The organism is Clostridium akagii DSM 12554 (genome assembly GCF_000686725.1).
Taxonomy (GTDB): domain Bacteria; phylum Bacillota; class Clostridia; order Clostridiales; family Clostridiaceae; genus Clostridium_I; species Clostridium_I akagii.
This window is the reverse complement of the sequence record NZ_JMLK01000027.1, coordinates 1-50136: the sequence shown is the minus strand read 5'-3', so window position 1 is coordinate 50136 and position 50136 is coordinate 1. Positions and strand designations below refer to the sequence as shown.

The 50136-nt window shown below is 30.6% G+C and carries 45 protein-coding genes, 5 pseudogenes, 1 riboswitch and 1 other annotated feature; of the genes and pseudogenes, 41 read left to right on the top strand and 9 right to left on the bottom strand.

Annotated elements, in window-relative coordinates; all coding sequences use genetic code 11:
• The first annotated feature begins 264 nt into the window (after positions 1 to 264).
• The 9 genes from BR66_RS0113265 to BR66_RS0113225 all read left to right on the top strand — a co-directional run bounded on the left by BR66_RS0113265 (position 265) and on the right by BR66_RS0113225 (position 8527).
• A complete protein-coding gene (locus BR66_RS0113265; protein ID WP_026883367.1) occupies positions 265 to 1440 on the top strand; it encodes a hypothetical protein in 1176 nt (391 codons plus the stop codon).
• 576 nt (positions 1441 to 2016) lie between these two features.
• Positions 2017 to 2532, top strand: a complete 516-nt coding sequence (locus tag BR66_RS26445) for a GNAT family N-acetyltransferase (protein ID WP_084156518.1) — start codon at positions 2017 to 2019, stop codon at positions 2530 to 2532.
• A gap of 274 nt (positions 2533 to 2806) precedes the next feature.
• Complete coding sequence (locus tag BR66_RS0113255; RefSeq protein ID WP_026883366.1) at positions 2807 to 3640, top strand: alpha/beta hydrolase; 834 nt, start codon at positions 2807 to 2809, stop codon at positions 3638 to 3640.
• Positions 3641 to 3859: 219 nt separating this feature from the next.
• Positions 3860 to 4729, top strand: coding sequence for a GNAT family N-acetyltransferase (locus tag BR66_RS0113250; RefSeq protein WP_026883365.1), 870 nt, complete (start codon positions 3860 to 3862; stop codon positions 4727 to 4729).
• A 132-nt stretch (positions 4730 to 4861) separates the two neighbouring features.
• Positions 4862 to 5278 (top strand): VOC family protein, encoded by a 417-nt coding sequence (locus tag BR66_RS0113245; RefSeq protein WP_026883364.1) that lies wholly within the window; start codon positions 4862 to 4864, stop codon positions 5276 to 5278.
• 286 nt (positions 5279 to 5564) lie between these two features.
• Complete coding sequence (locus BR66_RS23845; RefSeq protein ID WP_242841159.1) at positions 5565 to 6080, top strand: hypothetical protein; 516 nt, start codon at positions 5565 to 5567, stop codon at positions 6078 to 6080.
• Positions 6081 to 6306: 226 nt separating this feature from the next.
• Positions 6307 to 6660: a 5-fold beta-flower protein gene (locus tag BR66_RS0113235; protein ID WP_026883363.1), complete on the top strand. Its 354-nt coding sequence runs from the start codon at positions 6307 to 6309 to the stop codon at positions 6658 to 6660.
• 310 nt (positions 6661 to 6970) lie between these two features.
• Positions 6971 to 7138, top strand: coding sequence for an aspartyl-phosphate phosphatase Spo0E family protein (locus tag BR66_RS0113230; RefSeq protein WP_026883362.1), 168 nt, complete (start codon positions 6971 to 6973; stop codon positions 7136 to 7138).
• A 426-nt stretch (positions 7139 to 7564) separates the two neighbouring features.
• Positions 7565 to 8527: a N(5)-(carboxyethyl)ornithine synthase gene (locus BR66_RS0113225; RefSeq protein WP_035796222.1), complete on the top strand. Its 963-nt coding sequence runs from the start codon at positions 7565 to 7567 to the stop codon at positions 8525 to 8527.
• Between the two features lie 75 nt (positions 8528 to 8602).
• Here the strand turns inward: BR66_RS0113225 and BR66_RS0113220 are convergent, their stop codons facing one another.
• Positions 8603 to 9538, bottom strand: a complete 936-nt coding sequence (locus BR66_RS0113220; RefSeq protein ID WP_026883360.1) for an NADP-dependent oxidoreductase — start codon at positions 9536 to 9538, stop codon at positions 8603 to 8605.
• 109 nt (positions 9539 to 9647) lie between these two features.
• On the bottom strand, positions 9648 to 11249 hold the full coding sequence (locus tag BR66_RS24860; RefSeq protein ID WP_051624237.1) for a sensor histidine kinase: 1602 nt from the start codon (positions 11247 to 11249) through the stop codon (positions 9648 to 9650).
• A 188-nt stretch (positions 11250 to 11437) separates the two neighbouring features.
• Between BR66_RS24860 and BR66_RS0113210 the strand changes: the two genes are divergently transcribed.
• The 3 genes from BR66_RS0113210 (at position 11438) to BR66_RS0113195 (ending at position 14400) form a co-directional block, all read left to right on the top strand.
• Positions 11438 to 11782, top strand: coding sequence for a phenylpyruvate tautomerase MIF-related protein (locus BR66_RS0113210; RefSeq protein WP_026883359.1), 345 nt, complete (start codon positions 11438 to 11440; stop codon positions 11780 to 11782).
• Positions 11783 to 12160: 378 nt separating this feature from the next.
• The gene (locus BR66_RS24855) at positions 12161 to 13240 is read left to right on the top strand and encodes an SNIPE associated domain-containing protein (RefSeq protein ID WP_051624236.1); all 1080 of its coding nucleotides are present in this window, start codon (positions 12161 to 12163) and stop codon (positions 13238 to 13240) included.
• Positions 13241 to 13389: 149 nt separating this feature from the next.
• Complete coding sequence (locus tag BR66_RS0113195; RefSeq protein WP_026883358.1) at positions 13390 to 14400, top strand: rod shape-determining protein; 1011 nt, start codon at positions 13390 to 13392, stop codon at positions 14398 to 14400.
• Positions 14401 to 14503: 103 nt separating this feature from the next.
• Here the strand turns inward: BR66_RS0113195 and BR66_RS0113190 are convergent, their stop codons facing one another.
• Complete coding sequence (locus BR66_RS0113190; RefSeq protein ID WP_026883357.1) at positions 14504 to 15547, bottom strand: HD-GYP domain-containing protein; 1044 nt, start codon at positions 15545 to 15547, stop codon at positions 14504 to 14506.
• A gap of 149 nt (positions 15548 to 15696) precedes the next feature.
• Positions 15697 to 15795, top strand: a riboswitch (purine riboswitch).
• A gap of 85 nt (positions 15796 to 15880) precedes the next feature.
• Between BR66_RS0113190 and BR66_RS0113185 the strand changes: the two genes are divergently transcribed.
• A complete protein-coding gene (locus BR66_RS0113185; protein ID WP_051624235.1) occupies positions 15881 to 17245 on the top strand; it encodes an NCS2 family permease in 1365 nt (454 codons plus the stop codon).
• Positions 17246 to 17362: 117 nt separating this feature from the next.
• Here the strand turns inward: BR66_RS0113185 and ilvB are convergent, their stop codons facing one another.
• On the bottom strand, positions 17363 to 19015 hold the full coding sequence (gene ilvB / locus BR66_RS0113180; protein ID WP_026883355.1) for a biosynthetic-type acetolactate synthase large subunit: 1653 nt from the start codon (positions 19013 to 19015) through the stop codon (positions 17363 to 17365).
• Positions 19016 to 19148: 133 nt separating this feature from the next.
• Positions 19149 to 19351: a binding site (T-box leader), on the bottom strand.
• Between the two features lie 385 nt (positions 19352 to 19736).
• Between ilvB and ilvC the strand changes: the two genes are divergently transcribed.
• The 7 genes from ilvC (at position 19737) to ilvD (ending at position 28551) form a co-directional block, all read left to right on the top strand.
• Positions 19737 to 20729, top strand: a complete 993-nt coding sequence (ilvC, locus tag BR66_RS0113175) for a ketol-acid reductoisomerase (RefSeq protein WP_026883354.1) — start codon at positions 19737 to 19739, stop codon at positions 20727 to 20729.
• A gap of 138 nt (positions 20730 to 20867) precedes the next feature.
• Positions 20868 to 22379: a 2-isopropylmalate synthase gene (locus BR66_RS0113170; RefSeq protein WP_026883353.1), complete on the top strand. Its 1512-nt coding sequence runs from the start codon at positions 20868 to 20870 to the stop codon at positions 22377 to 22379.
• The gene (cimA, locus tag BR66_RS0113165) at positions 22376 to 24004 is read left to right on the top strand and encodes a citramalate synthase (protein WP_026883352.1); all 1629 of its coding nucleotides are present in this window, start codon (positions 22376 to 22378) and stop codon (positions 24002 to 24004) included. Before BR66_RS0113170 ends, cimA begins: the two co-directional genes overlap by 4 nt.
• On the top strand, positions 23946 to 25214 hold the full coding sequence (leuC, locus tag BR66_RS0113160) for a 3-isopropylmalate dehydratase large subunit (protein WP_423219383.1): 1269 nt from the start codon (positions 23946 to 23948) through the stop codon (positions 25212 to 25214). The genes cimA and leuC overlap by 59 nt, the downstream gene beginning before the upstream one ends.
• A gap of 2 nt (positions 25215 to 25216) precedes the next feature.
• On the top strand, positions 25217 to 25708 hold the full coding sequence (leuD, locus tag BR66_RS0113155) for a 3-isopropylmalate dehydratase small subunit (protein ID WP_026883350.1): 492 nt from the start codon (positions 25217 to 25219) through the stop codon (positions 25706 to 25708).
• 30 nt (positions 25709 to 25738) lie between these two features.
• Positions 25739 to 26812 carry a 3-isopropylmalate dehydrogenase gene (gene leuB / locus BR66_RS0113150; RefSeq protein ID WP_026883349.1) on the top strand — a complete coding sequence of 358 codons (1074 nt, stop codon included), beginning with the start codon at positions 25739 to 25741 and terminating at the stop codon, positions 26810 to 26812.
• A gap of 89 nt (positions 26813 to 26901) precedes the next feature.
• Complete coding sequence (gene ilvD, locus BR66_RS0113145; protein WP_026883348.1) at positions 26902 to 28551, top strand: dihydroxy-acid dehydratase; 1650 nt, start codon at positions 26902 to 26904, stop codon at positions 28549 to 28551.
• 266 nt (positions 28552 to 28817) lie between these two features.
• On the opposite strand, the gene BR66_RS0113140 is transcribed toward ilvD, so the two are convergent.
• On the bottom strand, positions 28818 to 30749 hold the full coding sequence (locus BR66_RS0113140) for an LTA synthase family protein (protein ID WP_051624234.1): 1932 nt from the start codon (positions 30747 to 30749) through the stop codon (positions 28818 to 28820).
• A gap of 323 nt (positions 30750 to 31072) precedes the next feature.
• Between BR66_RS0113140 and BR66_RS23830 the strand changes: the two genes are divergently transcribed.
• Together BR66_RS23830 and rlmD are read left to right on the top strand one after the other, a co-directional pair.
• Positions 31073 to 31375, top strand: a complete 303-nt coding sequence (locus BR66_RS23830) for an RDD family protein (RefSeq protein ID WP_051624233.1) — start codon at positions 31073 to 31075, stop codon at positions 31373 to 31375.
• Between the two features lie 141 nt (positions 31376 to 31516).
• Positions 31517 to 32869, top strand: a complete 1353-nt coding sequence (gene rlmD / locus BR66_RS0113130; protein WP_026883346.1) for a 23S rRNA (uracil(1939)-C(5))-methyltransferase RlmD — start codon at positions 31517 to 31519, stop codon at positions 32867 to 32869.
• Between the two features lie 65 nt (positions 32870 to 32934).
• On the opposite strand, the pseudogene BR66_RS23825 reads toward rlmD, so the two are convergent.
• From BR66_RS23825 to BR66_RS23820, 4 genes and pseudogenes are all read right to left on the bottom strand, one after another.
• Positions 32935 to 34077, bottom strand: a pseudogene (locus tag BR66_RS23825) (tyrosine-type recombinase/integrase).
• Positions 34078 to 34094: 17 nt separating this feature from the next.
• A complete protein-coding gene (locus BR66_RS25250) occupies positions 34095 to 34304 on the bottom strand; it encodes a helix-turn-helix domain-containing protein (protein ID WP_156946288.1) in 210 nt (69 codons plus the stop codon).
• A gap of 71 nt (positions 34305 to 34375) precedes the next feature.
• The gene (locus BR66_RS0113120; RefSeq protein ID WP_026883345.1) at positions 34376 to 34837 is read right to left on the bottom strand and encodes an ImmA/IrrE family metallo-endopeptidase; all 462 of its coding nucleotides are present in this window, start codon (positions 34835 to 34837) and stop codon (positions 34376 to 34378) included.
• A gap of 8 nt (positions 34838 to 34845) precedes the next feature.
• Positions 34846 to 35109 (bottom strand): hypothetical protein, encoded by a 264-nt coding sequence (locus tag BR66_RS23820; RefSeq protein WP_207641261.1) that lies wholly within the window; start codon positions 35107 to 35109, stop codon positions 34846 to 34848.
• A 21-nt stretch (positions 35110 to 35130) separates the two neighbouring features.
• Here BR66_RS23820 and BR66_RS26830 point away from each other — a divergent pair.
• The 19 genes and pseudogenes from BR66_RS26830 to BR66_RS26820 all read left to right on the top strand — a co-directional run.
• Positions 35131 to 35253 (top strand): annotated as a pseudogene (locus BR66_RS26830) (IS3-like element ISDpr3 family transposase); the annotation flags it as partial.
• Positions 35254 to 35268: 15 nt separating this feature from the next.
• Positions 35269 to 35424 carry an IS3 family transposase gene (locus BR66_RS26825; RefSeq protein WP_084156515.1) on the top strand — a complete coding sequence of 52 codons (156 nt, stop codon included), beginning with the start codon at positions 35269 to 35271 and terminating at the stop codon, positions 35422 to 35424.
• Between the two features lie 547 nt (positions 35425 to 35971).
• Positions 35972 to 36079: pseudogene (locus BR66_RS25240) on the top strand (hypothetical protein); the annotation flags it as partial.
• 141 nt (positions 36080 to 36220) lie between these two features.
• A complete protein-coding gene (locus tag BR66_RS0113105; RefSeq protein WP_026883344.1) occupies positions 36221 to 36856 on the top strand; it encodes a DUF190 domain-containing protein in 636 nt (211 codons plus the stop codon).
• Between the two features lie 291 nt (positions 36857 to 37147).
• Positions 37148 to 38026 (top strand): radical SAM protein, encoded by an 879-nt coding sequence (locus BR66_RS0113100; protein ID WP_026883343.1) that lies wholly within the window; start codon positions 37148 to 37150, stop codon positions 38024 to 38026.
• Between the two features lie 56 nt (positions 38027 to 38082).
• Positions 38083 to 38943, top strand: coding sequence for a hypothetical protein (locus tag BR66_RS0113095; RefSeq protein ID WP_207641260.1), 861 nt, complete (start codon positions 38083 to 38085; stop codon positions 38941 to 38943).
• 170 nt (positions 38944 to 39113) lie between these two features.
• Complete coding sequence (locus BR66_RS0113090) at positions 39114 to 39380, top strand: SemiSWEET family sugar transporter (protein WP_026883341.1); 267 nt, start codon at positions 39114 to 39116, stop codon at positions 39378 to 39380.
• 110 nt (positions 39381 to 39490) lie between these two features.
• Positions 39491 to 40147, top strand: coding sequence for a dTMP kinase (gene tmk / locus BR66_RS0113085; protein ID WP_026883340.1), 657 nt, complete (start codon positions 39491 to 39493; stop codon positions 40145 to 40147).
• A 359-nt stretch (positions 40148 to 40506) separates the two neighbouring features.
• Entirely contained in the window at positions 40507 to 41508 is a 1002-nt protein-coding gene (locus BR66_RS0113080) for a hypothetical protein (protein ID WP_026883339.1), read from the top strand.
• Between the two features lie 995 nt (positions 41509 to 42503).
• Positions 42504 to 43166 (top strand): CYTH domain-containing protein, encoded by a 663-nt coding sequence (locus BR66_RS0113070; protein WP_026883338.1) that lies wholly within the window; start codon positions 42504 to 42506, stop codon positions 43164 to 43166.
• A 111-nt stretch (positions 43167 to 43277) separates the two neighbouring features.
• Complete coding sequence (gene surE, locus BR66_RS0113065; protein ID WP_026883337.1) at positions 43278 to 44030, top strand: 5'/3'-nucleotidase SurE; 753 nt, start codon at positions 43278 to 43280, stop codon at positions 44028 to 44030.
• Between the two features lie 192 nt (positions 44031 to 44222).
• A complete protein-coding gene (nrdD, locus tag BR66_RS0113060; RefSeq protein WP_026883336.1) occupies positions 44223 to 46331 on the top strand; it encodes an anaerobic ribonucleoside-triphosphate reductase in 2109 nt (702 codons plus the stop codon).
• 113 nt (positions 46332 to 46444) lie between these two features.
• A pseudogene (locus BR66_RS24850) lies at positions 46445 to 46746 on the top strand (4Fe-4S cluster-binding domain-containing protein).
• 369 nt (positions 46747 to 47115) lie between these two features.
• Positions 47116 to 47538, top strand: coding sequence for a VOC family protein (locus BR66_RS0113050; protein ID WP_026883334.1), 423 nt, complete (start codon positions 47116 to 47118; stop codon positions 47536 to 47538).
• Between the two features lie 939 nt (positions 47539 to 48477).
• Positions 48478 to 48693: a hypothetical protein gene (locus BR66_RS0113035; protein ID WP_026883333.1), complete on the top strand. Its 216-nt coding sequence runs from the start codon at positions 48478 to 48480 to the stop codon at positions 48691 to 48693.
• 134 nt (positions 48694 to 48827) lie between these two features.
• Positions 48828 to 49001, top strand: coding sequence for a hypothetical protein (locus BR66_RS0113030; protein WP_156946287.1), 174 nt, complete (start codon positions 48828 to 48830; stop codon positions 48999 to 49001).
• Positions 48998 to 49456: pseudogene (locus BR66_RS23810) on the top strand (Rrf2 family transcriptional regulator). The gene BR66_RS0113030 and the pseudogene BR66_RS23810 overlap by 4 nt, the downstream one beginning before the upstream one ends.
• Before the next feature lie 243 nt (positions 49457 to 49699).
• On the top strand, positions 49700 to 49894 hold the full coding sequence (dmpI, locus tag BR66_RS0113020) for a 4-oxalocrotonate tautomerase DmpI (RefSeq protein ID WP_026883331.1): 195 nt from the start codon (positions 49700 to 49702) through the stop codon (positions 49892 to 49894).
• A gap of 130 nt (positions 49895 to 50024) precedes the next feature.
• Positions 50025 to 50136, top strand: a 112-nt coding sequence (locus tag BR66_RS26820; RefSeq protein ID WP_035795678.1) for an NAD(P)-binding domain-containing protein, incomplete at its 3' end; no start/stop codon positions are given.

Below are 50136 nucleotides of genomic sequence, written 5' to 3'. Positions count from 1 at the left end.
ATAGTTGTATGGCTTAAAGCCTTATATACAGCCATTTATAAAACATTATAACAATTTATAAAATCGCTATTTTCGAATCTGATGGTCGAGGGTTCTACTCCCCCTGGGTGCACCATAAAGCATTGATACAAGCCAGTTTACAGAATGAAAATAAAGATTATTTTAAAGAGTGGCTTGTGCCACTCTTTGTTTTTACTCTTTTGTAAAATTAAGCAGGAATATTTAAAATTATGTAGAATATTTAATAAAAATGAGGTGTACTTTATGTTAGAAAAATACTATAGTTCATTAATTGATATTGCTATGAATGCAAAATGTTATATGATTATTTGTAAACATTATATAGAAATGAATCAAAAATATAATAATGTAAAAGCGAGATATGGAAATGCAAATGGAATTTCATTTCTAATAGCTAAGTTAATTCCTGATATTTCTGTATTTGTATATGAATCTATCAATTTCATTAATTCTATAGAAGATAATACTATTAAAAAAGCAATTAAAGAAGCAATTCCCAATAGATATCAAGAAGATTATTTCAATGATTTAAAATTAATTCGGAACAATATACATTTATATAACACTTATGGAAGTTATAAAGATAAAGCTGATAATATAATAGATAGTAAATTGGATGAATTTAAGCTGAAAAATCATGATTTATTTTATTTATTGAGAAATGATATTTCATTAATATATAAAATTATTAATAATAGTGGTTTATTTTTAGGCACTGATTATTTTTATAATCACTACTTATATGAAGTTGATGGCTCAAGTTGGACACCAGAACAAATAATAAAATATTCAAGTACTACATCATCAATATTATTTTTAATATCAACAAAAGTTGCAGATATTAAAGTACCTATGATTAAGTTTAAAAATGTGGAGCTGCATATAGAGTTTTTTGACTATAAAAGTGAGAAGCTATTTAAAAATATTGACATAGATTATACTACGGCATTTAGACTTATTTTAATTTTAACTGAATTAAGTTATATATCTATATTAGTTGATGATATATTAGAAAGTGGAAATTTGCATGATGCTAACATAATGTGGGTATTATTTTTAGGGAAATATGTCGCAACTAAATATGATGAATCATTAGATAGCATTGAAAATATGTTGAAATATTCAAAAGACAAAGCATATTTGCAAAAGCTATTTAATAGCAATAATTTTAAGATTTCTAGCTTATATTCAAGAAAATTTGGACGCGATTTGAGGAATATGTTACATTTTGGATTAAAGGATATCAATAAACAGGAATACTACGATATTTCTAAATTCGATTTAACTAAATTATACTTATTTAGAACTAACACTGATAATATTGAACAATTTATTTCTAAATATTTGTTAATGAGAGATGATATGAAAATTATTGAAAGTAGAATTAGAGATGTGTTTAAAATAAAAAAACTTTTCTAATTTGAGGGTTTAAAAATAAAGAGTATGGCAAGAAAAATTTTGCCATACTCTTGCCATACTAATAAGAAAATACTTGTTTATATTCATATATTTATAATTATATTTATATAGCTGAAATAAAGAAGAATCAATACTTCAAAAGGATATAATTACATATATTCATTTATAATTATATAGGCAATTTCAAATACAGAACTCGGCTTACAGGGCTACTCGTCCATTGAAAACACTAAGTTAATAGCTTGGTGTTTTTTATTTTGCCATTCTTAGAACTTATTAATTCTCAAATACTATCAGTAGCTCTTTTCTGCATTTCTTTATTAACATGGGATGAATACTATGAACCAGAAACAGCAGATAAAAATAATATCTATTTTATACAAAAATAAGAGTTTATTACATGCTAATATGATACAATTATCGTTAATTAAGTCATATTGGTAAATTATTGTGGACTAAATAACTAGTGCTATGAATGTATAAGGTGGTAATTAATATTAATATTAAATTTAGAAATTTACAAAAATCAGATAAAGAACATTTCTTTTTATGGATAAAGGATAAGGAAGTTATAAGATATTCATCATCTATATTTCAGCAAATGAAATATCACAATGGTTTGACAAGATTTTATTAGATAATTCTTCTTACAATAAGGCAATCGTAGATATTACAAACGAAAAGTTAATTGGATATACTGGAATATCACAAATTAGTGAAGTGAATTTATCTGGAGAATACTTTATATTTATTGGGGATAAATCTTATCATGGCAAGGGTATTGGTACATTTATAACTAAAAAAATAATTGAAAATGGTTTTCAATTATTAGGGCTTAACAGAATTATGCTTACAGTTTCAGAAAAAAATATTGGAGCAATTAAAGCTTATACTAAAGCTTATACTAAAGCTAATTTTAAAACTGAAGGAGTTATGAAACAAGCATTCTACATATATGGACAATTTCAATCAAAGAATGGTGCTTTAATTATTAGAGACTTAAAAAAAGTTCCGACAGGAATGAATTTGACTGTGAAACATCTAGATGGCACTATAATTGAATATGTTCAACACAAAAATGTAAATAAATAAATTTCAAATAATAAAATATGACCTAATAAAAAGGTGGCTAAAAGGAACAGGCAAATTGGTTTTAAGTAATCAGCATGATAGATATTTCAAAGCTTCAATAGACAATACAATCCCATTGGATAATTTTACAATAATAATCAAGATAATATTAAATTTACCAATAATGTGATATAATTATTGTAGAATTTAAGTCACTAGAGTAAATTATAACCAATTGACGAAATAAAATTACTACATAACTATATATAGAAATTGAACAGCGGGGGGATAATTAATGTATTTAGAAATGAGTGATAAAGTTAATTTATATGTAAAACAGTCAGGGAATGGTATACCTTGTATTTTTATTCATGGTGGACCAGGAGGGTGTAGTTATGATTTTGAAATATTAGGTGGTAATTCATTGGAAGGGTTTATGAAACTATTATATTTTGACCAAAGGGGAAGTGGAAGGTCAGAAGGAGGAATAGATAGTGATTATTCAATAGATAGGCTTGTAGAAGATATTGAAGAAATCAGAAAAAAGTTAGGGATATCAAAGTGGATAGTAATGGCACATTCATTTGGGGGAATTATCGCTGTAAATTATGTCAACAAATTTGAAAAATTTGTTGACAAGCTGATTCTATTAAATTGTACTCTAAATATAGAAGACTCACTTAAAAGTCAAGTATTTTACGGCTCTGAATTTTTGTCTCAAGAAAAATTACAAATAGAAGATTGTAACTCTGTATTGGAAAAATGGAAATATATTTTTAATATGCTTGTAGAGAAGGATATATCTTATAAACTTCAATATAAAGATTATAAGAACTTTCTAAAAGTAAATGATACTATTAGTAATATAAAAAATATTAATACATATATGGCAAATCAGGCTTTTAGCAATAAAGAGTATTTTATAAGTTATTATGACATTACAAAAGAAATAATAGTCCCTGTACTTGTCATAACTGGTGACGAGGATTTCGCTGTTGGACTCAATCATTATAGTAATTTTATGTTTCCAAATGAAAAGGTTCAAATTATGCAAGGAAGACATGTATTGTACGTTGAAAACAATGAGGAATTAAAATCAATAATTAAAAAATTTATTCAAGATTTATAAAATTTAGAGTCTAAAATAAGGGCTTTTTTTTTATACAAAAGAATGGGGGAGGAATTCAAATTGAATAAAGAAGATGTAATTAATATAATATATGTGCTATAGTTTAGGCTAATTGTGTCGAAATAGTAATTAAGCCATAATATTAGTATTTTTTGTAATAATGATAAAGTATCATAAATTAGCATGGAAATTAAATTTGTATGAAGAGGTGGATTACTATTGAAAAAAGTTATTTGTTTAAAACAATATATATCAGAAAAGGAATATAAAGAAATAAATCAGCTCCAAGAGATTTGCAGATCCAATGACAAGAACAATTTAAAATTAGAATTAGATTATAAGATAAGTGTATATAAAAATTCTGAAATAGACTTAAAAAAAATTAATGAATTTTTATATTATGTAGAAGATGTTTTAGTAGCCTATCTTGGTGTTTCAAGCTTTGGAGGTAATAATGCTGAAATCAATGGTATGACTCATCCAGACTTTAGAAGGAAAGGTTTATTTACAAAGCTGTTTGAACTTGCAATAGATGAGTGCAATAAGAGAAACTTTAATAAGATACTTCTATTATCAGATGGTAAATCAATATCGGGAGCCTTTTTTATAAAGGCTGTACATGGGAAATATGATTTTTCAGAGTATAGAATGAAGCTACTTAACAAAACTTCTTTAGAAAATACAAATTCAATCAGTTTAAGAAAAGCTGAGAAAGCAGACAGGAAAGAAATAGCAAGACAGAATGCATTATTTTTTTATGGATTAGAAGAGTGTGAAAGTTTTCCGGAGGAAGAGGAAATCATAAATACGGTAACATATATGGTTGAATTAAAAAAATCAATTATCGGTAAAATTAGGATAGAATACAGCGATAATTCTGCCTTTATATGTGGTTTTGGAATATTGCCAAATTTTAGATGTAAAGGTTATGGAAAATCAACTTTAATAGAGATTTTACGTATAATTAATAAAGAAAGTATAAATGATGTTGAATTGGATGTGGAATGTAAAAATAATATTGCACTTAATTTATACAAGGCGTGTGGCTTTGAAGAAAAGTCTGTAATGGATTATTATAAATACAAATAGAGAATATTGATAAAATATATTATGATGAGATATCCATTTGACGAGTATTGGTGCATAAAAATTATCCATGCGTAGTATATTCATTTAGAGTATACTAGTAATAAAATACTCAACTAAAAAGAGGCGATAGTTATGACAAAGGAACTTTGGATTAATTTACCGGTAAAAGACTTAGAAAAATCAAAAAAGTTTTTTAGCAAACTTGGATTTTCTTTTGATGATAGGTATGTCAATAAAGATGAAGGGGCTTGCCTGGTCATCGGAGATAAAAATGTTATCGTGATGCTTTTCACAGAAGCTGCTTTTCAAAATTTTACAGGAAATAAAATTTTGGATACTAGGCATGGTACAGAGGTGTTATTTTCTATTGATGCAGAGACTAAAGAAGAAGTAGATGAAATGGCAAAAAAGGTAGTAAATGCAGGTGGTACAATATATGCTGAGGCTGGAGACAATAATAGCTGGATGTATGGATGTGGTTTTGCTGATTTGGATGGTCACCGATGGAATGTGTTGTATATGGATATGAGTAAAATGCCCAAAGAGTAGCAAATATATTTCACTGGAGATATATGAAATTAAGAACACAAGAAGATATAAATCAGAGTTGTGTTTGTAGCATATAAAATTAATAGTATGTATTCACATAAATACGTATCATGGAATATATTAATATATAATATATAAGCCCATTAATGAAAATAATTGTAAGGCTATAACAAAGATATTCTTAGATAGTAATCTTATTTATAAGAACATATATCAATTTATATAACTTATTTTAAACATATATTGTAGTGATATATGTAACTATAAAAATAAGGAGTTTTATTAGATGGGTGAACATTATAGGCACCATAAAAAGGATAAACACACTCATTTTGATTCAAGTGCATCAAGTGCTTCAAGCGAGTCAAGTAATTTAAGTAATTTAAGTATTTTAAGTGAAACAAGTGCTTCAAATGATTTGAGTGTTTCGAGTGAAATAAGTGTTTCAAGTGATCCAAGTGATCCAAGTGGCACATGTGATTCATGTGGTCCATGTGATTTATGCCATACTATTAAAGCAGATCCAATAAATATTGAAAAACATGGAGGCAGATTATTAACTGTAAAAATAAAAGTAAACAATGTATGCTATGACAAAAAAGTAGCTGTAGCATGTATTATATATGGAAAATATGACAAAATACTTGCTTTTAAAGCTTTTACTACAATTTTATACAAAGAAAATGGAGAGTGTGGTACTATTGAACGTACAATAACGTTTGTAGTTCCAGACGACGATGCATTCGATCCTTGTGAATTAAATGTTCGTGTCATAGCCAATTATTTATATCCATGTGAGTAAAAATAATTAGCCAATTATTATAGTATGGATAATTAAGATATAAAATGTACCCTGTAGAGCAGACAAAACAAAAAGGTCTCCTCTACAGGTGTTTTTTTTGCATAAAAAACATTGCTGAATTGGTGATTTTTATGGTTATTTGTGGCAATAATCCTTGGATGTTCATATAATATATTGCGATTTATTTTCACATTTAATTAACTATTATATGAGAGGGTGAGAATCAATGGAGAAAATATATGACCAAAATGAAAGAGTTGCTGGTCATTTACAAGGAAATACTGTTTACGATAGAAGTAATAGAATTATTGGATATGTTAACAATTCACTGATATATGATTCCAATTATAATCCAATAGGGTATGTATCAAATGGCTATATTTATAACAATGCAGGAATTCAAGTAGGATATTTTAACGGGTGGAATGTATATAATATGAATGGGAACAGACTTGGTCGTGTTCATAGCTCTTGGCTTGGATTGCTTGCAGCGGGACTATTATTAGGAGCCGCGTTTGGTGGATTTGGATATGGATACGGATACGGATATAATAATTGGGGATATGGTGGATTTTTCTAAAAATATAAAACCAACAATCTTAATCAGTACAAGTAGGTGCCAATAATTATTAAATATGCTCAAAGGGGAAAGTCCAAAAGAAAATTTTGGACTTTCTTTTCACAACAATACATATAAAAATGGGTCTATCATACATTCATACTATATATATATTGTATGAAATATATTAGTGAATATTACAATTATAAGAATATATATTTCTCCACAGTTTTTTATTATTATAATAATTAGTTATTATTTGTGATGTTAATATAAAATATAGTAAATGTAGCCGAATTTTGCTAATGTTTTTAGTGAAAGGAGGGATATTATGACAAGGATGGATGAAATAGTCCTAAAAATTGAAGAAATAAGACAACTGATGCATGGGTTAATGGATAACAAAGCTTTATTAACTGATCCAGAATTAGTAGCCTTAAGTCAGAAATTAGATGGACTACTGAATGAATACAATAAGCTAACATGTAGAAAAATCTAATTTATTGTATTACTAAAAAGGAGGATGCCCTTTAAAAAGGGTGTCCTTTATATCTAAACGAAAATAGGTATATGTAATATATGACAAAAATTGTTTTGCTGTGATTCTAATAAGAATTAAGAAGAATATTTTAATTAAACTTTGGGAATACAATTACTAAGTAAGGGGTAGCAACGGCTAAATTAAATAAAGAGTTTACTCCGCTCGTAATTTTATCTTGCATTTTTTAGCTGACTAATTATAAATACAGAAAATAACTTCGATACAGTGGTATAATATATAATAGCTATGGGTTTACATAGAATTTATAAGATGATATAAAAAAACATTTAAAAAATGTGAATTCGGAATATTCGCAATATTAGGAACTTATTTTGAAACAGCAAATGATGTAGTATATAATATTAATTAAGGAGTGATTCTATTATGAAAAGTGTTGGATTTCCAATAAACTATAAGGAAAATGAAAAGAGGAGAGCTTTATTACTGGAAGATATTAAGAATATAAAAAACAAGGAAAATCTCTATTTTGAAAAGGGATATGGTTCAATCTTAGGAATAAAGGATGAGGAGTTCATAAAAGAAGGGGCTAACATTGAGGAAAGAGAAGAAATATTGAAAAAAGATATTATTTGTGATGCTAAAGCTGGAGATTCTGATTATATAGATGGGTTAATTGATGGTCAAATTGTATTTGGTTGGATACATGCAGTACAAAATAGAGATATAACAGATAAATTTATAAATAACAAGCTTACCGGAATAGCTTGGGAAGATATGTTTGAAGAAGGCAGACATGTTTTCTGGAAAAATAACGAATTGGCAGGAAAAGCAGCTATCTATCATGCATTTCTTTTATATGGTAAATTACCTGAAGACACAAAGGTAGCTATATTAGGAAGAGGTAATGCTGCATTAGGGGCATGTATGATGCTTACTGAATTAGGAGCTGACGTTACTATATACAATCGAAGAACTGAAAAACTTTTCGCTAAAGAAATTAGTAACTATGACGTATTAGTTAATGCAATTATATGGGATACAAGCCGTGAAGATCATATCATTTACAAGGAAGATTTGAAAAGAATGAAAAGGGATTCAATGATTATAGACATTAGTTGTGATTCAAATAGTGGAATAGAAACAAGCAAGATAACTTCCATAGATAATCCAACATATTTTGTGAATGGTGTTTTACACTATGTTGTGGATCATACACCATCATTATTTTATAAATCAGCATCAAAATCTATAAGTAGTGAAGTGTGTAAATACTTAGATTATATTATTGAGAACAAGCAAAACGAAATAGATATTCTAAAAAATGCTATTATTATAGATAATGGTAAAATTATAAATAACAAAATAAATCTATTTCAAGGCAGATAAAATTTCATGTGTGTTATAATCCAAGTAATAAAAACTTGGGAGCTGAATTTATTTCAGCTCCCTTTGCAAAACAGATTATTTGATTTTAATAACTATTTTTCCTTTTGTATGATGTGTCTCGCTTAAGGCATGTGCATCTTGAAGGCCTTTCTCACTAAATTCAAAAACCTGTCCAACAATAGGTTTTAACTTGCCATTTTTCAGGAGCTTAGCTATTTCTATAAGTTGTGATCCATTAGGTATAAGCATATGAAAACTTGCTTTAACCCCGTATTTACTAGCAATTTTTTCATCGGGTTGGTTTACAATGGTAACCAATTTGCCACCTTCTTTTAATACCATATAGCTTTTATTTTGAATGTCTCCTCCTAGAGTATCAAATACTAAATCATAGTTCTTAAGTTCTTTTTCAAAAGCTTGTTTTTCATAATTGATTACTAAATCTGCACCTAAATCTTTTAAAAACTTTTCATTTTTCTCACTCCCAGTTGTAGCTACAAAAGCTCCTAAGCTTTTTGCAAGCTGAATTGCCATACTACCAACACCACCAGCTCCAGCATGGATTAAAACTTTTTCTCCATTTATTAAACTTCCTATATCAACAAGGCACTGCCATGCTGTTAAAGTTGCTAGAGGTATTGAAGCTGCTTCTTCAAAACTTATATTATCGGGTATTTTAGCTAATAGGGTTTCTTCAGTAGCAATATATTCTGCATAGGTCCCATTTGCACTGGTTTCTGGTCTTGCAAATACTCTATCTCCTACATTAAAATTTTCTATTTTATTTCCTTTTTTAGCTATAACTCCAGCAGCATCCCATCCTAATATAACTGGAAATTCAAAGGGAATAGCATCTTTTAAATACCCCTCACGAATTTTCCAATCTACTGGATTAATAGAAGTTGCATGCATTTCAATCAAAACTTGATCTTCACGAATTTTTGGTATATCCAGTTCTTTTAACTTTAATTCATCTTTCCCACCATATTGTTCAATAACAACAGCTTTCATAATTAACATCTTCTTTCTCTAATATTGTGCTTGTTTTAATAAATAAATTATACAGCTATTTAACAATAATAGATACTAATAAATAATATTTATCAACTGAAGAACAATATTATGAGTAAATATCTGAAAATTCTATATTAATCATCTCCGTATTAATAGTGCTGCTCAATTCAATGGTTTTATCAAATTTTAAATCAGGAACTAGATTTTCCACTGGTAATTCGATAATGAATTCGCTTCCAATACCTTCTTGGCTCTTGAGGCGAACTGCACCTTTATGCATTTTGATGATAGAACTCACAATAGATAGTCCGATGCCACTACCTTCTCTATTTCTTGACAGGGATTTATCAACTTGAACAAATCTATCAAAAATTGTTTCATGCCTATCACTGGGAATTCCAATTCCAGTATCTTTAACACATATAACTATTTTTTCATTTCTATCATAGATATTAACATAAATATTTCCACCAGGAGGAGTAAATTTTACTGAGTTTGAAAGCAAATTTAAAATAACTCTCTCCATCTTAATTTCATCAATTGCTATTACTTTTTCTTCTATTTCAGTATCAAACACAAGACCTATATCTTTGCCTTCAATGAAATCTGCTACAGATAATGTTATATCTTCAACTATTTTAACAATATTCGTATCTTTCAAGGTTAATTCAAAGTAAGAAGAATCCATTTTTGTAATATCAATTAAATTTCCAATTAATCGTATGAGTCTATAGCAGTTTTGTTTAATGATATGTATGTATTTGCTAATATCATCTATATTAGATTCTATGTTTGGTTTCTTAATAATTAAATCAAGCATTTGTTCTGCGGAAAAAATAACAGTGAGAGGTGTTCTAAGTTCATGGGATATATTGGCGAAAAAGTCTGTCCTAAGTTTTTCGTATTCAATTTTTTCATTTAATAATTTTTGCTTTTCTTCAATTAATAGTTTAGTTTTAACAATTTGAAGTTCCATTTCATGTTTTTCATTCATTTCTTTTATTAAAAGTGCATTAGCTTCTTTAAATTGCTCTGTTCGCTTTTTCAAAGTATCTTCTGTTTTAATGTAAAGATTATTAATTTCTTCGTTTTTTGCTGATAATAATTTTTTGTTTTTGAAATTGTTAAAGTGGTAGGCATAATTTATATTGGCTAGGGCTAAAGCTAATATTGTCAAAAGGGATGCACTAACTAAATTACTTACTTTAGCACCCCAATCAATATCTACATTTAAAATTCCAATTACAAAAAGCACATACTGTAATAAAAATAAAAATAGACTCTCGAATGGATTTATTATTATAATCGAGGATATACAAAATATGCCCAAAATATAGGCTGAAACTTGGCCATTAGTAAGTTGAGCATTAATGGAAAGAAAAGTACTCCAAGTCATAATAAATAGAACAATAAACCTGTTGACTAGTAGATGGAATTTTTTATTTATTACAGTAATTAAGGTTACATATAAAGGGGAAATAAACAAAATTAGCATGTTAGCATACAAAACATTTCGATATCCAATTTTATTTTTATATAATGATTTGAAGACTTTAATATCTAGGCAAACAAATATAATGTTTACTATAAACAATATAACAAAGGTTATTCTTAAATGCACTGTATTATTTGTCAATATTTCTTTATAAAAATCTTTACGGTAATCACCAGGTAATTTAAAACGATTAGTATTATATAGTTTCTTCATGTTGTCACCCCTGTTTATCATTATGTTTATTATACAAAAATTAAGTACTATTCCATTGTTGCACAATTATAGAAAAATACAATGAAAATCATAAATGTTTCATTAAATTAATATGATTTTACAACTAACATGAATTTGTCTATAATAATTACTAGAGTGAATTTTAGAATATACAAGGGGGAATAAATATGCCATATATAAATTTAACATTAACTGTAAAGTTAACAGAGGATAGTGAAGAAACGATAAAATCCAAACTAGGTGAAATAATAGCCGATTTTCCAGGTAAAAGTGAGCAACAACTAATGGTAAGTTTTAATGATGACCATACTCTATATTTTAGAGGGGATAAAAAAGATAAGGCTGCATTTATTGAAATAAAGATATCTGGAACAGCAGAGAGAAAATATAAGGAGATAATTACGGCTAAGGTATGTAGCTTGCTTGATAAAGAATTGTCTATAACTAAAGATAATGTTTATATAGTTTTTGATGAGATAAAAGATTGGGGAGCAAATGGCAGGGTAGTTTAATAATTACACTAATATATTTTATGTTATATCCTAAATGAAAATCAGTGAAGTATTGCATTGCATTAGTACCTAGGCACCGGTCCTACGTACTAATGCAATGTTTTTTTCGTTATTAAAACAGAGTGCATCCATAATTTTTATAATCATAACAAAATTGTTCATATTCTGTTTACATCCATATAAGATTATAATTTTATATGAAAAATATACCATAATATAGCATAAAAATGCGAATTTTGACATGATAAATAAACAACTCCTGCCTCTTATACAATATTTTGTTTGTTTACAGAAAAGCCATGGGCGACATTACCATATTTATGAATGAATTTTTTATGGTATAATATAAATCATTAAAGAAATAAGGGAGGCTTTTCAATGGCAATACTTACGTCTATTAAGGATGTTTTAAACACAAAACAAAATAAGATTGAGTTTGAAAGACTAATCGAGGAAAATAAAAGATTAAAAAATATAAGGTTAACTCCAACACAAATGGCATTGAGTCAAATTATAGCTAAAACTAAAGAACGTGAAGTGGAGCTTGAAGGATATGATAACTTAATTAAAACAAAAACAAAAGCTATAGAAGAACTAAATACAGAATACAGTAACGAAGCTGACTACCAAACTAAAGAATATGAACAGAAGTCAAATGAATATGATAATTTAATTGAAATAAAAGCTAAACAGCTTGAAGATAAAACCATAGAATATGATGAATTAAGTGAAAATAAAAATAAGGAATATGAGAATCTGATTGCGCTAAAAGAAAAAGAAATTCAAGAAAAAACAGCAGAATATGATGAGCTAAGCGAAAACAAAAGGAGGGAATATGAAGATCTTATTGAACAAAAGATAAATGAACTTGAGCAAAAAACAAATGAATATAATGCTTTAATTGAAAGTAAAACGAAATCAGTTGAAGAACTTAATGGGGAATACAATAATGTAAAAAGATCAGTAGATAGCTTAAAATCTAAAATTATATCTTTAGATGAAGATATTTTAAAGCAGAGTTACGGAGTTTATAAGCCTATGTATAATTTAATAAATTCTGAAAAAGGGTCTACAATGCTTCAAGATATAAGAGAAAAACAAATAAATATGATTAAATCAAAAGAAGCCATAGAATTTAAACAATGGATTGTTAATGGAAGTATAAATGAAGACAATCAATTAACAGATGATATGACTGAGGATATGGTTAAATTAGTAGTTAGGATTTTTAATGATGAGTGTGATGCTATAATTGAAAAGGTTAAATTTAGCAATATAGAAGTAATAGAAAACAGAATCAAAAAATTCTTTGATGATTTAAATAAACTTGGTAATATAACACAAGTAAAAATAGTTCCCAAATATTTTAATACTAAAATAGAAGAACTTTACCTTTTGTATGAGTATAAACTAAAAGAGCAAGAAGAGAAGGAAGAAAAAAGTAGGATGACAGAATAATATAGTACATAGATTGTGAATAAAAAATTGTAATATAGTGTAAGATAATAATTCTGATTTACATAGAAAAGATTAGAGAAAGTCAATATATTCTCTTTTATATAAATATGAACAATCGATGTAGTATAAATTTGAGAGGAGATTTTTAATTGGGATTTTTCGGAATGTCTAAAGAGATGGGAATAGATTTAGGAACAGCAAATACATTAATATATGTAAAAGGGAAAGGTATCGTGTTAAGAGAGCCTACTGTGGTTGCTATAAATACTATGAATAAAAATGTTTTAGCCGTAGGATTAGAGGCTAAAAATATGATAGGCAGAACACCAGAAAATATTGTGGCTTTTAGACCACTAAAAGATGGTGTAATTGCAGATTTTGAAATGACTCAACAATTACTCAAGAGTTTTGTTGAAAGAGTTACTGGAAGAAATACTTTTTCAAGTGCTAAAATTGTAATTTGTTATCCACTAGGAATTACAGAGGTGGAAAAAAGAGCAATTACCGAAGCAACAAATCAAGCGGGAGCACGTAAGGTTATGCTTCTTGAGGAACCTATGGCAGCTGCAATAGGCGCAGGGTTACCCGTTAATGAACCTGTTGGAAGTATGGTAGTTGATATAGGTGGAGGTACCACTGAAGTAGCGGTTGTTTCTCTTGGAGGAATTGTTGTAAGTAATTCATTAAGAGTAGCAGGAGATGAATTAGATGAGGCGATAATTAGCTATATGAAGAAAGAATTTAATCTACTCATAGGAGAAAGAACAGCTGAAAATATTAAAATTGAACTAGGCTCAGCATATTATGAAGAAGATGACGAAAAGCTAACTATGGAAATAATAGGAAGAGATTTACCTACGGGTCTTCCAAAGCTTATTACTATTACAGAGGGTCAAATACAAGATGCTTTGAAGGATTCAGTATCATTGATACTGGAAATAATTAAAACTACCCTTGAACAAATCCCACCAGAACTTTCAGGGGACATAATGGATAAAGGAATAATGCTTACAGGTGGCGGAGCTATGCTAAGAGGTCTAGATAAACTTATATCTAGTGAAACTAAGATACCTACTTTTATTGCAGAGTTTCCTCTTGATTGCGTTGTTATTGGTGCAGGCCAATGTTTAGATATGATAGATAAGTCTGAAGAAAGATAGTTATAAGAGTTATAGAAAATTTTTCTTGGAAAAATAAATGAATAGGGATATAAGTAGATCCAGGCAATGGGATCTACTTATATCCCTATTTTTTTGAAAATAATTAGGAAACAAGCATATCTTTAATATATAGATTTTTTTCTTCTTTTAGATCAATAAAGTTGTTCTCCTTTTCATCTAGGAGTAGTGGGTGAGCTAGATCATTTATGTCAACCTTGATAACTTTGCAATGACGATCATCATTTAAAATAACGGTTTCTCCCATGCAATAATTTATTATATGGTGTAAAAACATATTGCAATATTTAATATCGAGGCTATAGTGGCTTTCCTCTTGAATAATTCTCAGTGCATCAAAAGGATTTTGTGTACTATTGGAGCTAATGTTGTCAAATAAATCTGCAATTGCTATTATTTTAGCAAATTTATGTATTTTTTCTTCTTTAATGCCTAATGGGTAGCCAGAACCATCATTTCTCTCATGATGCATAAGTACCCCATATCCTACGGATGAATCCAAATATGGAATAGTTTTGACAAAATTATAACCTAGAATGGGATGAGATTTTATAATGTTTTTTTCGCTTAATGTAAGATTGATTTTTTTATTTAATATGTACTTATTTATTTTGGTTTTTCCAAAATCGTGTAATAATGCTGAATATGTTAATAAATTTATTTCGGTTTCATTAAGGCCGACCCATTTTCCAAGTATAAAACCAATGGCAGATACGTTAACACTGTGTCTATAAATGCTTATATTAGTAGTGCTTGAGAAGATTATATCTCGGATAACTAATCCTGTCCTTGAAAATTCATCTTGAATTTTATTTGAAAAAGCTCTTAATTCCTCAATGTTTTTGGAAAGACTATTAAATACATTCTCTAAACTTGAAGAAAACTCATTAAAAGCTGTTTCAAGCTCTTGAGCAGTTGTAACTTTAATTCCAGGCACTTCTTCAGAACTATTAGGAATGTAAATCTCAACACTATCAACTATATAATTTTGTTTTAATGTTTTAATTGCTGATTCTGTTATAGTAGAACCCTTAGCAAGTAGCAATCTGTTTTCAAAATTTATATTGTTTGCTGATAACATTCCAACTTTTAACTGATTGATTGGTAATGATTTTTTATTTGCTAGCATTTTTCACACCTCATTTACAATTAGTAACACTAGTAAAATATAGTAGCTACATTATATTATCGTACTTTTATTACATTAATATATAGCTTAATTCGAAAAATATAACTTATGTTGACTTTTGTTTTTTTAAGTGATAAAATTCGCTTTGTAGTAAAATAAAATATTACATCCGTATAATCCTAAAAATTGGTTTGGGAGTTTCTACCAAGATCCGTAAAATCTTGTCTATGGGTGACTGAATAGATTATATTTTATTTCTTTTATATAAAATATGGAACTAGCGGTTTACTTGTAGGCAAACCGGAAATTTTATTATATTTAGAGGAGGAATAAATTTTGAATTCAACACCGAACAAACAAAATGGTTTTTTGGAATCATACTTTAAACTGACAGAAAATAATACTAACGTCAGAACAGAAATTATAGCTGGTTTTACAACTTTTATTGCAATGTCTTATATTATTTTTGTAAACCCAAACATACTAAAGATTACGGGTATGAACCCAAATGGTGTATTCGTTGCAACATGTATAGCATCTGCAGTTGGTACACTTATCATGGCATTATATGCTAACCTACCATTTGCTCAGGCACCAGGTATGGGACTTAATGCATTTTTTACATACACGGTAGTTTTAACATTACATTATACATGGCAGGAAGCATTAGCAGCAGTTTTTATCTCAGGAATTTTATTTATAATAATAACGTTAACCTCTATACGAGAGAAAATAGTGGATGCACTTCCTAGAACTCTAAAACTTTCTATATCAGCGGGTATTGGTTTGTTTATAGCAATTATAGGGTTAAAGGATGGTGGAGTTGTAGTTGCCAATCCAGATACTTTGGTTTCTTTTGGTAAACTAATAGAACCAAGTGCGGCATTAACATTAATAGGACTTGTAATTACAGCAATATTAATGGCTAGAAAAATAAAAGGTTCAATATTAATTGGTATAATTGTTACTACAATAATAGGGATACCAATGAAGATAACTCATCCAGTAGCAATAAGTAAACTTTTAAGCGCACCACCAAGCATATCATCGACTTTCTTTAAAATGAATTTTTCAGGACTTCTTGATGCAAAGGGTGGCTTAGTAATTGCTTTAACAAGTTTAGTAATGGTAGTAATAACAATATGTTTAGTTGACTTGTTTGATACAATAGGAACATTAGTTGGAACAGCGGAAAAAGCAAATATGTTAGATGAGAATGGCAGAGTTAAAAATTTGTCAAAAGCATTAATATGTGATGCAGTTGCTACAACTGCAGGTTCTATTTTCGGTACAAGTACTGTAGTAACTTACGTTGAATCAACTGCAGGAGTTGCAGAAGGTGGTAGAACTGGACTTACATCTTTAGTAACTGGACTACTTTTCATAGTTGCATTGTTCTTCTCAGGACTTGTAGGTATGGTTCCAACAGAAGCAACTGCTCCAGCACTTATAATAGTAGGAGTACTAATGATATCAGCAGTAACCAAAATTGATTTTAATGATTTCACTGAAGCATTCCCAGCTTTTTTAACAATAGTTATGATGCCATTTACTTATAGTATATCAAATGGTATAGCAGCTGGATTAATAGCTTATCCAATAATGAAAGTAGCTACTGGTAGGCGCAAAGAGGTTCATCCATTGGTATACATACTAGCGGTGATATTTATAATAAGATTTGCTTTATTACCACAGTAAAATAAATTTTATAAAAACCCTGAATGGAGTTAATATCTTTATTCAGGGTTTTACCTTTATATTGAAGGTAGCTTAGTTAGCTTTATTGCAGCACTTTTTTTATCACATGAATTAAATTTAATTTTCCATAAGGTCTGTAATATTTGCACCTGGAGCTACAATAGGGAATACCTTATCATTTGGACATATATCACATTCTATAATAAATGGAGCATTTGCTTGTACTGCAAGTTTTAAGGCGTCGTCAATCTCTTCGTTTTTTGATATACGAATGGATTTTATACCGTAAGCTTCTCCAAGTTTGACAAAGTCAACTTCAGATCCAAATTCAGAATGAGAGAAATTACCTTCAAAAAACATATCTTGCCATTGGTGGACCATTCCAAGTACATGGTTATTAAAAACTAGTTGTATTACTGGCAATTGGTACTTTGATATAGTGGAAAGTTCTATGGAATTCATTTTAAAGCTTCCATCTCCAGCAACATTTACTACCTTTTTATCAGGATTTCCAATGCATACACCTATAGCTGAACTAAGACCATAACCCATTGTCCCAAGACCTCCAGAAGTAATAAAGGTTCGTGGTTTATTAAAGGTAAAAAATTGAGCTGCCCAAATCTGATTTTGTCCTACTTCCGTAGTGATTATACACTCACCCATTGTTATATTATAAAGCTTGTTTAAAATAAGTTGAGGGCTTAATGTACTTTCATCTAGATAATTTAGAGGATGGGCCTTTTTCCACTTAGAAACTTGCTCTAGCCATTCTACTTCTTTTTTTTCTGATATTAAATCTTGAAGTGCCACCAGTACTTTTTTCACGTCCCCACATATAGATACATCTTCAGGTATATTTTTGTTGAACTCAGAAGGATCTATATCTATGTGAATTATTTTTGCATTTGGTGCAAAACTGCTTATTTTACTTGTAACTCTATCACTAAAACGAGAACCAATTGCAATTAAAAGGTCACATTGTGAAACCCCATGGTTGGATGCATAAGTTCCATGCATTCCTATCATTCCAGTGTATAGTTCATCTTTTCCTGGAAAAGCGCCAATTCCCATAAGCGAGCAGGTGACTGGAGAGTTTATTTTTTTAGCAAAAGCATACAATTCATCAGCTGCATTTGATATGTTTACTCCACCGCCAGCATATATCATTGGCTTTTTACATTCATTTATTAGTCTAATTGCATCTGTAAGGTTTGAATTAAATTCCTTAGGAACTAATTTTTCAGAATGAACAAAAATATATTCAATTTCAGCCATCTGTATGTCTTTTGGAATATCCACAAGTACTGGACCTGGACGACCACTTTGTGCTGCTTTAAAGGCTTTTCTTATGGTGTCCGCAAGGTTTTCTGGTTCCCGAACTGCATAGTTTTCTTTAGTGATTGAAGAGGTGATATTTGTTATATTAACTTCTTGAAAAGAAGATTTACCTATAAAGGGTTGTGCAACCTGCCCTGTAAAAACAACCATAGGCACTGAGTCCATGTAGGCTGTAGCAATTCCAGTAACTGTATTAGTTGCTCCTGGACCGGATGTGGTTATAACAACACCAACTCTACCCGTAGTTCTAGCATAACCGTCAGCTGCATGAGTAGCCCCCTGCTCATGGGCTGTAAGTATATGTTTGATTTTTCTTTCACCATACAGTGCATCATATATTGGCAATACGGCCCCACCTGGATAACCAAAAACTACATCAACACCTTGTTCCTTTAAACATTCTAGTAATACCTTAGCTCCTAATAATTTCAATTTTAAAGCCCCCTAATATTTATAATCAATACTTAAATTTAAAAAAGAGTAAAAAAATACACACGGACCCTAGGGCGTGTGTTCTATTTGTGGTACCGCCCGAAATTTTTTGAAAACAAAAAACAGCCTTCCTGCCTGGGGCGAGGAAACTGCTTCGCGGTACCACCCAAATTTATATCTTAATTAATTGTAACGGCAATGCCGGCACGACTTACTATTAATTTCAGTCTGCAACTCCAGAGTGAGTTTCGGCATATAATTATCCGCAGGTTTTCAGCTACCCCCGCTCTCTTTTGGACATCCCATACACTTACTTTTCTCTTTCAACGTTTTTAATGCTTTAATATTTATGTCTAAATATACTATGTTCGCAATAATTAGTCAACTGATTTTTGGATGAAAGTTCAAATTTACTATTTATCATTAAAATACAGATAAATACTTCTGAATTAGAAATTAAGTGGGTTGTATTTTGTGAAACTGTTAATAATCAATAAAAAACAATGAATTTGTTGACAATTAATTTCTTTGGTGGTACGATTTTTGAAAAGTTAGTGAAAATTGCAGCTATTCAATCAACAATGTGTATTGAGAAATGCAGTAGCAAATTTCAGTTATCTTTAAGTTGTAAAATGCTTATTTTTGGGGTAGATGATTTGTGCACTTAAACAAATTGGTTGGTAGCTAAATTTTTAAATAAATATACTAGGGGGCATTTAATATGGCAAAAGTTTATTATGAACATGATTGTGATTTAGGAATTTTAAGAGGTAAAAAGGTGGCTGTAATTGGCTACGGTAGTCAAGGTCATGCACATGCACTTAATTTACATGAAAGTGGAGTGGATGTAATTGTTGGTCTTTACAACGGGAGTAAATCCTGGGCAAAGGCAGAAGAAGCAGGACTTAAAGTTACAACAGCAGCAGAAGCTGCAAAACAAGCAGATATAATAATGATTCTTATCAATGATGAAAAACAAGGTCAACTTTTCAAAGAATCTATTGAACCAAATCTAACGCCTGGTAAGGCTTTAGTATTCGCACATGGTTTTGCTATACATTTTGGACAAATCGTACCTCCAAAGGATGTAGATGTTTTCCTTATAGCACCAAAAGGACCTGGACATACAGTAAGAAGTCAGTTCTTAGAAGGTAAGGGAGTTCCTTGTCTAATAGGAATTCATCAAGATGCTACTGGAAAAGCAAAAGATGTTGCACTTGCATATGCATTAGGAATAGGCGGAGCAAGAGCTGGAGTTATCGAAACTTCATTCAAAGAAGAAACTGAAACAGATTTATTTGGAGAGCAAGCAGTACTTTGTGGTGGAGTATCAGCACTTATTAGAGCTGGATTCGAAACATTAGTTGAAGCTGGATATCAACCAGAAATGGCATATTTTGAGTGTTGCCATGAAATGAAGCTTATCGTTGATTTAATAAATCAAGGTGGTCTTAATATGATGAGATACTCTATAAGTGATACAGCTGAATATGGAGATTACATCACTGGAGATAAGATAGTTACTTCAGATACTAAAAAGGCTATGAAAGGCATTCTAAAAGATATTCAAGATGGAGTATTTGCAAGAAATTGGCTTCTTGAGAATCAAGTTGGAAGACCATATTTTAATGCTAAGAAAAATGGAGCAAAGAATCAGCAATTAGAGACCGTTGGAGCTGAGCTTAGAAAAATGATGTCTTGGAATAATAAATAGAAAATTAAGAAGTATGATTAAAAATAACTAGCGTACTTACTAGTTATTTTTTTGAATACCCCTTAATATAAAACCAAGTTTAAATTTCCACAATAAACGTGGTTTCTAAGCATATTAGCTAAAAAATGGGGGAGTTTTATGGGTAAGCATATTAAAATTTTTGATACAACACTTAGAGATGGGGAACAGACACCAGGAGTAAATTTAAATATTAAAGAAAAGGTTCTTATAGCTAAGCAGTTAGAATTATTAAATGTGGATGTTATAGAAGCTGGTTTTCCAGTTTCCAGTGACAATGATTTCAAAGCGGTTAAAGAAATTGCAGAAACCCTTGAAAATACTACTGTAGTTGCGCTGGCAAGAACTGTAAAGGGTGATATTGATTCCGCATATGCTGCATTAAAGAATGCAAAAAAACCAAGACTTCACATATTTATTGCAACTTCAGAAGTTCATATGAAGTATAAACTTAATATGACAAAAGAAGAGGTACTAGAGAGAACTATATCCATGACTAGATATGCTAAAACTTTATTTGATGAAATTGAATTTTCAGCTGAAGATGCTTCAAGAAGTGATCCTGATTTTTTGTGTGATATTTTTGAAAAAGTTATTGAAGCTGGAGCCACAGTAATAAATATACCGGATACGGTTGGTTATTCAATACCAACAGACTATCGTGATTTTATAAAATATATTGTTGATAATACAAAAGGAATTGAAAAGGTAGATGTTAGTGTTCATTGTCATAATGACCTAGGCATGGCGGTAGCAAACTCACTTTTAGGCGTAATGGGTGGTGCAACTCAAGTAGAATGTGCTATTAATGGGTTAGGTGAGAGAGCAGGAAATGCGGCACTTGAAGAAATAGTAATGGCGATTGAAACAAGAAAAAGTTTCCTTGATGTTTATACAAATATAAATACAGAACAAATATATAGAACTAGTAATCTGGTAAGTTCTTTAAGTAGTGTTTATATTCAGCCAAACAAGGCAATTGTGGGTGCTAATGCATTTCTGCATGAGTCAGGAATACATCAAGATGGTATATTAAAAGAGAAATCCACTTATGAAATTATCACTCCGGAATCTGTAGGGATTAAAAATACTTCACATATAGTTCTAGGAAAATCTTCAGGTAGGCATGCCTTTGATAGTTATTTAAAGGATATGAATATAGAGCTTACCAAAGAAGAATTAAACAGTACGTTTGAAAAATTCAAAGAATTAACCGATAGAAAAAAAGATATAACATCAAAGGATATAGAAGCTATTGTAAATGCTAAAAAATGTTTTAATGAAACCTTTAAGTTAAAATCCTTCCAAATCAACAGCGGGAATAATATAATTTGCACTGCTGCGGTACAGATTCTTAAAGGTGATGAGATTTTGACGGAAGTAGCTTCAGGTGAAGGATCGATAGATGCAGCTTTTAGAGCAATTGAACGAACACTGAAAATGGATATAAAACTTAAAGACTATTCCATAAGATCTGTTACAGATGGTAAAGATGCATTAGGAGAAGTTACAGTTAAGATTCAAGGCAATAATGATATTTTTGTTGGCAGAGATATTTCTGAAGATGTAATGGAAGCTAGTATAAATGCATATATAAATGCAATTAATAAGATGGTTGAAGAAGAACAATGAGAAAAGTGTATATTTTTGACAGTACTTTAAGAGATGGATCTCAAGCACAGGGTATATCTTTTAGTGTGTCAGATAAAATGAAAATAGTAAAAAAACTAGACGAAATAGGCATAAACTATATAGAAGCAGGTAATCCAGGGTCAAATCCAAAGGATAGGGAATTTTTTCGAGAAATAAAGCAAATTCCACTTAAAAATGCCAAAATATGTGCTTTTGGAAGCACAAGAAAAATAGGTATCAAGGCAAAGGATGACCAGAACCTCAAAGAACTTATAAACGCTGGAACTAGTGTTATAGCAATTTTTGGAAAAGCCTGGGATTTTCATGTTACAGATATAATTAAAACAACTTTAGAAGAAAATTTAAATATGATCTATGATAGTATTATGTATTTAAAATTACATAATAAAGAAGTGATTTTTGATGCTGAACATTTTTTTGATGGATATAAAAAAAACAAGGATTATGCCATTAAAGTTTTACTAGTTGCAGAAAAAGCAGGTGCGGATTCATTGGTACTTTGTGATACAAATGGTGGAACAATGCCATTTGAGGTTAGTGAAATATTAAAAGAACTTATAGATAAATACCATTTTAAAAACTTAGGTATTCACTGTCATAATGATTCAGGAAATGCAGTAGCTAATTCAATTATTGCTGTAAAATATGGCGTAAATCATGTCCAAGGAACTATAACAGGTTTTGGAGAAAGATGTGGAAATGCAAATCTAAGCACTATAATTGCAGATTTACAGGTTAAAATGGGTTATGATATAATCACACCAAAAAACCTTGAACAATTAACAGCTACTTATAGGTATATTTGTGAAGTAAGTAATGTAATACCAAATGAAAAAGAACCATACGTTGGAAGTTATGCCTTTGCACACAAAGGCGGAATGCATATTGATGCAGTATATAAAAACCCACATTCTTTTGAACACGCGCCACCAGAAACTGTTGGAAATGAAAGAAAAATACTCATGTCAGAAGTTTCAGGTAGAAGCACGGTAATGTCTATTATAAATTCAGTAGATCCTAATATTAAAAAAGATTCAGATCAGGTAAAAAAGATAATTGAAAGATTAAAAGAACTTGAATACCAAGGTTATCAATTTGAAGGTGCTGAAGGTAGTTTTGAACTACTAGTAAGAAAAGAACTTGGACTTTTTAGACCATTTTTTCATCTTATAGAATATAAAATGATGATTGATAAACCAAGTACCACGGATAAAAGTGCCACTGTTGCCATGAAAATAAAGGTAAATGAAACTGTGGAAGTAACTGCTGCAGACGGCTATGGTCCGGTTAATGCTCTAGACATTGCACTTAGAAAAGCACTTAGTGTGTTTTACAAGTCTATTTCATCTATGTATTTAACTGATTATAAGGTAAGGGTTATAGGCACAGAAAAAGCAACATCTGCAAAGGTTAGAGTTATCATTGAATCTACAGATGGGCATAAAACATGGACTACAATTGGAGTTTCGAGCGATATTATTGAAGCAAGCTTTGAAGCGCTAGTTGATTCCGTAGAATATAGTCTCTTAAAGGAGGAAAACAAAAATGAGCAAAAATGCCATGACAATGACACAAAAGATATTAGCGGCACATGCAGGGCTTGATTACGTTACAGAGGGACAATTAATAACAGGTAATTTAGATTTGGTTTTAGGAAATGATGTTACAACTCCTGTAGCAATTAATGAATTTAATAGACTAGGATTAACAAAGGTATTTGATAAAAACAAAATAGCTATAGTTCCGGATCATTTCACTCCAAATAAAGATATTAAATCTGCAGAACATTGCAAATTAGTAAGAGAATTTGCAAAAAAAATGGAAATAGTAAATTATTTTGAAGTAGGGGAAATGGGAATCGAACATGTATTAATCCCAGAGAAGGGCCTAGTAATTTCAGGAGATGTAGTAATCGGAGCTGATTCACATACATGTACCTATGGTGCTTTAGGAGCCTTTTCAACTGGAGTTGGTAGCACAGATATGGCGGTTGGAATGGCTACAGGCAAGGCTTGGTTTAAAGTACCAGAAGCTATTAAATTTCAGCTAACTGGAAAGTTTAAAAAGTGGGTTAGTGGTAAAGACTTAATACTTCATATCATAGGAATGATAGGCGTTGATGGAGCACTTTATAAATCCATGGAATTTACAGGTGAAGGTGTAAAAAGTTTGTCAATTGATGAGAGATTTACTGTGTCAAACATGGCTATAGAAGCTGGTGCGAAAAATGGTATTTTTCCAGTTGATGATGTAACATTAAACTATATAAAAAGTAGAACAGAAAGAGAACCAAAGATATTTGTAGCTGATGAAGATGCAAAATATTCAGCTGTTTACAATATAGATTTGGGGGATATAAAATCAACAGTTTCATTTCCACATTTACCTGACAATACTAGAACCATAGATAAAGTAGGAGATGTAACAATAGATCAAGTCGTAATTGGATCATGTACAAATGGTAGAATGGAAGATTTAAGAATTGCAGCTTCAATTTTAAAAGGTAAAAAAGTTAAAAAGGGAATTAGGGTAATAATATTGCCGGGAACTCAAAAAATATTTTTGCAGGCTATGGAAGAGGGTCTTGCTAAAATATTTGTAGAAGCAGGAGCAGTTTTTAGCACTCCAACTTGTGGACCATGCCTCGGGGGACATATGGGGATACTTGCCAAGGGTGAAAGAGCAATATCTACTACAAACAGAAATTTTGTAGGAAGAATGGGTCATCCTGAAAGTGAAGTATATTTAGCAAGCCCAGCAGTAGCAGCAGCATCAGCATTAGCTGGAAAAATAATTTCACCAGAGGAGGTTTAAAAATGGACGCAAAAGGAAAGGTTTTAAGATATGGAGATAATATTGATACAGACGTAATAATACCAGCAAGATATTTGAATTCATCTGATCCAAAAGAACTTGCAAAACATTGTATGGAAGATTTGGATGTTGATTTTCTTGAAAAGCTAAACAAAGGTGACATAGTTGTGGCAGAAAAAAATTTTGGTTGTGGTTCATCAAGAGAACATGCACCAATATGCATAAAGGCTGCGGGGGTATCTTGCGTTATTGCTAAAAGTTTTGCAAGAATATTTTATAGAAATTCAATTAATATAGGTTTCCCTATACTTGAGTGTGAAGACGCAGTTAACGATGCAAAGAATGGACATGAACTACAAGTAGATTTTAAAACAGGAATAATAAAAAACATTACACTTGGAAAAGAATATAAAGCGCAACCTTTCCCAGAATTCATGATTAAAATCATAGAAAATGATGGATTAATCAATTGCGTGGAAAAAGGGCTGTTTTAGTAAATAAACAAATCAGGGGGCTAACTAAACATGAAAGAATATAAAATAGCAGTAATTCCAGGAGACGGAATTGGCGTTGATATAACAAGAGAAGCCATAAAGGTAATGACCAAAGTTTCAGAAAAATATGGAACAAAACTTATTTTTACTGAATTAAAAGCGGGTGGATGTGCCATAGATGAATTTGGGGAGCCTTTGCCAAAACATACATTAGACGTGTGCAAAGACAGTGACGCGGTTTTATTAGGTGCAGTGGGCGGACCTAAATGGGACAATTTAGAAGGACAACAAAGACCTGAAAAAGCGCTTATGGGACTTCGAGGTGGACTTGGGCTTTATGCAAATCTAAGACCGGCTAAGGTTTATGATGTATTAAAAGGAGCTTCACCACTTAAAAATGAAATAATAGATGAAGGCGTTGATCTTTTAGTAGTTAGAGAGTTAACTGGTGGAATATATTTTGGAGACAGGGGCAGATGCGACGATAATGGAATAGAAGCAGCCTATGACACAGAAAAATATAATGTTAGCGAAATCAAAAAAATAGCTCATGTGGCATTTAAATCTGCAATGAAGAGAAGAAAAAAGGTTACATCTGTTGATAAATCAAATATTTTAGAATCCTCAAGACTTTGGAGAAGTGTTGTAGAAGAAGTTTCAAAGGAATACCCAGAGGTTGAATTAAATCACCTTTATGTAGACAATACTGCCATGCAACTTGTTAGAAAACCATCTCAATTTGACGTTATATTAACAAGTAATTTGTTTGGTGATATATTATCAGATGAGGCTTCTATGGTAACAGGTTCAATAGGAATGCTAGCTTCATCAAGCCTAAGAGAAGACAGCTTTGGAATGTATGAACCGATTCATGGTTCCGCACCAGACATTGCAGGAAAAGATTTAGCAAATCCTCTTGCACAAATACTTTCTTCTGCAATGTTATTTGAATATTCTTTAGGCATGAGTGAAGCAGCAAGAGATATTGAAGAAGCAGTTCAAAACGTGTTAGATAAAGGTTATAGAACTGGTGATATTTTCACAGAAGGAACTAAAAAAGTTGGTACTGCCCAAATGGGTAAATTAGTATTAGATGAACTATAAAAAACAGAACAAATAAAATATAGTGGTCTATAAATATAAGTCTAAAGACTTTTGTTTATAGACCACAAAATAATATGGAGGTAGCAAGTATGAAATCAGATAATGCTAGAAAAGGGCTTGAAAAAGCGCCTCACAGATCACTATTTAAAGCTCTTGGATTTATTGAAGAGGAAATGGAAAGACCATTAATTGGCATTGCAAGTTCTTATAGTGAAATTATACCAGGACATATGAATCTGGATAAAATCGTTGATGCAGTAAAAGCTGGTATAAGAATGGCTGGAGGAGTTCCAGTTGAATTTGGAACTATAGGGGTTTGCGATGGGATTTCCATGAATCATAAGGGAATGAGTTATTCACTTCCATCTCGTCAGATAATAGCAGATAGCGTAGAAATAGTTGCTAGTGCGCATGCTTTTGATGGTATAGTACTTGTACCAAATTGTGATAAAGTAGTGCCAGGAATGCTTATGGCAGCTGGAAGAATTGACATACCATCTATAGTAATCAGTGGTGGTCCTATGCTCGCAGGTAATACAAATGGTAAGACCACGGATTTAAGCACGGTATTTGAAGCAGTAGGAGCCGTTCAAGCTGGGACAATGACTGAGGAAGAACTTGAAGATCTTGAAAACACAGCATGTCCAACTTGTGGATCCTGTTCAGGCATGTACACAGCAAATTCTATGAACTGTCTTTCAGAAGTGCTAGGCCTAGCTTTACCTGGAAATGGAACTATTCCAGCAGTTTATTCTGAAAGAATAAGACTTGCTAAAAAGACAGGAATGAGAATTGTTGAACTTGTAAAAGAAGGTTTAACACCATCAAAGATATTAACAGAAGAGGCCTTTATGAATGCAATTACTGCAGATATGGCCCTTGGTTGTTCCACAAACTCATTACTTCATCTTCCAGCAATTTCTCATGAAGTTGGAATTACTATTGATTTTGATAAAGTAAATGAAATAAGTGAAAGAACACCAAATCTTTGTAGGTTAAGTCCAGCGGGACATCACCACATAGAAGAATTGTATTTTGCGGGTGGAATACCAGCACTACTTAACACTTTAACTAAAAAGGATTTGATAAACAAAGATTGTTTAACTGTTACAGGTAAAACAGTTTATGAAAACGTAAAAAATGCTAAAGTTAAAAATAATGATGTTATAAGAGATATTGATAATCCTTATAGCGTTACAGGCGGTCTTGTAGTTCTTAAAGGCACACTTGCTCCTGAAGGAGCAGTTGTTAAGAAAGCAGCTGTTGCACCTGAAATGATGAAGCATACGGGCCCAGCAAGGGTATTCGAAAGTGAAGAGTCAGTTTCAAAAGCAATACTTGAGGGAAAAATCAATGACGGAGATGTTATTGTTATAAGATATGAAGGACCAAAAGGCGGTCCTGGAATGAAAGAAATGTTATCGCCAACAGCATCTCTTGCAGGAATGGGAAAAGGAAAAACAGTAGCCCTTATTACAGATGGAAGGTTCTCAGGTGCAACGAGAGGTGCATGTATAGGTCATGTATCACCAGAAGCTGCTTGTGGAGGACCTATAGGTTTTGTAAATGAAGGAGATTTAATTGAAATAGACATAGAAAAGAAAATATTAAACCTTTTAGTTGATGAAGAAGAACTAAAAAAGAGACGCCCTGTTGCACCTAAAAAAGAAATAAAAGGGTATCTTAAAGGTTATAGTGAGAGAGTTTCTTCAGCAAGTAAAGGCGCAATCTTCGAATAAAGTTAAGAGTTAAGAGAGAAAAGTTAAAACACATTAAGGAAAAAGCAAAGACAAAAGACAAGAGGCAAGTGAAAAGTTAAGGGATATTTTCCGCTAGGGCGAAAAATTTAATAAAAAGGGAGCTAAGGAGATTGTGTAAACAATCTTCTTAGCTCCTATATTTGTCGATTATTCTGCGTCAGCAGAAAATCTTCATGAACTTGTCACTGTTGAAGGGTTTTCATATAACCAGTTTCTCTCAACATTGAAAGCATCATCGCACGATTTTATTTCTTCTTTGTAGCGTCTTCTTTAATAAAAGTCTTAAGCAAATTATGATTTAATATATCATCACTATACTCAAGTTGATTTAAAGTATTTGTTTTCATACCTTCTAGTTCTGGGGTTGAAGGAACCTTAGCTTTGGTTTTTTCGTCATAATATGTACCTGTAGAGGCAACATAAAAGTTAGTACCATTAGTGAAGGAACCATCTCTAAATGAGACTACATTAGTCTTAGTATTTAATAAATCTGTTCCAAACATATATTTTGTTTGAAGATTAAATAGATTAGCAATGGTTGGATAAAGATCTATCTGACCAGCTGGAAGGTTATTAACACCTTTGTTTGCATCATCTGGAAAATGAATCATCATTGGTACTTTTTGAAGTTCACTCCAGTCCAGATCCGTTGGATTTTTTATACCTACAGCATTATATAGGCCTTGAGCCTCATTTTTAGGAATAGCATAATGATCTCCGTAAAGTACAAGTATAGACTTTTTCAAAATTCCTGCCTTATCTAGCTTGTCTAGGAACATACCAATCTGTGTATCAGTGTAATGAATTCCATTCATGTAATCACCAACAAAACTGCCTTTATAATTTCCAAGGTCCAAGGTGTTACCATAACCCTTTTGATCATCATAAGGATAATGACTACTTAAGGTAATCATAAATGAATAATAAGGCTCTTTGTAAGTTTTTATCTTATCAAAAGTTTGATTAAAAAATGACTTATCACTTAAACCAAGACCAACTTGTTCGTCAACATTATATGCTTTTTCAGCATAATAGTTGTTGAAACTCTCAGCTTTATACATAACGTTTCTATTCCAAAAACCTTCCTGATAACCATTTAACGTAGTAGTAGAATATCCCTTAGTATTAAATTGCGCTGCTGTTGAATTAAGAGTATCTCCAGGATATAAATAATATGCAGCACCAGCAGCTGCTGGATATAAGGAATTAAGTGATAAAAACTCAGCATCTGAAGTAGTACCAGAAGCAACTTGGTAATAATAATTGTTAAAGTATAAACTTTTTCCTAGCCATTTGTTCAGGTTAGGAGTTATTTCCTGACCGTTGATGCTTTTACCAATAACAAACTGTTGTAATGCTTCTACCTGAATTACAATTAAATTTTTACCTTTACCATCATTTTTAAAAGTAACTCCTTTTGGAATATCATTTTTTTCTAAAAATTGTTTTATCTCTGTCTGTTTTGCTACAGGTACAGATTTCATATTAGCTATTTTAGTAGAGCTAACGTTATATGCATCTAAAAGATGGAAATTAACATCACCCAATGATTTGTCCAAATAAAGTCTGTTAAACATTGTACTTATGAGTCTTGGTTGTTCAATATTTAATTTATATATCCTTGTAGCGTCTATAGAACCACCAATGACAAATAAGATTAAAAAGAGCGCAAGTCTTTGTATAAGTTTGGGTTGAGTTCTTTTAGAATGTTTTGTATAAATTCTAATTAATGGAATCAATACAATACAATCAAGAAAAAATAGGAAGTCTGTAGGATATATAACATCCTTTAAACTAGCTGAAACTCCGCCTAGCATTACTCCATTTCTTATAACGGATATTGAAATTATATCTTTAAAATATCTGTAATAAGCTGTATCTGCAAATAGAATAAAACTTAAGAGGAAATTCACGATAAATAAAAATCTTGTTCTTCCTCTGTTTTTGAATATCAGTGAAATGCTTGCTAGTGCAATTACCGATGCAAAAACTGGAAGAAAGATAAAATTCACACTGAAATATTCTGGTGAAATCGTTTTGTCATATTTAATTGCCTTATAAGTAATAATTACAATAAAATAGATGATATCTATGTTATTAATGATGAATTTTCTTAAAAAGCTCAAAATCTTTGAATCTTTAATATTGTTTGGAACTTTGAAGTTAGTGATTTTCATTAACGTGCCTCCATTAAAATTAATATGATGATTGCAAAATTATAGTAGAACATTGTAAAATACAGTAATTACATGAAAACAGCAATCTTAAACAGTGTACAGTAAAACTATGTATTTCATAAAAACAAATTGTTAAAAGTTTATTAGAGTTAAATGTAAGTTAAATATTTAACTTACAACTAACAATTATAGAAAAAAAAACGTAGAACTTCAATAGTTAATAAATAAATATTTATTAACTATCCATATATAACTTATACTATTGCATAAAAAATGATATAATTTAATAGGAATACATAAATTTTAGGGAGGCAAATAAATAAATGAAAGAAAATAATAGTGAAATACAGGATGATAAAATAAATGTGAATGAAAGGGTTACCTTTTTACCTTCACTAATTTCTAGTATAGTGGATCAAGCACTTATAGCAGCAATAGCAGGTGTAGTTCTTTTTATTGCTAATTTTATAATGCAGTTTGCAGGTTATTACATAGCTGAAAAGTTACAAATGTTTATAATTTTATATGTAATATGTAATATAATTTACATATCCGTTTTTGAAGCTTCAAGATTATCAGCAACGCCAGGAAAGGTATTGTTAAAATCAAAAGTTGTGGCAAAATAATTAATGAAATTATTTTATTTGGGCATCTTGAAAAAATAACTAGTAAATATACTAGTCTATTCTGAAGAGATGTCTTATACTTTATTCCATAGCTAACATCTGTTTATAATCAAGAAAACTAAATTATCTAGGAGAGATTAAATGAAAGTAAATAAAGAAAAAGAATTTGATATTGTAGATATTGAATTCCCTGGAGTAGGAATTGCCTATTGTGAGGATAAAAAGATAAATATAAAAGGAGCAGTTCCGGGTCAAAAGGTACTGGCTGTAATTTCAAAGGCCAAAAAGGAATATGCCAATGCAAAATTAATCAAAATCTTGAACAAAATAGATGGAGAGATAGAATCCAAATGTGTTCATTTTGGAGTTTGTGGTGGATGTACTCATCAGTTTCTTGATTATAAAGAACAATTAAGATTAAAGGAAAAACAAGTATTAAAACTTTTTGAAGACGAAGAAATTGAGGACTTTAATTACCAAGGTATTGAACAAAGTCCAGAACAATTTGAATATAGAAATAAAATGGAATTCACCTTTGGTGATATAGAAAAAGACTCAGAACTTACTCTAGGCATGCATGCGAGAAACACAGCCTTTGGAGTAGTTACTGTAGATAAGTGTGCTTTAATTCATGAGGATTTTAAAACAATACTGAAAGCTGTTGTGGATTATTTTAAGGAGTTAGGACTTCCCTACTACAGGGTAGTTAAACATCAAGGATTTTTAAGAAATCTAGTTATAAGAAGGACAAAAAACACAGATGAAATTCTTGTAAATCTAGTAACAACTTCTCAAAACTCTTTTAACAAAGAAGAATTTAATAATTTGATAACAAACCTTCCACTAAAAGCAAAACTAGTTGGAGTTCTCTATACAATCAATGACCAGCTAGCCGGTACAGTAGCATCAGACACCGTGGAAATTCTTGAGGGAAGGGATTATATAGAAGAAAAAGTATTAGGCTTAAACTTTAAAATTTCACCTCTAGCTTTTTTTCAAACTAACACCTGGGGTGCTGAAAAATTATATGAAATTGTCATGGACTTTATGGGGCCAGCAGACTCAAAGGTTATCTTTGATCTTTATTGTGGCACAGGAACCATAGGACAACTAGCAGCAGGAAAAGCAAAACGAGTAATAGGTATAGAACTTATCGAAGAAGCCGTAAAAGCTGCCAATGAGAATGCAGTTTTAAATGGTTTAACTAACTGCAGCTTTATAGCTGGCGATGTAGCAAAGACCGTAAACACCATAGCCGAAAAACCAGATATAATAATCTTAGATCCACCAAGACCAGGCCTTCATCCAACAGCATTAAAATACGTTATAGATTTTAACGCAGATGAAATAATATACGTTTCCTGCAACCCAAAAACTCTGGTAGTGGATCTAAAAAAACTCATTTTTAATGGCTACAAAATAGATAAAGTTAAACTTATGGATATGTTCCCGCAAACGCCTCACGTTGAGACAGTGGTTAGATTAAGCAGATAAATAGCGGTTTTACGCTATATAACAATGAAATGATTTGTTGTTTGCCACCCATTTGCCACCATATTTTATTTGTTGGTGGCAAGCATATTTTCAAAAATATTCACAGTATCATTTCTCATTTTAGCCGTTACATGGGAGTAAGTATCCATTGTAGTGGCTAATTTGCTGTGTCCAAGACGAGCTTGAATATCTTTGGGTTCTGCTCCTGATTCTAAAAGCATAGTGGCATGTGTGTGCCTCAAAGAGTGAAAATGAAATCTGATTCCAAGTCCATAATTAACAACTCTGCTTAAATATTTCAATGAATCAGTTGTTATATTTTCTCCATTTTCTTTAGTACAAACAAAGTCTGTTTTTTTGTAATGGTCACCGTATTTTAATTTATTTTCTTTTTGCCATAATTGGTTACGCTTCAAAATGTCAACTAAGGTTTTCCCTATAGTTATAGTCCGATTAGAACTACTTGTTTTGGGTGTACCGAATCCCCATATACCTTTGCCTTTACCAATTAATATTTTTTCAACTTTTATAGTATTGTTTTCAAGGTCTATACAATCCCACGTTAATCCACAAACCTCAGCAGCTCTCATACAAGTGCTAAAAGCTATCTCCAATGGTATATAAAAATTGCTTCCCTGTGGAAATCGCTTAATTATTTTATTGAATTGCTTAAGTGTGATTACTTTTAAATCGTCTTTATCATTGGGTGTGTTATCAAATTTAGGCATTTTCACATATTGCATAGGGTTTTCTTTAATAAACTGATAAGGATATACTGCTGTCTTTAATGCTCACGAAAGAACACTATAAAAATTACCTAAAGAATTCTTAGCAAAACCATTTAAATACTTACTATTCAAAAATTCTTGCAATTTATCAGGAGTTAAGGCTTTAAGTTTATAAGCACCTAACAAAGGCTTGATATGGTTATCTATAACTATTCTATAGGCTTGTTGAGTATTGTATTTCAGATTTATTAATACATATTCTTTGTACCAATAGTCAAAATAATCAGCCACACTTATGTTACTTTCATCAACAATAGAACCGCATTTTTTAAATTCAGTCATTGCGTTTCTAAGTTCGTCATCGGCTTCTTTTTTAGTTCTAAAACCGCCTTTTTGTTTTTTCTTTCTTTTCCCATCTACCGTACCCATATCAAAATAGTATGACCAAGTATCTCCACGTTTTCTAGTTCCACCTTTCAATCTTATCAATCCTTTCTCTATAATATCTTAATATTATCTAAGTCAGTTAAATCTTTTCCACTGTTGTCTTTTAAAAATCTGAGTAGTTGAAATTTTGTTATCTTATATCTTCGAAGTTTTAAAGCTGTAAGATATTTCTTTTTAATAAGCTTATAAACCGTAGACGTCTTTACTTTCAATATCTCAGACATTTCTTCAACTGTGTATAAATAATCTTTCGTAAAAATTCATCTCCTTTAACGAACATATGTTCTGGGAAAAAGTAAAAAAATATATAGGTTACATATGTACTACCTCCTTAAATATAATTTTGCTTGGATTTAAACTTGTACAAAATCAACTCTTCTGGAACTCCATAATAATTGGCTAATTGGTTTGCACAAAGATTTTCTAAAGAATCTTTATCAATTTCGTTCTCATTAATTAATAATTCTGCTGCAAACTTGTTAGCTTCAGTTTCAAATTTCCCCCTTTGATAAAAAGTATGGTCATGGAGAAAAAAAGCATTATCAGAAGAATGAAATATAGCATGTCCTAATTCGTGTGCCAATGCAAATTCTTTGTCATGTTCACTATTAGCCTTTGTTAGGTTGATTACTATAAACTTCTTTCCTAATATCTTCTTGAAAAATCCTAGAGGCATGTTCCACGAAAGATACAGTTCGCATATTTCAATGCCTAAATTTTTTGCTAGTTTATATGGGCTACGTGTATTATATTTTCTTACAAGATTTCTTACTCTAACTTTATAATTAATCATAACGACACCTAATTTTTAGGGTTTCTTTTATTAAGAGTTTTAGCTTTCCAAAAGAGTTCTGACATTAAGTCTAGCATTTCTTTTTTTGAATCTTCATCTAGTTCATCATTCATAAAAAATGCTTCATTGGATTTCTTCATTTCTTCGTTGTACTGTTTTTTATCCCTAGAAGTTATCTTATATTTATCAACATATTCTTGATGAATAGTCATGTCTTGTTTATGCACGTTCTCATTATCATCAAAAAATTCATTTACTGAAACACCTAGCACGTTTGAAAGCTTGGATAATGTATCCGATTTTGGAGTAATCGTGGTTATCAGTATACCTCAAATGGATTTAAGGATAAATTAGATGCTGCCGGAATGACACAAAGCATGTCACGAGTGGGTAAATGTATCGATAATGGACAAATGTAAGGCTTTTGGGGAATACTCAAGTGTGAGAAATACTACTTGCACAAATATAATACATATGAGGATATATCTTACGCAATTGATGAATATATCAATTTCTATAATAATAAGCGATTACAAAAAAGATTAAAAGGCCTTAGCCCCATGGAATTTAGGGCTTTAGTCGCTTAACTCAATTTTATTATTTCAATTGTCTACTTGACAGGGTGCAGTTCATAATATCAAGTGTGTGGCCGATTTTTACACGTATGTCGGCTGTACACCCATATTGATTAGATTGATGACTATGTGGTTGTATCCATAATGGGTAAATGTAATTATACAGAAAATGTTTAAAATATAAAATTGAACATAATAAAAGCTATAAAGGTATTATAATTTTATAACCATTAATTTCTTGTAAAGGTACACTATTACGCAGATTTAAAAAGTGTGTAAAACTACCGTTGTAAAGCATAACAAATTATTTATGGATAAAAAATATATACCTTTATGAAGATGGTCTAAAGTCTATGCTGGTGTGATTCAGAATTATGTTAATGAGACTCCAAGAAAGAATAATACTGTAACCAATAATTTTGATTATTGGTTTTTTTTTTTTTTTGAAGGATTATATATATATTTATAGAATTATATTATTATGGTAAATTAAACAAATTCATGAGAAAATTGTAAGTAGCGCTGAAACATGCCATATGTTAAAGCGTTTACGGGAGAAGCAGGTTATACTACTATGATTTCTCACAAATCTGGAGAAACAGAAGATACATTTATTGCAGTAGGACTAAGTGTAGGTCAAATCAAAACAAGATCAATGGTGAGGACATAATGTATATCTAAACATAATCAATTTTTAAATAACTAAATTTATATATCATATATCATATATGGTGATAGAGTTTATATAACTGTTTTTATTCACCAATAGGATTTTTTATGACATATATAGGAGGTCTTCGTTAATACTATGAATAGTTTATTAAGAATAATAGTTGGAGAACAGGAATATAATGCTGACAATAATAATGTTTATAAATGGATAATGGAATTTTTATGGGAAAAAGGCTTTCCAGGACTTACAATTAGGCGTAGTGAACTAAGTCTTGATTATCAAAGTTGCATGCATTCATTTATACTTGAAGACATAGTATTTAATAATTTAGCTATTATTTTGGAGACAGTGGCTGATGATAGTCAAATAAGTAAAGTTAAACAAGAGCTTATTAAAAATATGCCACACGGCCAAGTGAGCGTAATTAATGGAATGGAGACAAAAGAAATGGGAAAATATGACTATTTTGCGATTAAAATCTATACTAAAGAAAATAATTTCTGGTTCAAAACGGAACAGTATGAAAAGGTTTTGAACTTTTTTCAAAAGAAAGATGTTATTTGGGCTACAGTTACGGAGGGTATTGTTGGATATGGTAAAGATAGAGTTATTCAAAAACAACGAATATTTTCTTTTAGTAAGAAAATGCCAATTGTAATAGAATGTGTTGTTCATACTAGAAATTTAAAAGATTTATTGGAAAAACTTAAAAACATTGTTGAGGAGGGAGTTATATTTACAACACCATTAGATATGATTATGAATAAATAGGAATAGAAAGTAATGGGGGGCTTTTTAACTAGGAGCAAAATATATAGTGATAGTCTCGCTGAACGAAATAAACAGAATGATGTACTTTTTATGTATTAATATTCGAATTTTTGTAATGACATTATATAACTTTTAACAAATTTCTATGAATTATATAAAAATTTAGTGTTATTGACAAAAAATAGAAATTATGATATATTTTATATATTAAATATTAATTTCCTAAAAATAGTATCTAATGGGGCTTACCTAACTATCTTTACAAAATTTGGAATTAAAGGAGGAAATATAATGAAACCTATTATTGTTGATTGGCAAATTACTTCTAAATGTACAAGGCATTGTAAGTTCTGTTATGGGCCACAAGAAGATCAAGAGATGTCAACCGCTGATATTTTTAAAATGGTGGACAATTTTGAAAATATTGGGGTTAAAGTCGTAGGCATAACAGGGGGTGAACCTTTAGTAAAAGAGGACATTTCAGAAATTTTGAAATACATTAAAGGTAAAGGTATGGCTATTTGTCTCTCTACTAATGGAGACTTATATAGAAAAAATAAAGATGCTATTTTAAAATATGTCGATACTATTGGGATACCAATTGAAAGTGCCACTCAAGATATTCATGATAGTCTAAGAGGGGATGGGAGTTTTGAATCAGCAAAGTATATGTTAGAAGATATTAGTAAGAATAGTGATATTAAATTTCGTATTGGGACGGTGGTTACAGAAACTAATTTTAGAGATTTGGGAAATATAGAGATTTTATTAAGCAAGTATAAGGATAGTATAATATATTGGAAATTGTACGAATATATTGTTTATTTTCCAGAAAAACAAAATACTACTATACGTGTTAAAGATAAAGACAAGGTGTTGAGCATAGTGGACAACCTTGGTAAGTATTTAGATAAAACTAGTATTATCTATGACACATTGGAAAAGAGGAACAATAGCTACTTTCTTATTAAGCCAAATGGTGATGTTTTTGTTCCAATTTTAAATAACGACGCTACGAATGAAAATGTTATAGGTAATGTTTTATATGAACCTGAAAAAGTGGTGGAGAAATGGCAGAATACCATTGATCCAGAAGGATATACCTGTTCACATAGATGTATATATAGGAAAAATGAACAATTAAGAACAAAATATATTGATTGTGTATAAAAATAGTTTTTTGTTCTTAGCATTTTGTATTAATCTGATGTATTAAAAGCGCAGTGATGGACGCAAACGATATTAAAAATTATGGAGGTGCGATAATGGTAAAAGAAAATCAAATTAAAGAACCTATATATTCAAGGAACGGAAACTTTGCAGTATTTAATCAACTAGGTGTCAAGCTCGATTTCAGTAATTCTACAAAGGATGAAGAATATTATGAATGGTTGGACAAAGCAATTAAAAATATAGGGCAATTAATCCCCGGGGCTGAGATTGCTGAAAAAGACGGTATCAGGATTGGAACCAGACTGAATACAGGTGTTTATTACGATACGGATGATTACCGTTTATTGAACAAGGGTATGGTTTTGAGAACTACCTGTGATGTTAAAACACATGCATTTTGTGCTTTTAAGTTAGATGAGACTGAGCAGAAAGTTAGACGCGACCATAGATATGTATTTGAAGGTGAGGCAAAAAGAACAATACAGAATTCGCCTACTTCTCCCAAAGCTATAGCTTTCGTCAAAGAATTGTTAGCTAGAAAAGACATTGAGCATCCCGGAACTCAACTTAAGGAGCTTACTGGAATAGTCGGCGAAGATTTATCACCTGCAATTTGCATTGAACAGCACCGACATCCTTTTTTTGTTTGGATTGATAAACGGGATGCTTTAAGATGTTCTATGGACCGTGTTAGTGTATACAATATGCGGCTCCCACTTGAGAAAAGAGAAAAATTTATGTTTAGTGAAATTGAAATACCAATATATCCACATGTTGATGATGATATGGTAAATGATCCGCGTTTGCATAAACTTATTGAAATTCTTTCAAATTCGCTTAAGGAGCAATTTAATCTCAATCTAATAACTGATTCAAAGTATCAACGAGCTGCTAAACTTTTAAAATTGTTATAATGAAAAGATATAGTAAGAATGTTATTTTTAAGCAAGAAGTCAGATATCTGTGAATGAACGATTGTCATATGTACATTTCCGGTATCGATTTCTTTATTCATAAAATAGTTTTTGATTTTTTTATAAATATCGTTGTTTTTAAAATTATGAAATAAATAAGGAGTATATAGATGGATAAAATCGAAATAATAGGTTTCGTGGCTGGTTTTGTAATGATATTTTCTTTTCTTCCACAATTTATTAAAACATATAAAACAAAACGAGCCAATGATCTTTCAAAGTTTATGCTGATATTGCAAATGACATGTATTTCACTATGGGTGGTATATGGGTTTTTCAAACAATCACAATCGCTTATTATTAGTAATTTAATTTCATTGATCATAGTGGTTTGTGTTTTTATAATGAAATTAAATTATGATCGGAAAAGCAAATAAAATCATTCTAAATTTAGTATAAATTCTTATGTAAAGAGTTTAAAAATATTTTATGAACCAATTTGAACAAGACTTAATTAAGTACTTTAAAATAAAAGGGGGTGTTACAAATGAGGGGATTGTTAATTAACCTAGAAGGATTAGATGGTTCAGGCAAACTTACACAAGCAAAAATGCTTAAACAAAGGTTACAGTCATTGGGATATGAGGCATATGTTTTCACATATCCCAAATATACATCAAAGTACGGTGAAATCATAAAAAAATTCTTGTTTAATAGTATAGATTTATGTGTTGAAGAACAGTTTCTGCTACATCTTTTGGATATGGTAAGAGATAAGGCTGAAATTAAGAAGCAACTAGAACTTGGTAACTTTGTTATCCTAGATAGATATTATCCATCTACAATAGCATACCAATGTTCAAATGGTTTTAACTTTGACAATGCTATTGAAATTATAAAAAATTTATCTCTTCCACTCCCATCAATTGTATTTTACCTGGATATAACACCAGATGAATCTTCAAGAAGAAAAAAACTACAAAATGGTGTTCTTGATAGGTTTGAAAAAGACACGAAGTTATTAAAAAATGTATCAATAATATATGAGAAGATAAGATGTAAGCAATTTTCAGAAAATAATTGGGCGAAAATTGATGCTTCAAAGACTCGGGTAGATATACATGAGCAGTTAATGCAAGCTATTTGTAATAGATGTGAACTATCAATAAATGAAAACAATAAAATATGGTCCTTTGATGAGTAGTAAGAATAGTGACATTAAGATTTGCACTGGGACAGTAGGTGGAGAAAAAAATTTAAGATTTAGAAAACATAAATTAAAAATTATACGAAAGCATTATTTATTTTCCAGGAAGTTAGAATACTAATTTAAACACTAAAATAAGGACAAACTGTTGAGTTTAGTAAACAATTTTTGTAAGTATTTAGATAAAATAATTGTCATAGAGGAATATTACCAATGAGCGGCTAAACTTTTAAATCCATCATAATGAAAAATATTTAATAAGAATGTTGTTTTTAAGCAGGAAACTAGGTATATTTTGATGAATATCATATAACTTTGGGTAATTCAAAAAATAAATAAATAGTAAAGGAGCTGGATTGCTAAAATTGAAAACCATAGGCTCCAGGATTGTTGATTCAGTATTTCATTCAAAAACGCATTTAATAGAAAATTTCAATTGCAGTACGGATAAACAAAATCAGTTACTTATGTTCATAAAGCCGGAAGTATTTTTTATGAATTGTGAAAGAAAAACAGCTAAAGTTGTCAATACAATAATTGAAATTCTTGATAGTTATGAAGCCGATATAGCGGGGGTTTATAATTTTTCAGGAAAAGGAATTCGTGAAACAAAGATGTTAGATCGACATTTCGGATTAATAAACATTATGTCGAGAAAATCTTCAAAATTACTCAACTTCAGAGAAAAATCAGATATTCGTAAGACACTTGGAGCAGATGAATCAATACCAATTCGTGGAGGGCATGAGTATTTGGGAGAAAATGAATCAATGAGCACTTCAGAATTAAACGGTGTATGGATGTCGAGAGAAATTGTTAAAATTAGAAATGGCTTGTATGTTCAAAAAAATAAGATAAAAAGCCAAGATATCATTTTAGTTAATGGTTTTCACCCAGCGCAGTTAAATCATTTCACAAAAGCTGGTCGACATACAATAGTACTTTTGATTAATTCTAATTTTCCTTGGAGGATAATGAGAAAATATATGTTAGGTAACACATTCCCAGAAAAGGCTGAGAGTGGCTCTATGCGCAATATAATGTATAACAATGCTAATGAATTTGGATTAGAGAAAGTGAATGTAGCTAATAACTGTATTCACCTATCAGCGGGTCCTTTTGAAGCAATGAGTGAAATTTTTAATTTTTTACAATATATCAAGGGCACAGAATTTTCTCTTTCCAAGTTAAACATTGCAGAAGCATTGAAAAGATCAGGAATGCACGATAATGATTGTGAAGAAGCCATTAAAAATCCTGAAATACTGATAGACGGACAAAAAATGCGCCTTTTTGATGTTACTGAGAGACTTGATACATATGAATCTATAGATTTATTTAAAAAAGGCAGACAGTAAATAACAGGAGATGTACAAGTTATAATATACTAGATATTATTAGCAAATTAGAAAATGAAAACAGAAAGCTTAAAGAACAATTAGTCCTGATAAGAGGTAAAGTGTATGAAAAATCATGATGTTAAAAATCTATCATCCTCTTTTCCACAACTAAAATCTGATTTAGAAAATGTCCTTTTTCTGGAAGCTTAGAATTAAATTCAGAAGATAAAAGTATTATTGATGCAATTGAACTAAAGGGTAAGAAATTTCACCATAAAGTCATATGTGTTTTAGAAAGTGATTTAACCATTGGCGATACAGATGTTGATGTTACAAGTTATGTATTTACAGATAACAAATTTGAGCCTTATGAGTGGGATGGAAACCTAGTAGTTATTTTAATCATACTTGTAAGTTAAATGAAAATTAAAAGGAGTTCTAGGTGTTGTATCGAGCAACACCCAATTGGGATTATTACTCCAGTTGATCTAATAATAAAATCGGGGGTTGCCTATTTGCCTTTATTTAATTCAAAGGCTGAATGAATCAAGAATCAACACGTTCATCAAAAACATCGATGTAAAAATAGCTGAGGATGTTGTGAGTGCACTTTTAATATCCGTTAAAGAAGAATACCTTTAAAAAAATACAGTTCAAATCATGATGAAATATCCCCTCAACAAAAGGCCAGTGGTAGATCACACCGGAAAACCAGTGGCATTATTTTCTGGTGTGATAAGCGACCCCGCTTTAACTAAAAACTAGGACGTCAATTCAAAAAATTGTTGAAACACACCCATGCTCAAATAGCCGCGGAAGTGATGATAAAGACACAAGTTGCCATCAAAGATGAAGCAACATCGATTAGGCCATTAAACAGGAGGAGGAAGAAAGATTGAAATGGTTACCTGCTATAGATTTCCAATCAATACTTAAATGGATGATCAGCTGGGATTCGTTATTATAAACGATATTGAAATTACGAATATAATCAAAAGAGGGGATATAATAGTATGGAAAATATTGAAAGAGAGATCAAATATCAGTTATGTAAAGAAGACTTTGTTAAATTCAATAATTACTTGAATAAGGAGCATATCTTTGTTAGTAAAGGTGTACATAGGAACTATTATATTGATAGTAATGATTTATATTTAAAAAACAAAGGGGTTTCAGTAAGAATTAGAGAAATATTCAATAAAAGGTATGAGTATACCGTGAAAATGACAATGAAAGAAGTATCTGGAAATATACATATAAAAAAAGAATATACGATTGAGTTAGAAAAAACGATTGCAGAAAAAATATTATTTGATGGCAATTTGAATAGTTACGAATATTTAATAGAACCTATTATTAAATATGTAGGAGGACAAACAGACACTTATAAAGGGTTATCAATTATAGGGTTTATGGAAACTGAGCGATTGTTTTATTTATTCGGTGATGAAATAGATCCAATTAACGTAGATAAAAGCGTATATTTGGGAGTCGATGATTATGAAATAGAGTGGGAGACTAATTCAAACAGTTTGTATAAGCTTACAAATGCTATTAACTTATTAAACATTATTCCATTAGAAAATCATGAGTCTAAGAATGCTCGTTTTCTTTCTGTATATAAAGAATTAAACCAAACAACCAGCGTTATTGAATCAAGTGAATTAAATCTTTAATAATCGTCAATATTATCTTGGTTCATTACGTAATAAGGCGTATTTCTCTGTTATAAGGGACATGAAAAGAGGTAAAAAATTGGTTACTACTTACCCATAGGAGGAAATAAAATGAGGTTATTGTTGACAAACGATGATGGTATAAATGCAAGAGGAATATATTATTTAGCAAAAGAGCTCCAAAAATACCATGAAATAATTATCGTAGCACCAGATAATGAAAGAAGTGCATGTGGACATTCAATAACACTTACAAGGCCACTTATTGTCAGGGGAACTAAGCTAAAAGGGCTAAAGTCAAAAGCTTTTAGTGTAGATGGGACGCCAGCTGATTGTGTAAAAGTTGCCATTAATAAACTTATTGACGGTAAAATAGACATGGTGATATCCGGAATTAACAAAGGGTTAAATTTAGGTGCAGATATCTTATATTCTGGTACTGTTTCTGCAGCAATTGAAGCTTCCATATATAAAATACCATCCATGGCTATATCTATGGAGATTGAAAAAGGTATTGAAAATTATGATATGGCGTCTATATATGTTGGACAATTACTACGTAAGGCTAAAGAAAATAATATTAAAAATGACATGGTACTAAATGTAAATATACCCTTAATAAAGGAGAATGAAATAAAAGGATTTAAAGTATGTAAAATAGGTAGTACATGGTATAACAACAGTTATATCGAAACTGATAGAAAAAATAATGAAACTCAGTACGAAATTAAGGGCGCATTAAAAGATATTTATGAGGAAGATTCTGACACAATCTATTTTAGAGAGGGATATATCACTGTAACTCCGCTACATTATGATTTAACTAATTTTAAAATATTAAAGGATGTAAGTCAATGGTTTTGATTTCTAATTACATATTTGTAGTAACTAAATTTTTGAAATAGTCTTAAAATTCAAGGTTTAGCCAATAATTTTCAAAAAGCTCGGGTTGGTTTGGGAGCATTTCATAAGATAAATTAGTTATAATATTGATACAAAATTTTTACTGTGTATATTTAGCAAATTAAAAGATATTGTATTAGGGAGGTTCAAAATATGATATATGTCGTCAAAAGAGATGGACGAGAGGTACCATTCAACTCAATAAAAATTACAAATGCTATAGAGAGAGCAACGGATGGAACCTCTTATAATATTAAAAAAAGTGAAATTATAGAGCTAACGCAAAAGGTTATGCAAAGAATTGAGACTCTTGATAAAAAGCAACTTTATGTTGAGGAAATACAGGATATTGTTGAAAAAGTACTTTTAGGAAATGGGTATACGCTTATTGGAATAGCTTTCTCTGATTATAGACAAGAACGGAATAAAACTAGAGGAATAAAATCAGACTTGATGAAATTTATAGAAAAAATTGGAATAGAGACCGACAGAGATAATGCTAATGTGGGCAATAACTATAGTTCTAAGTTACTTAGAATTGCTAGCGAATCTAACAAATGGCATAATTTATCTATTATGCCTAAGTATCTATCAAAGGCACATGAAAATGGCGATGTATACTATCATGATTTAGATAGTTATAACTTAACTATAAATTGCCTACATATCCCAACAAAAGAAGTTTTAGAAAAGGGGTTTAATACAGACTATGGATATATAAGAAAAGCAAAGGGAATAGTGTCCGCAGCAGCGCTTTCATGTATACTACTTCAATCAACGCAGAATGATATGTTTGGAGGACAGTCTCATCCAAATTTTGACAATGATATGGCGTCATTTGTAAAATATACACGGCAGGAAATTATACAAGAAATTATAGAGCTAGGTGTAGATGAGAACAAAATTGAAGTTCTGGCAGAACGTAAATTAAGAAAAAGCATAGAACAATCTATGCGGGGAATAGTATATACCGTAAATACTATGCACAGCAGAATGGGTTCACAAGTGCCTTTCAGTTCAATGAATATTGGGATACCAGAATCTAAAGATGCGGCACTAGTGTGTGAAATATTTTTAACTGAATATGAAAAAGGACTTGGAAAAGGAGAACAACCGATATTCCCCAATATAATTTTTAGAGTTAAAAAAGGGGTCAATAGAGAAAAATCTGATCCATATCATTACTTATATACGCTAGCTTGTCGCGTTGCTAGTAGGAGAATGAATCCTACTTTTATGAATTTAGATTCTGATTTTAATAAATTTTACTATGATCAAGGGATTATACCGGCAACAATGGGGTGTCGCACTTATGTTTGTTCTAATGTAAATGGAGAAGAAGGACCCAAAGGGAGAGGAAATATTGCTCCTGTGACTATAAATCTTCCTAGAATCGGCATATTAGCTAAGGGAAGTGTAGATGAATTCTATAAATTACTTGATAATAAGTTACAAATTGCTAGAGAATCACTTATGCATAGATATGATGTGCTAAAAAAGCTTAAGGTTAAAGATTTACCGTTTGTGGCTGGACAAGGTCTTATATTAGGGAGTGAAGGTTTAACAGCTTGCGATTCAATAGAACCTATTTTAAAAAATGGATCATGGTGTATTGGTTTTATAGGTCTTGCTGAAACGCTAGTTGCCTTAACGGGTAAACATCATGCAGAATGTGAGGAATCTAGAAAATTAGGTGTTGAAATAATAGCTTATATTAGAAATTATACTGACAAGTTAACAGAGGAAACTAAGCTTAATTGGAGTACCTATGCTACACCAGCTGAAGGACTAAGTGGTAAATTCGTACTTAAAGACAAGGCTTTGTTTGGTGAAATACAAGGGGTTACTGATAAAGTATATTATACAAATAGCTATCATGTTCCGGTTAAATATCTAATATCCATTAAGGAGAAAATAGATATTGAAGCACCTTATCATAAGTTATGTAATGGTGGACATATTAGTTATATAGAACTTGATGATTATCCAACAGGAGAAATTATAATGGACATATTAGATTACGCATATAAGCAGACAAACATTAGTTATATGGGAATAAATTTTCATATAAGATATTGTAAAGACTGTGGATCATATCTTCAAAGCGGAGCTAATAAATGTATGAAATGTGGAAGCCGTAATATACAAGGAATTTCAAGAGTAACAGGCTACCTAAGTTTGGATGAGAGATTTAGTAGTGGGAAAACGGCAGAGAGATCAGATAGAATATCTCATACTACAAATCATACTACTACTTACTAAGAATAAAACCAAATGTCATAAAAATAATGAACATTATAAGATATAAGGTGGTGTATTAAGTGAAAATTCAAGTAGGTGGTTTTTTAGACAATTCATTAGTTAATTGTCAGGGAATGAGATCGGTAATCTTTGTATCCGGATGCATGCGCAGTTGCTTTATCAAAGCTGTCTGAGGGAATCAGAGGGCAAGGATTAAATATTTGGTGTTATAGTGGATACACATTTGAAGAGCTAATACATAGCAGAGATAGAAGTAAGATAAAACTACTAAGATTTATAGATGTACTTATAGATGGTAAATTTGATGAAAAACTTAAATGTAGGCGCTAGTAAATATACTGGTTCCTCAAATCAGAGAATAATTGATGTAGGGAGAAGTATTTTAGATGATAAGATTATATTGTGGGGTAAATAAATATAGTATTCAAATAATAAACAAAAATAGAATATGATTATTCAGTAAATTAAAGAAAACTTTAATATTAATTTAGTAAGAGTGGGTTTTGTATATATAATGATTATATAGTTGTACACTAAAGCATTTCTTATTGACTCTATATCAAGAAAAGAGTCTTATATTTATGATATGTGGAATTCATTTATACTCTTGATATATAAGATGTTGCGGTATGAAATAGGCAATTATTATTCATAATGTTTGTCAAAAACATGTCATAATTCTTTTTTAATTCCTATTGTTATACATTTATGTTATAATTTAATTGCGATATATAAGATGATTTAATATGCAGTAGTATTTTTTATAAAAAGGGAGGTAAATAAAATGATACAATCTGTTGTACACATTGCGTTAGTGGTCAAAGACTATGATGAAGCAATTGAATTTTACACAAAGAAACTTCATTTTGCATTAATTGAGGATACATATCAGCAAGAACAAGATAAACGTTGGGTTGTAGTGTCTCCGCCAAGTTCGTCAGGAACCACAATATTACTTGCAAGAGCTTCCAAACCTGAACAACTATCGTTTATTGGAAATCAGTCAGGAGGACGGGTTTTCTTATTTCTTGGAACAGATGATTTTTGGAGAGACTATAACGAAATGATATCAAAAGGTATTGAATTCATTAGAGAACCTAAAGAACAATCATATGGTACAGTTGCAGTATTCAAAGATTTATACGGAAACCTATGGGACTTGGTTCAGTTTAAAGAAAACCATCCAATTGCACAAAGAGTAAAATAAGTATAATCTACAGTAAACTTAATACATAATGTTCATATAATATGTATTAAATATAAAAGTGAGAAATAACATTATAAAGCTGTCCTAAATTATATATTTATGTTCGTTAATGTAAAATATTTTGCACAAAACTGAAAAAAAGGTGGCACATATATGGTGAGCGTTGATTACTATTTGTATGTTAAAGTATATTTGTGGTTGAAAAAAAATATGTTCTAGCTGTTAGTTGAAATTTCAGTCATGTAAACATACCTACTATATATTAAATTGTAGATATATCAACTAAACTATCTAACAATTGGGAAAATCATCCACCACCAATTATAGCGGTGGATGATTTTTTTTAACATTTATTAAAGTTATCATTAATAATCCCTTATAATTAAACAAAATATATATGACTACTTAAATTCAGAAGATCGACTCTTATGAATTTAAGTTATATAGGTGTAAAGCGGATTTTACCTTGATAAAGATATGTGTAGGTCTAATCAAATCCTTATCAGGACTGAAATATACGAATTAATTGAAGCAAGTCATTCAACTAAGTGTGTAAAAAATAAAGAAAAATAAAACAGGATGAAATCCGACATGGAGAAAAAACATAAAAATGGTGAAAGAAAAAAGCAATGAATTGCAAATAACTATAAATATAGCAAAATAGGTTGAAGAAAACGAAAATGAGGAGGGCAAATATGACTAATTCAAAGCAAAAGGGTGCTCGCGGCGAATGTGAATTATCATCTAAATTAAAAGAGTATGGCTATAGCACTAGACGCTGACAACAATATTGTGGAGCCAATGGTGATGCCAACGTTGTGGGGGTAAATGCCTACAGTATTCCAGAGAAAAGATAGATATGAATGGCTGGTAACTATGAGATTAGATGATTATATGAAAATGTATAGAGCTTATGAAGAATTAAAAAGGGCTACGTGAATGAAATTTACAGGTGACCCAAGCAGCAAATATTTTTTTAATCCGGGAAAGCTTGATGAAGATATTAAAAAGAATCAGGAGAAGATTCGGCAGAGAAGAAAAATAATATATGAAATATTAATAGAGCTCATTAACTTGGATACATTTCAGAAAGAAAACTATAACTTACTAATTGAAGAATTAATCAAAATTAAAATAGAAAATGAATTTTATTAATGGTTACAAATATTAAAATATTGTAGTGTTCAAAAAATGAATTATACGGTGTTTTTTATTAGGAAAACATCATGATAAATTATGGAGTATTACAAGAGAAGCTAAAGAATTAGCCTGGGATGCAGTTACAAAACATGCAAAAGCAGCTGGAAGAGTGGGAGAATATTCAGCGTATAATATTGTCACTTGCTCTTAAATCAACAACTCAGAGTATTATAATTGGAAAGCTTACTAGCCCCAAAATAAAAGCTATTGACAATTGTGTTGGATGTAACTACAATGATTACAATCGGAGGCTAAAAATATGAAAATAAGTAGTAGGTTTTCTGTTGCAGTCCACATGTTATCCTTGTTGTATATTGGAAAAGATTTAGTTTTTACTTCAGAAGTTATCGCTAGCAGTGTAAACACAAATCCTGTAGTTATTCGGAGAGTTACAGGAATGTTAAAAAAGGCTGGATTAGTTAGTGTTAATGCAGGTTGTGGTGGAGCTAATCTTTTGAAGCCAATAGAAAATATAACTTTATTAGATGTATATAAAGCAGTTGAGGTTGTTAAAGAAGGGCAACTATTTAAGATACATGAAGATTCCGATTCCACCTGTGCTGTAGGATCAAAAATTCATTTTGTTCTTGAGTGAGTTTTACATCGTACAGAGACAGCTATGGAGATGGAACTCAAGAAGGTTACAATAGCATATATAGTTGAAGATATATTAAAATTAAATAGAGACTGTGAACAAAAAAAACATCTAGGGCTCTAGATGTTTTTTTTGTTTACAATCTCTAATGTTTTAAAATACTTTTGATATTCTTCTGAGATATACGGTAAGGTTGTAATATTTTTTTAAAATCTATTGACAATTATTATGGATGTAACTATAATAGTTACATAGAGTAGCTGTAACCAAGATAGTTACATTAATTTAGTAACTATGAAAATAGTTTTGAATTAAACAACTATTGTAAATAATAATAAAATAAAATTAGTTGAAGGAGATGCATTTATGCCAGTAATTAGAGTTACAATGGGAAAAGCTAATGTTGAAATGAAAAAGATGTTGATTGAGAAATTAACTTCTGCAGCAGTTGAGGTTACAAAAGCTCCTGGGAGTGTTTTTACTGTCCTTATTGAAGAGCTTGAGCTTGACAATATGGGTGTCGGTGGTCAGACGTTAGCTGAAATACACCACAATAAATAGTCTTTTAGAGGTCTAGCTGGAATGTCCATAGATTGTGTGAATAAAATTTATGGAAGTATAATAATAGAATTATTGTAAATAATAATAAAATTAGTTGTAACTATAATTGTTACAAAAGGAGATTAACATTATGAAAATAGGTATTATAGGTTCAGGAAATATAGGCACTGCAGTGGGCAAGAAAGTAGTCGAGGCAGGACATGAATTGATTATTAGTAATAGTAGAGGACCTAAAACATTAG

Bases quoted from the DNA above. Each gene is read 5' to 3' on its own strand.
- BR66_RS0113235 (WP_026883363.1), top strand. From the start codon at position 6,307: ATGGAGAAAATATATGACCAAAATGAAAGAGTTGCTGGTCATTTACAA.
- BR66_RS0113030 (WP_156946287.1), top strand. From the start codon at position 48,828: ATGCAAAAGCAGCTGGAAGAGTGGGAGAATATTCAGCGTATAATATTG.
- BR66_RS0113225 (WP_035796222.1), top strand. From the start codon at position 7,565: ATGAAAAGTGTTGGATTTCCAATAAACTATAAGGAAAATGAAAAGAGG.
- BR66_RS0113170 (WP_026883353.1), top strand. From the start codon at position 20,868: ATGGGTAAGCATATTAAAATTTTTGATACAACACTTAGAGATGGGGAA.
- BR66_RS23830 (WP_051624233.1), top strand. From the start codon at position 31,073: ATGAAAGAAAATAATAGTGAAATACAGGATGATAAAATAAATGTGAAT.
- BR66_RS0113140 (WP_051624234.1), bottom strand. From the start codon at position 30,749: ATGAAAATCACTAACTTCAAAGTTCCAAACAATATTAAAGATTCAAAG.
- BR66_RS24855 (WP_051624236.1), top strand. From the start codon at position 12,161: ATGGCAATACTTACGTCTATTAAGGATGTTTTAAACACAAAACAAAAT.
- BR66_RS24860 (WP_051624237.1), bottom strand. From the start codon at position 11,249: ATGAAGAAACTATATAATACTAATCGTTTTAAATTACCTGGTGATTAC.
- leuB (WP_026883349.1), top strand. From the start codon at position 25,739: ATGAAAGAATATAAAATAGCAGTAATTCCAGGAGACGGAATTGGCGTT.
- BR66_RS0113090 (WP_026883341.1), top strand. From the start codon at position 39,114: ATGGATAAAATCGAAATAATAGGTTTCGTGGCTGGTTTTGTAATGATA.
- rlmD (WP_026883346.1), top strand. From the start codon at position 31,517: ATGAAAGTAAATAAAGAAAAAGAATTTGATATTGTAGATATTGAATTC.
- surE (WP_026883337.1), top strand. From the start codon at position 43,278: ATGAGGTTATTGTTGACAAACGATGATGGTATAAATGCAAGAGGAATA.
- ilvD (WP_026883348.1), top strand. From the start codon at position 26,902: ATGAAATCAGATAATGCTAGAAAAGGGCTTGAAAAAGCGCCTCACAGA.
- nrdD (WP_026883336.1), top strand. From the start codon at position 44,223: ATGATATATGTCGTCAAAAGAGATGGACGAGAGGTACCATTCAACTCA.
- BR66_RS0113255 (WP_026883366.1), top strand. From the start codon at position 2,807: ATGTATTTAGAAATGAGTGATAAAGTTAATTTATATGTAAAACAGTCA.
- dmpI (WP_026883331.1), top strand. From the start codon at position 49,700: ATGCCAGTAATTAGAGTTACAATGGGAAAAGCTAATGTTGAAATGAAA.
- leuD (WP_026883350.1), top strand. From the start codon at position 25,217: ATGGACGCAAAAGGAAAGGTTTTAAGATATGGAGATAATATTGATACA.
- BR66_RS23845 (WP_242841159.1), top strand. From the start codon at position 5,565: ATGGGTGAACATTATAGGCACCATAAAAAGGATAAACACACTCATTTT.
- BR66_RS0113095 (WP_207641260.1), top strand. From the start codon at position 38,083: ATGGACGCAAACGATATTAAAAATTATGGAGGTGCGATAATGGTAAAA.
- tmk (WP_026883340.1), top strand. From the start codon at position 39,491: ATGAGGGGATTGTTAATTAACCTAGAAGGATTAGATGGTTCAGGCAAA.
- BR66_RS0113035 (WP_026883333.1), top strand. From the start codon at position 48,478: ATGAAATTTACAGGTGACCCAAGCAGCAAATATTTTTTTAATCCGGGA.
- BR66_RS0113050 (WP_026883334.1), top strand. From the start codon at position 47,116: ATGATACAATCTGTTGTACACATTGCGTTAGTGGTCAAAGACTATGAT.
- BR66_RS0113190 (WP_026883357.1), bottom strand. From the start codon at position 15,547: ATGCTAGCAAATAAAAAATCATTACCAATCAATCAGTTAAAAGTTGGA.
- BR66_RS0113100 (WP_026883343.1), top strand. From the start codon at position 37,148: ATGAAACCTATTATTGTTGATTGGCAAATTACTTCTAAATGTACAAGG.
- BR66_RS0113220 (WP_026883360.1), bottom strand. From the start codon at position 9,538: ATGAAAGCTGTTGTTATTGAACAATATGGTGGGAAAGATGAATTAAAG.
- BR66_RS0113210 (WP_026883359.1), top strand. From the start codon at position 11,438: ATGCCATATATAAATTTAACATTAACTGTAAAGTTAACAGAGGATAGT.
- BR66_RS0113245 (WP_026883364.1), top strand. From the start codon at position 4,862: ATGACAAAGGAACTTTGGATTAATTTACCGGTAAAAGACTTAGAAAAA.
- ilvC (WP_026883354.1), top strand. From the start codon at position 19,737: ATGGCAAAAGTTTATTATGAACATGATTGTGATTTAGGAATTTTAAGA.
- cimA (WP_026883352.1), top strand. From the start codon at position 22,376: ATGAGAAAAGTGTATATTTTTGACAGTACTTTAAGAGATGGATCTCAA.
- leuC (WP_423219383.1), top strand. From the start codon at position 23,946: ATGAGCAAAAATGCCATGACAATGACACAAAAGATATTAGCGGCACAT.
- BR66_RS0113265 (WP_026883367.1), top strand. From the start codon at position 265: ATGTTAGAAAAATACTATAGTTCATTAATTGATATTGCTATGAATGCA.
- BR66_RS0113120 (WP_026883345.1), bottom strand. From the start codon at position 34,837: ATGATTAATTATAAAGTTAGAGTAAGAAATCTTGTAAGAAAATATAAT.
- BR66_RS0113230 (WP_026883362.1), top strand. From the start codon at position 6,971: ATGACAAGGATGGATGAAATAGTCCTAAAAATTGAAGAAATAAGACAA.
- BR66_RS0113070 (WP_026883338.1), top strand. From the start codon at position 42,504: ATGGAAAATATTGAAAGAGAGATCAAATATCAGTTATGTAAAGAAGAC.
- BR66_RS0113105 (WP_026883344.1), top strand. From the start codon at position 36,221: ATGAATAGTTTATTAAGAATAATAGTTGGAGAACAGGAATATAATGCT.